The sequence below is a fragment of the Enterobacter huaxiensis genome, assembly GCF_003594935.2.
GTDB lineage: Bacteria > Pseudomonadota > Gammaproteobacteria > Enterobacterales > Enterobacteriaceae > Enterobacter > Enterobacter huaxiensis.
Window position 1 is genome coordinate 1,836,093 of record NZ_CP043342.1, and the last position, 54,962, is coordinate 1,891,054.

Annotated in this window: 62 protein-coding genes and 3 tRNA genes (1 of these 65 only partly in view); 32 read left to right on the plus strand and 33 right to left on the minus strand. The window is 55.4% G+C overall.

Annotated features, from left to right (window positions below):
- The 3 genes from D5067_RS08695 to dgcQ form a co-directional block, all read left to right on the plus strand.
- Positions 1-712, plus strand: the 3' portion of a protein-coding gene (locus D5067_RS08695) for a DUF808 domain-containing protein (RefSeq protein ID WP_119938381.1). The gene continues 200 nt to the left of window position 1, outside the view; only the last 712 of its 912 coding nucleotides appear in the window; the start codon falls outside the window, past its left edge; the stop codon is at positions 710-712.
- Between the two features lie 78 nt (positions 713-790).
- Positions 791-973 carry a YodC family protein gene (locus tag D5067_RS08700; protein ID WP_119938382.1) on the plus strand — a complete coding sequence of 61 codons (183 nt, stop codon included), beginning with the start codon at positions 791-793 and terminating at the stop codon, positions 971-973.
- 53 nt (positions 974-1,026) lie between these two features.
- The gene (dgcQ, locus tag D5067_RS08705) at positions 1,027-2,727 is read left to right on the plus strand and encodes a cellulose biosynthesis regulator diguanylate cyclase DgcQ (RefSeq protein WP_119938383.1); all 1,701 of its coding nucleotides are present in this window, start codon (positions 1,027-1,029) and stop codon (positions 2,725-2,727) included.
- On the opposite strand, the gene D5067_RS08710 is transcribed toward dgcQ, so the two are convergent.
- Positions 2,712-3,512 (minus strand): mannosyl-3-phosphoglycerate phosphatase-related protein, encoded by an 801-nt coding sequence (locus tag D5067_RS08710; protein WP_119938384.1) that lies wholly within the window; start codon positions 3,510-3,512, stop codon positions 2,712-2,714. The genes dgcQ and D5067_RS08710 overlap by 16 nt on opposite strands.
- 297 nt (positions 3,513-3,809) lie before the next feature.
- Entirely contained in the window at positions 3,810-4,037 is a 228-nt protein-coding gene (gene yodD, locus D5067_RS08715) for a YodD family peroxide/acid resistance protein (protein ID WP_119938385.1), read from the minus strand.
- A gap of 127 nt (positions 4,038-4,164) precedes the next feature.
- Between yodD and dsrB the strand changes: the two genes are divergently transcribed.
- The gene (gene dsrB, locus D5067_RS08720) at positions 4,165-4,353 is read left to right on the plus strand and encodes a protein DsrB (RefSeq protein ID WP_199746098.1); all 189 of its coding nucleotides are present in this window, start codon (positions 4,165-4,167) and stop codon (positions 4,351-4,353) included.
- A gap of 104 nt (positions 4,354-4,457) precedes the next feature.
- Here the strand turns inward: dsrB and rcsA are convergent, their stop codons facing one another.
- From rcsA to fliF, 14 genes are all read right to left on the minus strand, one after another.
- Positions 4,458-5,081 carry a transcriptional regulator RcsA gene (gene rcsA, locus D5067_RS08725; protein WP_119938387.1) on the minus strand — a complete coding sequence of 208 codons (624 nt, stop codon included), beginning with the start codon at positions 5,079-5,081 and terminating at the stop codon, positions 4,458-4,460.
- A 296-nt stretch (positions 5,082-5,377) separates the two neighbouring features.
- Positions 5,378-6,163, minus strand: coding sequence for a flagellar biosynthetic protein FliR (gene fliR, locus D5067_RS08730; protein ID WP_119938388.1), 786 nt, complete (start codon positions 6,161-6,163; stop codon positions 5,378-5,380).
- 7 nt (positions 6,164-6,170) lie between these two features.
- On the minus strand, positions 6,171-6,440 hold the full coding sequence (gene fliQ / locus D5067_RS08735) for a flagellar biosynthesis protein FliQ (RefSeq protein WP_003859587.1): 270 nt from the start codon (positions 6,438-6,440) through the stop codon (positions 6,171-6,173).
- 9 nt (positions 6,441-6,449) lie between these two features.
- Positions 6,450-7,187 (minus strand): flagellar type III secretion system pore protein FliP, encoded by a 738-nt coding sequence (gene fliP, locus D5067_RS08740; RefSeq protein WP_119938390.1) that lies wholly within the window; start codon positions 7,185-7,187, stop codon positions 6,450-6,452.
- Complete coding sequence (gene fliO, locus D5067_RS08745) at positions 7,187-7,561, minus strand: flagellar biosynthetic protein FliO (protein ID WP_119938391.1); 375 nt, start codon at positions 7,559-7,561, stop codon at positions 7,187-7,189. The genes fliP and fliO overlap by 1 nt, the downstream gene beginning before the upstream one ends.
- A gap of 2 nt (positions 7,562-7,563) precedes the next feature.
- The gene (fliN, locus tag D5067_RS08750; protein ID WP_119938393.1) at positions 7,564-7,977 is read right to left on the minus strand and encodes a flagellar motor switch protein FliN; all 414 of its coding nucleotides are present in this window, start codon (positions 7,975-7,977) and stop codon (positions 7,564-7,566) included.
- Positions 7,974-8,978 carry a flagellar motor switch protein FliM gene (fliM, locus tag D5067_RS08755; RefSeq protein WP_119938395.1) on the minus strand — a complete coding sequence of 335 codons (1,005 nt, stop codon included), beginning with the start codon at positions 8,976-8,978 and terminating at the stop codon, positions 7,974-7,976. Before fliM ends, fliN begins: the two co-directional genes overlap by 4 nt.
- A 4-nt stretch (positions 8,979-8,982) precedes the next feature.
- Positions 8,983-9,453: a flagellar basal body-associated protein FliL gene (gene fliL / locus D5067_RS08760; protein WP_119938396.1), complete on the minus strand. Its 471-nt coding sequence runs from the start codon at positions 9,451-9,453 to the stop codon at positions 8,983-8,985.
- A 105-nt stretch (positions 9,454-9,558) separates the two neighbouring features.
- A complete protein-coding gene (fliK, locus tag D5067_RS08765; protein ID WP_119938398.1) occupies positions 9,559-10,797 on the minus strand; it encodes a flagellar hook length control protein FliK in 1,239 nt (412 codons plus the stop codon).
- Positions 10,794-11,237, minus strand: coding sequence for a flagellar export protein FliJ (gene fliJ / locus D5067_RS08770; protein WP_119938400.1), 444 nt, complete (start codon positions 11,235-11,237; stop codon positions 10,794-10,796). The genes fliK and fliJ overlap by 4 nt, the downstream gene beginning before the upstream one ends.
- 21 nt (positions 11,238-11,258) lie before the next feature.
- The gene (gene fliI / locus D5067_RS08775) at positions 11,259-12,629 is read right to left on the minus strand and encodes a flagellar protein export ATPase FliI (RefSeq protein WP_119938401.1); all 1,371 of its coding nucleotides are present in this window, start codon (positions 12,627-12,629) and stop codon (positions 11,259-11,261) included.
- On the minus strand, positions 12,629-13,336 hold the full coding sequence (gene fliH / locus D5067_RS08780) for a flagellar assembly protein FliH (RefSeq protein WP_119938403.1): 708 nt from the start codon (positions 13,334-13,336) through the stop codon (positions 12,629-12,631). Before fliH ends, fliI begins: the two co-directional genes overlap by 1 nt.
- Positions 13,329-14,327 (minus strand): flagellar motor switch protein FliG, encoded by a 999-nt coding sequence (gene fliG / locus D5067_RS08785; RefSeq protein ID WP_119938405.1) that lies wholly within the window; start codon positions 14,325-14,327, stop codon positions 13,329-13,331. The genes fliH and fliG overlap by 8 nt, the downstream gene beginning before the upstream one ends.
- A complete protein-coding gene (gene fliF, locus D5067_RS08790; RefSeq protein ID WP_119938407.1) occupies positions 14,320-16,008 on the minus strand; it encodes a flagellar basal-body MS-ring/collar protein FliF in 1,689 nt (562 codons plus the stop codon). Before fliF ends, fliG begins: the two co-directional genes overlap by 8 nt.
- 228 nt (positions 16,009-16,236) lie before the next feature.
- On the opposite strand from fliF, the gene fliE reads away from it, so the two are divergent.
- Complete coding sequence (fliE, locus tag D5067_RS08795; RefSeq protein WP_119938409.1) at positions 16,237-16,551, plus strand: flagellar hook-basal body complex protein FliE; 315 nt, start codon at positions 16,237-16,239, stop codon at positions 16,549-16,551.
- A gap of 75 nt (positions 16,552-16,626) precedes the next feature.
- Positions 16,627-17,040 (plus strand): lipoprotein YedD, encoded by a 414-nt coding sequence (gene yedD, locus D5067_RS08800; protein WP_119938410.1) that lies wholly within the window; start codon positions 16,627-16,629, stop codon positions 17,038-17,040.
- Positions 17,041-17,132: 92 nt separating this feature from the next.
- On the opposite strand, the gene amyA is transcribed toward yedD, so the two are convergent.
- The 4 genes from amyA to fliD all read right to left on the minus strand — a co-directional run bounded on the left by amyA (position 17,133) and on the right by fliD (position 20,946).
- The gene (amyA, locus tag D5067_RS08805) at positions 17,133-18,620 is read right to left on the minus strand and encodes an alpha-amylase (RefSeq protein WP_119937155.1); all 1,488 of its coding nucleotides are present in this window, start codon (positions 18,618-18,620) and stop codon (positions 17,133-17,135) included.
- Between the two features lie 98 nt (positions 18,621-18,718).
- A complete protein-coding gene (fliT, locus tag D5067_RS08810; protein ID WP_119937156.1) occupies positions 18,719-19,090 on the minus strand; it encodes a flagella biosynthesis regulatory protein FliT in 372 nt (123 codons plus the stop codon).
- Positions 19,090-19,500, minus strand: a complete 411-nt coding sequence (fliS, locus tag D5067_RS08815) for a flagellar export chaperone FliS (protein ID WP_119937157.1) — start codon at positions 19,498-19,500, stop codon at positions 19,090-19,092. The genes fliT and fliS overlap by 1 nt, the downstream gene beginning before the upstream one ends.
- Positions 19,501-19,530: 30 nt before the next feature.
- Entirely contained in the window at positions 19,531-20,946 is a 1,416-nt protein-coding gene (gene fliD / locus D5067_RS08820; protein WP_119937158.1) for a flagellar filament capping protein FliD, read from the minus strand.
- 269 nt (positions 20,947-21,215) lie between these two features.
- Here fliD and D5067_RS08825 point away from each other — a divergent pair, with 269 nt between their 5' ends.
- From D5067_RS08825 to sdiA, 8 genes are all read left to right on the plus strand, one after another.
- Positions 21,216-22,481 (plus strand): FliC/FljB family flagellin, encoded by a 1,266-nt coding sequence (locus D5067_RS08825; protein WP_119937159.1) that lies wholly within the window; start codon positions 21,216-21,218, stop codon positions 22,479-22,481.
- Positions 22,482-22,643: 162 nt separating this feature from the next.
- Positions 22,644-23,363, plus strand: coding sequence for an RNA polymerase sigma factor FliA (locus tag D5067_RS08830; RefSeq protein ID WP_119937160.1), 720 nt, complete (start codon positions 22,644-22,646; stop codon positions 23,361-23,363).
- A gap of 54 nt (positions 23,364-23,417) precedes the next feature.
- Positions 23,418-23,969 carry a flagella biosynthesis regulatory protein FliZ gene (gene fliZ, locus D5067_RS08835; protein ID WP_119937161.1) on the plus strand — a complete coding sequence of 184 codons (552 nt, stop codon included), beginning with the start codon at positions 23,418-23,420 and terminating at the stop codon, positions 23,967-23,969.
- Between the two features lie 86 nt (positions 23,970-24,055).
- A complete protein-coding gene (gene tcyJ, locus D5067_RS08840; RefSeq protein WP_119937162.1) occupies positions 24,056-24,856 on the plus strand; it encodes a cystine ABC transporter substrate-binding protein in 801 nt (266 codons plus the stop codon).
- A gap of 107 nt (positions 24,857-24,963) precedes the next feature.
- The gene (dcyD, locus tag D5067_RS08845) at positions 24,964-25,950 is read left to right on the plus strand and encodes a D-cysteine desulfhydrase (RefSeq protein WP_119937163.1); all 987 of its coding nucleotides are present in this window, start codon (positions 24,964-24,966) and stop codon (positions 25,948-25,950) included.
- Positions 25,951-25,971: 21 nt separating this feature from the next.
- Entirely contained in the window at positions 25,972-26,640 is a 669-nt protein-coding gene (gene tcyL / locus D5067_RS08850; protein ID WP_119937164.1) for a cystine ABC transporter permease, read from the plus strand.
- Positions 26,637-27,389 (plus strand): L-cystine ABC transporter ATP-binding protein TcyN, encoded by a 753-nt coding sequence (tcyN, locus tag D5067_RS08855; protein ID WP_119937165.1) that lies wholly within the window; start codon positions 26,637-26,639, stop codon positions 27,387-27,389. The genes tcyL and tcyN overlap by 4 nt, the downstream gene beginning before the upstream one ends.
- Before the next feature lie 223 nt (positions 27,390-27,612).
- Positions 27,613-28,335, plus strand: a complete 723-nt coding sequence (sdiA, locus tag D5067_RS08860) for a quorum-sensing transcriptional regulator SdiA (protein WP_119937166.1) — start codon at positions 27,613-27,615, stop codon at positions 28,333-28,335.
- Between the two features lie 64 nt (positions 28,336-28,399).
- Here the strand turns inward: sdiA and D5067_RS08865 are convergent, their stop codons facing one another.
- The gene (locus tag D5067_RS08865) at positions 28,400-28,624 is read right to left on the minus strand and encodes a DUF2594 family protein (protein ID WP_119937167.1); all 225 of its coding nucleotides are present in this window, start codon (positions 28,622-28,624) and stop codon (positions 28,400-28,402) included.
- Between the two features lie 466 nt (positions 28,625-29,090).
- Between D5067_RS08865 and uvrY the strand changes: the two genes are divergently transcribed.
- The 7 genes from uvrY to D5067_RS08900 all read left to right on the plus strand — a co-directional run bounded on the left by uvrY (position 29,091) and on the right by D5067_RS08900 (position 32,995).
- Positions 29,091-29,747 (plus strand): UvrY/SirA/GacA family response regulator transcription factor, encoded by a 657-nt coding sequence (gene uvrY / locus D5067_RS08870; RefSeq protein ID WP_119937168.1) that lies wholly within the window; start codon positions 29,091-29,093, stop codon positions 29,745-29,747.
- Positions 29,744-31,576: an excinuclease ABC subunit UvrC gene (gene uvrC, locus D5067_RS08875; RefSeq protein WP_119937169.1), complete on the plus strand. Its 1,833-nt coding sequence runs from the start codon at positions 29,744-29,746 to the stop codon at positions 31,574-31,576. Before uvrY ends, uvrC begins: the two co-directional genes overlap by 4 nt.
- 56 nt (positions 31,577-31,632) lie before the next feature.
- Complete coding sequence (gene pgsA / locus D5067_RS08880; protein WP_119937170.1) at positions 31,633-32,181, plus strand: CDP-diacylglycerol--glycerol-3-phosphate 3-phosphatidyltransferase; 549 nt, start codon at positions 31,633-31,635, stop codon at positions 32,179-32,181.
- A 152-nt stretch (positions 32,182-32,333) separates the two neighbouring features.
- A tRNA-Gly gene (locus tag D5067_RS08885) sits at positions 32,334-32,409 on the plus strand.
- Positions 32,410-32,460: 51 nt separating this feature from the next.
- A tRNA-Cys gene (locus tag D5067_RS08890) sits at positions 32,461-32,534 on the plus strand.
- An 11-nt stretch (positions 32,535-32,545) separates the two neighbouring features.
- Positions 32,546-32,632: transfer RNA gene (locus D5067_RS08895), tRNA-Leu, on the plus strand.
- A 150-nt stretch (positions 32,633-32,782) separates the two neighbouring features.
- Entirely contained in the window at positions 32,783-32,995 is a 213-nt protein-coding gene (locus tag D5067_RS08900; protein ID WP_119937171.1) for a hypothetical protein, read from the plus strand.
- A gap of 50 nt (positions 32,996-33,045) precedes the next feature.
- On the opposite strand, the gene D5067_RS08905 is transcribed toward D5067_RS08900, so the two are convergent.
- The 5 genes from D5067_RS08905 to D5067_RS08925 form a co-directional block, all read right to left on the minus strand.
- Complete coding sequence (locus tag D5067_RS08905) at positions 33,046-33,762, minus strand: ABC transporter ATP-binding protein (protein WP_119937172.1); 717 nt, start codon at positions 33,760-33,762, stop codon at positions 33,046-33,048.
- On the minus strand, positions 33,759-34,634 hold the full coding sequence (locus tag D5067_RS08910; protein ID WP_119937173.1) for an ATP-binding cassette domain-containing protein: 876 nt from the start codon (positions 34,632-34,634) through the stop codon (positions 33,759-33,761). The genes D5067_RS08905 and D5067_RS08910 overlap by 4 nt, the downstream gene beginning before the upstream one ends.
- Entirely contained in the window at positions 34,631-35,905 is a 1,275-nt protein-coding gene (gene livM, locus D5067_RS08915; RefSeq protein ID WP_119937174.1) for a high-affinity branched-chain amino acid ABC transporter permease LivM, read from the minus strand. Before livM ends, D5067_RS08910 begins: the two co-directional genes overlap by 4 nt.
- An 11-nt stretch (positions 35,906-35,916) precedes the next feature.
- A complete protein-coding gene (locus D5067_RS08920) occupies positions 35,917-36,831 on the minus strand; it encodes an ABC transporter permease subunit (RefSeq protein ID WP_119937336.1) in 915 nt (304 codons plus the stop codon).
- Between the two features lie 99 nt (positions 36,832-36,930).
- A complete protein-coding gene (locus tag D5067_RS08925) occupies positions 36,931-38,052 on the minus strand; it encodes a branched-chain amino acid ABC transporter substrate-binding protein (RefSeq protein WP_119937175.1) in 1,122 nt (373 codons plus the stop codon).
- Positions 38,053-38,478: 426 nt separating this feature from the next.
- Here D5067_RS08925 and D5067_RS08930 point away from each other — a divergent pair, with 426 nt between their 5' ends.
- Positions 38,479-39,147, plus strand: coding sequence for a YecA/YgfB family protein (locus D5067_RS08930; protein WP_119937176.1), 669 nt, complete (start codon positions 38,479-38,481; stop codon positions 39,145-39,147).
- 32 nt (positions 39,148-39,179) lie between these two features.
- Here D5067_RS08930 and tyrP read toward each other — a convergent pair whose 3' ends face one another.
- On the minus strand, positions 39,180-40,391 hold the full coding sequence (gene tyrP, locus D5067_RS08935) for a tyrosine transporter TyrP (RefSeq protein ID WP_119937177.1): 1,212 nt from the start codon (positions 40,389-40,391) through the stop codon (positions 39,180-39,182).
- Positions 40,392-40,585: 194 nt separating this feature from the next.
- Here tyrP and D5067_RS08940 point away from each other — a divergent pair, with 194 nt between their 5' ends.
- Positions 40,586-40,825, plus strand: coding sequence for a YecH family metal-binding protein (locus tag D5067_RS08940; protein WP_119937178.1), 240 nt, complete (start codon positions 40,586-40,588; stop codon positions 40,823-40,825).
- Positions 40,826-40,862: 37 nt separating this feature from the next.
- Here D5067_RS08940 and ftnA read toward each other — a convergent pair whose 3' ends face one another.
- Both ftnA and yecR read right to left on the minus strand, forming a co-directional pair.
- Positions 40,863-41,360: a non-heme ferritin gene (gene ftnA / locus D5067_RS08945; RefSeq protein ID WP_119937179.1), complete on the minus strand. Its 498-nt coding sequence runs from the start codon at positions 41,358-41,360 to the stop codon at positions 40,863-40,865.
- Positions 41,361-41,563: 203 nt separating this feature from the next.
- Positions 41,564-41,902, minus strand: coding sequence for a YecR family lipoprotein (gene yecR / locus D5067_RS08950; RefSeq protein ID WP_119937180.1), 339 nt, complete (start codon positions 41,900-41,902; stop codon positions 41,564-41,566).
- A 286-nt stretch (positions 41,903-42,188) separates the two neighbouring features.
- On the opposite strand from yecR, the gene D5067_RS08955 reads away from it, so the two are divergent.
- Positions 42,189-42,827, plus strand: a complete 639-nt coding sequence (locus D5067_RS08955; protein WP_119937181.1) for an RpiB/LacA/LacB family sugar-phosphate isomerase — start codon at positions 42,189-42,191, stop codon at positions 42,825-42,827.
- A 56-nt stretch (positions 42,828-42,883) separates the two neighbouring features.
- On the opposite strand, the gene D5067_RS08960 is transcribed toward D5067_RS08955, so the two are convergent.
- The gene (locus D5067_RS08960; protein ID WP_119937182.1) at positions 42,884-44,305 is read right to left on the minus strand and encodes an MFS transporter; all 1,422 of its coding nucleotides are present in this window, start codon (positions 44,303-44,305) and stop codon (positions 42,884-42,886) included.
- Positions 44,306-44,518: 213 nt separating this feature from the next.
- On the opposite strand from D5067_RS08960, the gene azuC reads away from it, so the two are divergent.
- Both azuC and D5067_RS08970 read left to right on the plus strand, forming a co-directional pair.
- Positions 44,519-44,602: a stress response protein AzuC gene (gene azuC / locus D5067_RS08965; RefSeq protein WP_014832437.1), complete on the plus strand. Its 84-nt coding sequence runs from the start codon at positions 44,519-44,521 to the stop codon at positions 44,600-44,602.
- A gap of 104 nt (positions 44,603-44,706) precedes the next feature.
- Positions 44,707-44,958 carry a DUF2766 family protein gene (locus D5067_RS08970; RefSeq protein ID WP_006176098.1) on the plus strand — a complete coding sequence of 84 codons (252 nt, stop codon included), beginning with the start codon at positions 44,707-44,709 and terminating at the stop codon, positions 44,956-44,958.
- Between the two features lie 79 nt (positions 44,959-45,037).
- Here D5067_RS08970 and D5067_RS08975 read toward each other — a convergent pair whose 3' ends face one another.
- Positions 45,038-46,381, minus strand: coding sequence for an anaerobic C4-dicarboxylate transporter (locus D5067_RS08975; RefSeq protein ID WP_119937183.1), 1,344 nt, complete (start codon positions 46,379-46,381; stop codon positions 45,038-45,040).
- Positions 46,382-46,525: 144 nt separating this feature from the next.
- Entirely contained in the window at positions 46,526-47,029 is a 504-nt protein-coding gene (locus D5067_RS08980) for a non-heme ferritin-like protein (protein WP_119937184.1), read from the minus strand.
- A gap of 505 nt (positions 47,030-47,534) precedes the next feature.
- On the opposite strand from D5067_RS08980, the gene D5067_RS08985 reads away from it, so the two are divergent.
- From D5067_RS08985 to otsA, 6 genes are all read left to right on the plus strand, one after another.
- Complete coding sequence (locus D5067_RS08985; protein ID WP_119937185.1) at positions 47,535-48,092, plus strand: DJ-1/PfpI family protein; 558 nt, start codon at positions 47,535-47,537, stop codon at positions 48,090-48,092.
- 316 nt (positions 48,093-48,408) lie between these two features.
- A complete protein-coding gene (gene araF / locus D5067_RS08990) occupies positions 48,409-49,398 on the plus strand; it encodes an arabinose ABC transporter substrate-binding protein AraF (RefSeq protein WP_119937186.1) in 990 nt (329 codons plus the stop codon).
- Positions 49,399-49,469: 71 nt separating this feature from the next.
- On the plus strand, positions 49,470-50,984 hold the full coding sequence (araG, locus tag D5067_RS08995) for an L-arabinose ABC transporter ATP-binding protein AraG (protein ID WP_119937187.1): 1,515 nt from the start codon (positions 49,470-49,472) through the stop codon (positions 50,982-50,984).
- 14 nt (positions 50,985-50,998) lie between these two features.
- Positions 50,999-51,979, plus strand: a complete 981-nt coding sequence (gene araH, locus D5067_RS09000; protein WP_119937188.1) for an L-arabinose ABC transporter permease AraH — start codon at positions 50,999-51,001, stop codon at positions 51,977-51,979.
- Between the two features lie 152 nt (positions 51,980-52,131).
- A complete protein-coding gene (otsB, locus tag D5067_RS09005) occupies positions 52,132-52,935 on the plus strand; it encodes a trehalose-phosphatase (RefSeq protein WP_119937189.1) in 804 nt (267 codons plus the stop codon).
- Positions 52,910-54,334 carry an alpha,alpha-trehalose-phosphate synthase gene (gene otsA / locus D5067_RS09010; protein ID WP_119937190.1) on the plus strand — a complete coding sequence of 475 codons (1,425 nt, stop codon included), beginning with the start codon at positions 52,910-52,912 and terminating at the stop codon, positions 54,332-54,334. Before otsB ends, otsA begins: the two co-directional genes overlap by 26 nt.
- Positions 54,335-54,349: 15 nt before the next feature.
- On the opposite strand, the gene uspC is transcribed toward otsA, so the two are convergent.
- Positions 54,350-54,778, minus strand: a complete 429-nt coding sequence (uspC, locus tag D5067_RS09015) for a universal stress protein UspC (RefSeq protein WP_119937191.1) — start codon at positions 54,776-54,778, stop codon at positions 54,350-54,352.
- Positions 54,779-54,962: the final 184 nt, after the last annotated feature.

The window sequence follows — 54,962 nt, forward strand, 5'->3', positions numbered from 1 at the left end:
CAACAAGGTGATCCTCGTGCCGCTGGCGCTCCTAATCAGCGCATTTATTCCCTGGGCTATTACGCCGCTGCTGATGATTGGCGGCGCGTTCCTGTGCTTTGAGGGCGTGGAGAAAGTGCTTCACACGTTTGCCGCGCGCAAAGAGAGCGATACCCCAGAGGTGCGTCAGCAGCGTCTTGAAGCGCTGGCCGCCCAGGATCCGAAAAGCTTTGAGCGTGACAAGGTGAAAGGCGCCATTCGCACCGACTTTATCCTCTCCGCCGAAATTGTGGCTATCACGCTGGGGATTGTCTCCGAGGCGCCGCTGATGAACCAGGTCCTGATCCTGTCCGGGATCGCCATTCTCGTTACCGTGGGCGTATACGGTCTGGTGGGGCTGATCGTTAAGCTGGATGATATTGGCTACTGGCTGGAAGAAAAATCGAGCGCCGTCGCGCGCGGCATCGGTAAGGGCCTGCTGGTACTTGCCCCCTGGCTGATGAAGAGTTTGTCGGTCGTCGGCACGCTGGCGATGTTCCTCGTGGGGGGCGGGATCGTGGTGCACGGCATCGCGCCGCTCCACCATGCGATTGAGCATTTTGCTGCGGCAAACGGCCCGATAGTGGCCGCCATTTTGCCTACGCTGCTTAATCTGGTGATTGGCTTTATCATTGGTGCGATTGTGGTCGCCGCCGTGAAAGGGGTTGAAAAAATGCGTGGAACCTCGCACTAATTGTTACCTTATCCGGTATGCAAAAAGGTTATTTCTCGTCTAAATTGAAACAGTTTCACCCTGATACGGGAGGCGGGTATGGTCTTTTTGGTCAGTGATGAAGTTAAGCCTAAGAGCGGCGGTCCACGCATGATCGTCACCGGCTATTCCAGCGGAATGGTGGAGTGTCGGTGGCATGATGGCTATGGCATCAAGCGGGAAGCATTTCGTGAAGACGAGCTTCAGCCGGGTGACGGACGGCAACATCGCGATAAGGCTTAATCACTTAACGCCCGGTTCGCCGGGCGTTTTTACGTGGCAACCAGGGAGTGTGTGTGCAGCGCGATACCTATGTTGTAAAACGATCTTTTCAGCAATGGCTGCATAAACGTAGCAATCCCGGCCTGGTTGTCAATCTCTGTTTTATCGTGGTGCTGGTCTTCTCAACCCTCCTGACCTGGCGCGAAGTCGTGGTGCTGGAGGATGCCTATATTTCCAGCCAGCGTAACCATCTGGAAACGGTTGCAAATTCGCTGGACAGGCAGCTGCAGTTTAGCGTCGATAAGATGCTTTTCTTCCGCAACAGCATGGGCGATGCGCTACAAACGCCTCTTGCATTCGGTGTGCTGCACGATGCGGCCCGGCGCTTCGCGGCCCTGCGCGCCACCTCGAACTGGCAGATCGCGGTGGATAAAGACCGCACCTTGCCCCTCAACGGCGTATCGGATGCCTTTGTCGAAAAAACAACGCTGCTCAACCGCGATGATGAGCGTCTGCCAAACGAGCTCTCTGCCGCGCTGGAAGTGGGGTACCTGCTGCGCCTGGCGTCATCAAATACCCGAAAAGAGGAGCGCATAATTTATGTCTCCCGTGCCGGATTCTTTCTCGCTACCGACACGCCGCTACACAAGCAGGACATTTCCCCGCGCTACTATCAGCTGGTCGTCCAGCCCTGGTTTACGCAGCAGTCTGAGCGCAGTAACCGCGCCCGCGCCGTCCGCTGGTTTATTTCACCCGCGTCCATTTTTACCGGTAACCAACCCCTGATCACGGCCAGCGTGCCGATTTACTATGACCATTTCTGGTACGGCGTGGTGGCGATGGACTTCAGCTTCGCCACCATGAAGCGGCTGCTGGTGGATGCAATGGACGATCACGTCGAGGGGGAATATCAGCTTTACGATACCCGGCTCAATCCGATCGCCACGTCGGGTTCTGCCACAAGTGAGATAAATCACTTCGACGAGCGCGACATGGCGCAGATTGCACATGCCTTAGAGAGCGATACTCAGGGCGGCATTCGCCTGGGAAGCCGCTTCGTCAGCTGGGCGCGCCTCGATCACTTTGATGGCGTTGTCCTGCGCGTGCACACCCTCCACGAGGGCGTTCGCGGTGATTTTGGCAGCATCAGCATTGTGCTGGCGCTGCTGTGGGCGCTGTTTACGGCAATGCTGCTGATCTCCTGGCTGGTGATTCGACGCATGGTCAGCAACATGTATGCGCTGCAGCATTCACTCCAGTGGCAGGCCTGGCACGATCCGCTCACCCGCCTGAATAATCGTGGCGCGTTGTTTGAGCGGGCAAAAATCCTCGCAAGAGAGTGCCGGCTGCAGTCTCTGCCGTTCTCGGTTATCCAGATAGACCTCGACCACTTCAAAAGCATTAACGACCGCTATGGCCATCAGACCGGTGATAAAGTCCTGTCTCATGCTGCGGGTCTGATTGCCAGCGCGCTGCGTACTAACGACGTCGCCGGTAGAGTGGGGGGAGAGGAGTTTTGCGTCGTCCTGCCGGGGCTGGGTCTGGAGGAGGCGGCCAAAGTCGCAGAGCGGATCCGCTCACGAATCGACAGCAAGGAGATTCTGGTTAAGAAGAGCACCACCCTGAGGGTCAGCGCATCACTGGGCGTGAGCAGCGCGCAGGAAAAAGAGAATTATAATTTTGAACAGCTGCAGTCCATTGCCGACGTGCGTCTGTATGAGGCGAAGCAGGGTGGGCGCAACCGCGTCGTCTGGCGCGATCACGACAGGAAGTGATCCAGCCCCTCGCGCCAGCCTGCGGGGCCGGGGCGCTGAGAGTGATATACCCGCGCGGGGCTGTCATCCTTCAGCGTGATGCCGTGCCGGTTAATGCCTTTGACAACGACGGCAACGTTGACGCTGTCCAGCAGCGGGGCATCATTTGGCCCATCGCCCAGGCCCAGCGTTATCGGTTCAAGCCCTTCATGGAGGCGATACTGCTCCACCAGCCAGTTAACCGCCACGTCTTTGCCGCACCGCGCGTCCAGCACGTGCCAGAAGCGCGCTCCCTGCACAATCTTTAAGCCCTGCGCGGCCAGCGCCTCTTCAAAGCGCGCCAGCTGTTCATCGCTGTCCCGCCAGATTAACGTCGCGGACGCCTCATGGCGGCGCGCCAGCTGCGACCGAACGCGGTTTAGCCCCGTCCATTCGGCAATTACCCCTTCGTCAACATCATCAAAAGAGGTGAATTTAAAGGACGCGTGCTGGCGGATCTGTGCGAGAGCGTGAGAGATGTCGTCATGCGCCAGGCGTCCAACGACGCGTGTCGCCGGTTCCCAGCGAACGTCAGGCTGTATGACCGCGCCGTTTTCTGCGATGAAAGGCAGACCCGCCAGGCCCAGTTCCTGCTGGATATCGTCAATCTCCGCCGCCGTTTTGCTGCTGCAAAGAATGACGGGGATCTGCTCATCCTGAAGCCTTTCAAGCCAGGATGCCGCAGGCTGCCAGTCGTATGTATGGATATCCAGCAGCGTTCCGTCCAGGTCAGTGAAAATCAATAGTGGATCCTGCAGCGAAGGCATAAGGGCTCCTGATGTGAATAAGTGCTTTCTAAGAATATTCCTAAAAAAATTATCAGCAACGACCGTTCGTTCTGGAACCGATCCCGTCAAACCCACTCGCCGTGGGGGTTATTGCTCATAACGAAAACGCGTACATATGAAATAGGATATTAATCATAAGAATATATCCTTGTAAGACAAATTCGTTAAGGATAGTGTTTCCCGTACATCAGATTTCCTGGTGTAACGAATTTACAAGTGCTTCTTGCATAAGCAAGTTTGATCCCGGTCATCCCCATGACCGGGATTTTTTTCACCTTACCGATTCGCTTCAGACACGCTGAAGTCATGAATATCCAGCTCGAACGCTTCGGCCAGTTCGCGGTAAGTGTGATAGTCCCTCCCGTTCACAATCACTCTGTCTGAGTCATCGTCCGTGCGACGCACTTCAGCCTCGCTGACCTCATTGATAGCGGCAAGCAGGGCATCGACATCCACTTCCACCTCACGCTTGATGGTGTCGCTGTACTCTTTCTCGGTCTTCATTCCGGGCTCCTCATTCACCGTGTCCATTTTTAAGTATAGACCGCACACAAAAACGCCATTCACGCCAGGCGTCGATGCCAGTTACTGCGTTTTGTTCTACACTGGCTCAAAACCACAGGAGGAAAGTATGAAGGTTAACGATCGGGTAACTGTCAAAACGGACGGCGGGCCGCGCCGGCCGGGCGTGGTGCTGGCTGTAGAAGCGTTTAATGAAGGCACCATGTATCTGGTGTCGCTGGAAGACTACCCGCTCGGCATCTGGTTCTTTAATGAACAGGGCCATCCGGACGGCATCTTTGTGGAAACGGCAGAGTAGCAGAGCGTCGGGTGGCGTTCGCGTCCCCGGCGTCTGAAGCGGTGAAATGCAAAAATCTCTGGCCAGGCCAGAGATCGTGTAGGGTACAGAAGGTGTTGGGCGGACTAGCGCATATTGACGAAAATTCCGTTGGTGACATTATCCGTCAGACGGACGACATGATAGATCACTTGCTTATTATGCGTTTTAATCTTCCTTTTAATATTGCCTTTGTGTGACGAAACCGTTTTTGCCTTAATATTCATCTGGTCAGAAATCTGAATTGTCCCTTGTCCAGCCATCCACATTTTTAGCATGCTTGATTCAGTTCTGCTTAATGATAGAGTGGGTAAGTTAACCGCTCCTACATTCTTAACTTCTTTATTCAAATAATCACCCAAAATGTCATCCAGCGACTCGGGCTTAATTGATTTCGAACTGATCAGTAAATTTTTACGGACCAACAAATATTCATCAAAATGGATATTTGCGATCGCCATAAAAACAATAAACAATGTCTTAGGATGCTGATTAATGATTTGCTTAATGTGCTGACTGTTGGCTGGATCGTGAATAAAACAGTCCTCATTAATAAACACCACGCCGGGCTTGTGTTCATCACAAGCGGCTTCGAGTTCGTCAACGGTGTGTGCATCGTTGATGTCTCTCTTTCTTACCCCTCTGCTTGCCAGGTACCCGGTTAACCCTAGCCGGGTGTAGCTGCATAAATCCATAATGATCGTTGACATGGCATACCCTCACTCAATGCGTAACGATAATTCACCATCTGCCTGAGAGCTCATAAACAGCCATACGGGATGGAAAAACGTAATAAAACCTGTGAGCATGACAAAGACTTTCAGGCGAACTCACTATCCCGTAAAGTTACGTATAATTTGCCAGGAATCATCTTAAAGTAAAGTAAATATTAAGTATTGTGAGGTGGTTAGAAACAATTAAACCGCGTCAGATATATCCTGGAAGATGTTTTTCATGTTTTATTTTAGGAATATCCTCAGGAAGACACTGCAAACATTAAGGTTTATTATTTTCGTGGCAATTCGCTGACAATATCGGCCAGCAGATTAAATATCTCGCTGAATAAATGTTCACAGAACGGGGCGATAAGCGGCATCAGCAATGACATTAATAAAAGACCCACCGTCAACGTAACCGGGAAACCGATGACAAATACGGATAGCTGCGGGGCCATTCTGTTCAACAAACCTAATGAAAGGTTGACCGTCAGCAGCAGGGTGATGATCGGCAGCGCCAGCATGAGCCCGTTGAGGAAAATCAGACCGGCCGCGCGAACGAGAGCCAGGAAGGCATTGCTGTTCACCGGATTTTCGCCAATCGGCAGCGTGTGGAACGTATCCACCAGCATTGAGATCAGCCACAGGTGGCCGTTGAACGAGAGGAACAGCAGCATCGCCAGCAGGTCGATTATACGCGCAATCACCGGCATGTTGAGATGGCTGCCGGGGTCGACAAAGGTCGCAAAGGAGAGACCCATCTGCAGGCCGATCAGCTCGCCGGCCGTTCGCACGGCGGCAAAGGCGAGCTGCATGGTAAACCCGACGGCAACGCCAATCATGACCTGCTGCAGGGCCACCCACGCCGCGTTGGCGGAAAAAATGGGGATCTCAACCGGCGGCAGGGTCGGTGCGACGATAACCGTGATTATCATGCCCAGACCCACTTTGACCCGCTTGGGTATCGATTTTTCGCTCAGAATGGGGGCGGTAGAGATAAGCGCCATGATGCGCAGCATGGGCCAGAAATAGACGCCAAGCCACTGAACCATTTGATCGCTGGTGAAATGCAGCATCGTCGCGTCAGCCGATGATATACGGCAGATTGGTAAACAGGTTGCGCATGTAGTCCAGCAGCAGGTTCAGCATCCACGGCCCGGCAACGATAATCGCCACGAAGACGGCGATAATTTTGGGGATGAACGACAGCGTCATTTCGTTAATCTGCGTGGCGGCCTGCAGTATGCTGATGATAAGGCCGGTCACCAGCGCAACGAGCAGCAGGGGGGCGGCAACGGCAATCGCGACTTTCATCGCTTCCGTGCCCATCATCATGACCGATTCTGGCGTCATTGCGGCCCCTTAGCTGTAAAAGCTCTGTGCCAGCGAGCTGACAAGAAGCTGCCAGCCGTCAACCAGCACAAAAAGCATGATTTTAAAGGGCAGGGCGATGGTCGCAGGCGGAACCATCATCATCCCCAACGCCATCAGCACGCTGGCGATCACCAGGTCGATAATCAGGAACGGAATGAAGATGGTGAAGCCTATCTGGAACGCCGTTTTCAGCTCGCTGGTCACGTAGGCGGGCAGCAAAATGCGCATCGGCACGGCTTCAGGGCCCTGAAGTTCGCCGGTGTTGGCCAGGCGGGCAAACAGGGCTAAATCGGCTTCACGGGTCTGGCGCAGCATAAACTCACGCAGCGGCTGCGCGCCTTTCTCCAGCGCAACCTGCATGGAAATTTTGTCTTCGCTGAACGGCTGGTAGGCGTCGGTGTAAATCTTGTCGATCACCGGCGACATAATGAAAAAGGTCAAAAACAGGGATAGGCCGAGCAGCACCTGGTTCGGCGGTGCGGACGGCGTACCCAGCGCGTTTCGCAGCAGGCCAAACACGATGATGATGCGCGTGAAGCTGGTCATCATCAGCAGAATGGCGGGGATAAACGTCAGCGAGGTGATGAAAACCAGGGTCTGAACGGAGAGCGACCAGCTTTGTGCACCCCCGGCAAGGGGGGTAGAGACCAGGCCTGGCAGCTGCGCGTGCACGGCGGGCGCAAACAGGGCCAGGCCCGCAAGCGTAAGGGATAACAAACGGCGCATCAGGATCTCCCGGAACGCTTAAGCAAACTCTTCATGACGGACTGAAAATCCGCAGGGGCTTCTGCGCTCTCATCAACCGGAACGGGTGCAGGCGGCAGTTTATGTAATACGCTGATGTTTGACGCGGTAATGCCCAGGACCAGGCGCGTATCCTCCACGTCGACAATGACCACGCGCTCGCGTGGCCCCAGCGACGTGCTGGCGCTGACCTTCAGGCCACGCGCAGCGGCGGTTTTACCCGCCAGGCCAAAACGTTTTGCCAGCCAGGCGGCAATGAGAATGAAGGCAATAATACCGAACAGGGCGCCGCTCACCTGGAGCAGCGGTGAACCCGGTACCGCGGAGGGTTGTGATATTGTTGCCTGGGTTTTCATTCTTAACGGCTCAGACGACGCATGCGTTCAGACGGGGTAATGATGTCGGTAATACGCACGCCGTATTTATCGGCGACGACGACCACTTCACCCTGGGCAATCAGATAGCCGTTGATCAGGATATCCAGCGGCTCGCCGGCCAGGCCGTCAAGCGCGACCACGGAACCCTGGGTCAGGCGCAGCAGCTCTTTGATGGTCATGCGGGTACGGCCCAGCTCCACGGTCAGCTTCACCGGGATATCCATAATCAGGTCGATGTCCTGCAGCGTGCCGCTGACGTCACCGCCGCCCAGCTGCTGGAATACCGCGTCCGCCGCGCTTTTGCCTGCCGGTGCTTTTTGCTCGTTTAACGCGTCAGCCCACAGATCGTCCAGTGCTCCGCTGTTTTCATCGGACGGATTGTTCATGTCACTCATTTGGGCTGTTCCTCATTCAGCGAATTCAATATCGGGTTGATCAAGTGCTCAACGCGTAACGCATACTGGCCGTTTATGGTGCCGTACTGGCTTGTCAGCACGGGTACGCCATCTACGTGGGCAATGATGCGGTCGGGTTTGTCTATCGGCAGAACGTCGCCGGGTTGTAATTTCAGGATCTGGGATAGCCGCATGGAGATGTCGGCAAAGTTGGCCACCAGCTCCAGCTGCGAGTGCTGCACCTGGCGCACCAGGTTTTCGCGCCAGTTTTGATCCTCGTTGCGCGAGTTCTCCAGCGGCGGGTTCACCAGCAGCTCGCGCAGGGGTTCAATCATGCTGAACGGCAGGCAGATATTGAACTCGCCGGTCAGGTTGCCGATCTCCACGTGGAACGGCGTGTTGACCACGATATCGTTCGGCGAGGTGGTGATATTCGTAAATTTCACCTGCATCTCAGAACGCACGTACTCCACTTCCAGCGGATTAATCGCTTTCCACGCGTCGCTATAGGAGTCCAGCGCCAGCTTCAGCATGCGGTTAATCACGCGCTGCTCGGTGTGGGTAAATTCGCGCCCTTCCACTTTGGTGGGGAAGCGGCCATCGCCCCCGAACAGGTTATCCACCGCGATAAATACCAGGCTTGGCGAAAACACCACCAGCCCCGTGCCGCGCAGCGGCTTCAGGTGAATAAGGTTAAGGTTGGTTGGCACCGGCAGGTTGCGGGCAAACTCGTGGTACGGCTGAATGCGGATCGCACCGACGGTGATGTCCGGGCTGCGGCGCAGCAGGTTAAACAGCCCCATACGGAACTGACGCGCAAAACGTTCGTTGATGATCTCCAGCGCCTGCAGACGTTCGCGTACCACGCGACGCTGGGTATTCGGGTCATAGGGACGAATATTATCGTCGCCGCTCAGCCCCGGTTTCGGATCGTCACTTTTATCGCTGTCGCCGTTAAGCAGCGCATCGATTTCTGCCTGAGAAAGAATACTGTCGCCCATGTCGTTACCGCAGTATGAAGGCTGTATACAGAACGTCGGTGACTTCCTGCTTAGGTTGGCCGTTTACCAGCGGGGTCGCCAGCGTTTGCTTAATTGCGTCGACCAGTTTTTGCTTACCGTCGTCGGTGGCAAGCGTCGAAGCGTCCTGACGCGAGAACAGCAGCAGAAGACGGCTACGCACTTCAGGAAGGTAATCGTTCAGACGGGCGCGGGTCGCTTCGTCCTTCAGACGCAGCGTAATACCCACGTACAGCACACGGTCCGCATCGCCCAGGTTAACGGTGAAGGTATCCAGTGGGAAAAATACCGGTGCCGGCGGGGGCGGTGCTTCGGCTTTGGCCGCAGCGCCGGAAGGTTCCTGCTGCATGCGCCAGTAACTATAGCCCGCGGTAGCGCAGGCGGCGAGCGTGATCAACACCAGCAGCGGGATCCAGATGGAACGCTTACTTTTTTTGGTGATAGCGGAGTCAGTCATCTGATACGAGCTTCCTGTTTCGGTACAGCTTAATACGGTGATTATCCCGTGTCCGCCTTATCTCAAAGCGTGGAAAAGACGGGGATAATCACGCTACCTCGGGCGTTAGGCAAAGATGTCTACCGCACCGTTCCCGCGCGCGGAGGATTGCAGTGCAGCAGGCGTCGGCAGTAATTCATCGCTCTCTTCATTAAACGTGCCGTTTTGACCGGAACGCGAAGCCTGGTGCTGCTGCTGAGAAGACGACTGCTGCTGCCCGGCAAAGCTCTCGCTGCTTACGCTGCTCTGCGAAAGCTGAATACCGTTTTCCGCAAGTGAGGTGCGCAGCATAGGGAGCGCGGCTTCGAGAGCCGCACGCACATGGCTGTGCGCAGAAACCATCTGCAGCTGGGCCTGGTTATCATCAAGCTTAAGCGAAATTTGTACCTGACCCAGATCTTCCGGGTGCAGACGCAGTTCAGCGGTCTGCTGGCCCTGTCGGGTAAACAGCGTGATGTGCTGGCTTAACGTTTGTTGCCATTCGCTGGTTCCCAGCGGCTGGCTTAACACCGGCGCGGTAGCAACCGTCGCCGCAGGCTGTGAGGCAACATGGCTGCCTACGACCGGGGCTATCGTCGCGGTGGGCGAGGTGGACGAGGTGGACGACGCGCTGCTCGCGATATCCTGCTTTTCAGCGGACGCCGCTACGGCTGGCGCGACGGCCGCACCGGCTGGCAATGAATTGTCAGCGGGTTGCGCCACGGGCTGATAACCCGATTGCGCCGGTGCTTTTTCCTGCCCTGCCAGCGCCTGTTGGCCGCTGCCGGACGACGGGAGCGCCGAGGTGAGGGGGGCCCGGGCGGTAATCCCTTCGGTGCCAGTCGCCTCCGGTGCGGCAGCCGTCGCGGTTTGCTGGTGCGGTAGCATGGCCATCAGCGCGCTCAGCCCCGCGAGCTCTTCTTCGCTCAGGTCGGTTTTACCGTCCTCTTTCGCTGCGGCGTTGGTCAGCGTCTTCAGCGCGTCGCCGTGGGCGGCAGGCATCAGCCCGGATACCAGCGTTTGAAGGACGCTGGCTGGCGCCGCGTCGTCGGCAGGCGCCGTATCCTTAAGTGAGAGCAAATCGGCAATTTTGGCCTGCAGCGCGGTTTTGCTATCGTCCTGCGGTGCCACTTTTGCCAGCTTGCTGCCCGCGGCTTTGAGATCGGCGAGGGTCAGCGGCGCATCGGTGCCCTGCCCGGTGGCATCCGTTAGCGCACCCGCCAGCAGGGAGAGAAAGTCCTGCGCACCGTCTTCAGCGCCTTTTCCCGTCAGCGTGGTGCCGGACAGGTCGCTGTCGGTGGTCAGCAGTTGTTGCAGTGTGATCATTCCGGTTTCCTCATTGATGCGCGCTGGGCAAACTCATCCATTTTTTTCTGATCCAGACGGTTTTCCGCCAGGGTTGTCGCGGCTATCTGTCTGTCCTGTAGGGTTTGCCAGGCCTGCAGCCGCTGCTTTTTCTCGCGCCAGAAATTGAGCGCGGTATCGACTTTCTGGGTCCACTGGTTTAGCTGCTGGCGGTGCTGTTCAATCGCCTTTTCCAGCGTCTGAATAAACTGCTGATAGTTGATCCAGCGCTGGCTGCCAATGCCCTGCGTCATATCGGTATTCAGGTTGGTGCGATATTCATGCTGATAGTCGATTAACATCCTCAACTGCTCCTCAGCCTGCTGGCACCCGCGTCGCATTGCGCCAAGCTGCAGTGCGGCATCATCAACTTCTTTTTCTGCCAGATCTTTCAGCGTTGATAACGCGCTGTTTTGCGCCATGACCGTCGCCCTCCACCTGTGTTACACCTGCGGGAAAATCAGATCCAGAGCCTGGATTGAGTCTTCCCAGTCGGCGCGTTCAAAAATACCTTGTTGCAAAAACGCTTCCAGCTGCGGCCACAGGGTAATCGCCTTGTCGAGCATCGGGTCGCTGCCTTTGGCATACGCCCCAACGCTCACCAAATCGCGGTTGCGCTGGAAGCTGGAGAGCAGTTGTTTGAAGTTACGCACGCGGGCGTAGTGCTTCTCGGTAATCAGCGCCGTCATCGCGCGGCTGATTGAGGCTTCAATGTCGATAGCCGGGTAGTGCCCGGCTTCGGCCAGGCGTCGCGAGAGCACGATGTGACCGTCGAGGATCGCACGCGCGGAGTCGGCAATCGGGTCCTGCTGGTCATCGCCCTCGGTCAGGACCGTATAGAATGCGGTGACGGAGCCGCCGCCGCTGATGCCGTTCCCCGCGCGCTCCACCAGGGCAGGGAGCTTGGCAAAGACCGAAGGCGGATACCCTTTGGTCGCCGGCGGCTCGCCGATAGCGAGCGCGATTTCGCGCTGCGCCATTGCGTAACGGGTGAGTGAGTCCATGATCAGCAGCACGTGCTGGCCGCGGTCGCGGAAATCTTCGGCGATGCGGGTTGCGTAGGCGGCACCCTGCATGCGCAGCAGCGGCGACACGTCCGCGGGAGCGGCGATGACCACCGAGCGGGCGCGGCCTTCCGCGCCCAGAATGTTTTCGATGAAGTCTTTGACCTCACGGCCACGTTCGCCAATCAGACCCACGACGATCACGTCGGCCTGCGTATAGCGCGCCATCATGCCGAGCAGAACGGATTTCCCGACGCCGGAGCCGGCAAACAGGCCCATACGCTGCCCGCGCCCAACGGTGAGGAGGGCGTTAATCGGGCGCACGCCGGTATCGAGCACGTGCTCGATGGGGGTACGCTGCAGGGGGTTAAACGGCTGGGTGATCAGCGCGCCGGTTTCCGTGGTGTCCGGCGCGGGCAGGCCGTCGAGCGGTTTACCGCTCCCGTCCAGCACGCGCCCGAGCAGCGCCGGGCCAAGCGGCAGCTGTTTGCCGCTCTGCAGGCCGTCGCCTGAGCTGTTTTTAGCGTAGACGCGCGCGCCGGGCAAAACCCCTTCGACCTCTTCGAGCGGCATCAGGAACAGGCGCTGGCCGTTAAAACCGACGACCTCGCTTTCCACCTCGCGCATTTCCAGCCCGTCCTGACGTTCGATGACGCATGTCGCACCGAGCGGAAGCTGCAGGCCCGTGGCTTCCAGCACCAGGCCGGTCGCGCGGGTCAGTCGTCCATAACGACGAACGGACGGCAGCTGCGCCATCTTCGTTTCAAAGTTATCAAGGGTGTTGAGCCAGCGCGTAAGGCGTGCGGTCATCAGACGACTCCCGGCGCCGCCAGGCGGCACAGTTCCTGCCAGCGGGTGGCCACGCTGGCGTCAAGATCGCCTTCATCGGCGGAGACTTTACAGCCTCCGTGATGCAGCGACGGGTCGCCGCGCAGCCGCCAGCCGTGCAGGCTTAACGTTGCGCCCAGGCTCTCTTCAACGCGCTGTAAATCATCGGGATGCACGCGCAGCTGCGGTTTGCCGCTGAACAGCGGCTCCTGCTGAAGCAGGCCCTGGATCTGTTTAATCAGCGCCGTGTTATCGACGGCTGGCGTCTGGCCGATAACCTGACGCGCCGCCTCCAGCGCCATCTGCATCAGGCGCGAGGCGATCACGCTGTCGAGCGCATCGAGGGTGTGCTGAAATTCGCTCACCAGCTGCTGCATGCGGGCGTGCAGCGGCGCCTGCTGCTGGCGCGCCTGCTCAATGCCCTGCTCTAAACCTTTTGCGAGGCCTTCCTGGTAACCTTGTTCCTGTCCTTTCTGTCGGCCCTCATTCATCCCCGCGGTAAAGCCCTGTTCGTGCGCCTGCATCTGCAGCTGTGCCAGCATCTGGGCGCGCTGTTCCTCTTCGCTCAGCGAAGGGGGAGCGGCGTCCTCGTCGCCCTCGTCGGGCGACAGCATGGCAGGGGTGAACTCCGAGAGAGGAGGGGCCAGGTCGTCGGGCGTCCAGCGCTTCCACGACAGCTCATCAGACATAGGTGTCGTCTCCGCTGCCAATCACCATCTCGCCGGTTTCCGCCAGACGACGAACGATAAGCAGGATCGCCTTCTGTTCGTTTTCCACCTGAGACAGGCGGACAGGGCCGCGGTTGGCCAGGTCGTCGCGCAGGATATCTGCCGCACGCTGGGACATGTTGCGCAGGAACTTCTCGCGCAGCGGCTGTTCGGCGCCTTTGAGGGCGATAAGCAGCGATTCGGAATCCACTTCCTGGAGCAGGCGCTGGATGCTGCGGTCGTCCACTTCGACCAGGTTTTCGAACAGGAACATCTCGTCGATAATTTTCTGCGCCAGCTCGCCGTCGAACTCGCGAACGGCCGTAATAACCGCTTCTTCCTGCTGCGTTTTCATCAGGTTGATGATCTCTGCCGCCGTTCTCACGCCGCCCATTTTGCTGCGCTTGAGGTTCTGGCCGTCGAGCAGGTTGTTCAGCACTTCGGTCAGCTCCGCCAGCGCGGCTGGCTGGACGCCGCCAAAGGTGGCGATACGCAGCATCACATCGTGGCGCAGGCGCTCTTCGAACAGCGCCAGAATATCGGCCGCCTGGCCGCGCTTGAGGTGCACCAGGATGGTGGCGATGATCTGCGGGTGCTCGTCGCGAATAAGGTCGGCGGCACTCTGCGGCTCCATAAAGTTGAGCGTCTCGATCCCGCTGGCGGTATCGCGCGTTTCCAGAATGTCTTCCAGCAGGCTGGCGGCACGCTCTTCGCCCAGCGCCTTGACCAGCACGGAGCGCAGGTATTCGTTGGCGTTGACGTTGAGCGCGGCAAACTGTTCGGCCTCCTGCTCAAACTCCGCCAGCACTTCGGTCAGCTGCTTGTTGGAGATCTGACGCACGTTGGCCATGGCCGCAGAGAGAATTTGTACTTCTCGCTGCGAGAGGTGTTTAAACACCTCCGCCGCGCGGTCTTCACCAATGGTCATCAGCAGGATGACGCTCTTATCGGTACCTGAAAGCTCGTTACTCATGTTCGTTACCCATCCAACCGCGGATGACCAGCGCGACGACGCGCGGATCGTTATCTGACATTTCGCGAATACGCTGGCTCATCACCTCGGCGCCCATGCGCTGGTTAGCACGGCGCTGCTGCATCTGTTCGTCTTTGCTGAGGCGGACTTCTACCGCTTCTTCCACTTCCTGACGGTTGTTCATCTGTTCCAGCGCGGCTTTCTCGGCGGCAGCACGACGCTGAAGCTGAGGGCGAACGCCTTTGCGCCATAGCAGCCATGCGACAATCAGCACCAGCAGCCAGCGGCCCGCGGACATCAGCTGATCGATAAACGCCTGCTGTTGCCAGAACGGCAGCTCACCGCCCGTTTCGTCAACCGAGTTGAACGGAGAGTTCACCACGTTGAGGGTATCGCCACGTTTTTCTGAATAACCCATCGCTTCGCGGGTCAGGTCTTCAATCTGCTTCATCTGCTCGGCGGTCAGCGGCAGAGGCTTGCCGTCCGGCAGCGTTTTGTAGTTGACCACTACGGCAACGGACAGGCGCTGAACGTCGCCCACGTTGAGTTTGGTGTGGCGAATGGTGCGGTCGACTTCGAAGTTAGTCGTCTCGTTACGGCTGCTGGTCCGTGGACCCGCGCTGTTCGCCGTCGAGGTGGTCTGCTGAGCGTTTTGCTGACCATTCTGCGGGTTCTGGTTAGCCGCAGGCGTGGTAATCGGCGCGGCGTTGGCCGGCGCCGGCTGGTTCGAGAGCGCGCCCGGCACGCCGCCGGGGTAAGGGCCGCCAACCTGCTCGTTTTCATTAATCTGACGAGAACGCATCACGGCCTGGGCCGGGTTGCCGTTCGGGCTGTACTGCTCTTCGGTCTGCTCTTTATTGGCGAAGTCGATCTGCGCGGTGACCTGCGCGTGGACGTTGCTGTTGCCCACTACCGGGCCGAGGATTGCTTCGATACGGCGCTGCAGGCGGCCTTCGACATCGGCGGCGTATTTCAGCTGCGCGTCGTTAAGGTCGCGACCGGCGCTGTTGTTTTGCGTCAGCAGATGCCCGCTCTGATCGACTAACGTCACGTTACCCGGCGGTAAACCCGCTACGGCGCTGGAGACCAGATGCGTCACGGCGCTGATTTGCCCTTCGTCCAGCGCGCGGCCCGGCTCGAGGTTGACGGTGACGGACGCAGACGGGGATTTTTGTTCACGAACGAACAGCGACGGTTTAGGCATGGCAAGGTGCACGCGCGCACTCTTCACCGGGCCTAAGGTTTCAATCGTACGGGCCAGTTCACCTTCCAGCGCGCGCTGGTAGTTCACCTGCTCGCTGAACTGGCTGATGCCGAATTTTTCCTGGTCCAGCAGTTCAAACCCGACGGCACCCCCTTTCGGCAGCCCCTGCTGAGCCAGACGCAGGCGCAGCTCATGCACTTTATCTGCCGGTACTTCAAGCGCGCCGCCGTTATCGGCAAAGCGATAGGGGATGTTCATCTGGGTAAGCTGGGTGACGATGGCGCCGCCATCCTGATCGGAGAGATTGCTGTAAAGCGTGCGGTAATCAGGGCTTTTTGCCCACAGGACCATCGCAACCAGGATCGCAATGGCGGCAGCGCCTGCCACGATCAACGGGATTTTAGGGTTCGCGCGAAGGCGGTTCATCCACTCGAGTGATTTATTCTGTGGCGCTGTCGATGCTGCTGTCGCACTCATTGCGCACCTCTTAAATCCTGGTGATTTACGTTATTCGTGTAGAGAAACAAAACTGACTCCCGGGTCGGCAAACACGACAAAAGTTCCATACGTATGGCCCAGCCATTATTTGATGATTCGGGATTTTCTATGCGTCAAATAACCTGGTTTTTTAACGCTATTTACCGCCTTTATCTTATTGACAAGCTGTTAGTCTTGACCGCGTAAAAAACCATCCAGGGGAAAGTCATGGCTATACAGGGCATTGAAGGGGTAATCAGTCAGTTGCAGGCAACCGCGATGACGGCCCGTAATCAGAACGTGATGGACGAGCAGCCGAGCATCAGCTTTGCAGGGCAGCTGAACGCCGCTCTTGACCGTATTAGCGATAAACAAACCGCCGCGCGTACCCAGGCAGAAAAATTCACCCTCGGTGAACCGGGCGTGGCGCTGAACGATGTGATGGCCGATCTGCAAAAAGCGTCAGTGTCTTTGCAGATGGGGCTTCAGGTGCGTAACAAGCTGGTGTCTGCTTATCAGGAAGTGATGGGCATGCAGGTGTAAAACCGTCTCATCTTCCTCTGGCAGCCTCAGCGCTTTAATGCCACAATATTTTTTTCTTCGCATGCAGGAAAGATGATGAAAAAGATAGCAATTGTGGGTGCGCTGCTGGCGTTAACCGGATGTGTTCAGGTCGATAATTATCAGGACGTCATCAAGCATCCTGTGCCATCGCACCTGGCAGGCTACTGGCAGTCAAAAGGGCCGCAAAGCAAAATGGTGAGCCCGGAAGCGATTGCCACGCTGGTGGTGACGGAAGAGGGCGACACCCTGGATTGCCGTCAGTGGCAGCGCGTGGTGGCGGTGCCGGGTAAGATCATGCTGCGTTCGGATGATTACTATAACGTGACCCGCAAGCTGGATGTCTACCCGCTTGAACGCGACGGGATGACGCTTGAGTACGATGGGATGGAGCTGCAGAAGGTTGACCGTCCAACGGTGGAGTGCGCGGACTACCTGAACAAGAATCCGCTGGAGAGCAAGGCGCCTTGACGCGTTGCCGGGTGGCGGCTTCGCCTTACCCGGCCTACAAACGGCTACACTCTCGTAGGCCGGGTAAGGCGAAGCCGCCACCCGGCATCTCTTTAAAGCACGTCTTCAATCACCCACACGCTCACGCTCCCTCCGTTGCAGAAGAAGGTCCCTTCACCGTCCGCCGCCGTGGTGACCGTCTCCTCGCGGTTTCCCAGGAAATCACGCCAGGTTTTATTGCCGTAGTTCTGGCCAAGACAAATCACTTTCTCCCCGGCGTCACCGTTCGACAGCACCACGACGCAGCCGGGCGCTTCATCGGTACCGCTGCGGCTAAACGCAATGCAGTTCGGATGGTCGAAGAAGAGCGTCTGTACGCCGTGGGCGAAGCGCTGGCGGGCCAGTATCAGCTCGTGGAGCTGTTCGATAACGGGCATATCGATATGGTAGGTCTCGCCGTCGCCGCCGGTATCATCGTAGCTGGCGCCGAAGAGGTCGGGATAAAAGACGCTCGGCACGCCGTTTTCGCGCAGCAGAATTAACGCATAGGCGAGCGGTTTAAACCAGGCTTCCACCGGGGCTTCAAGCGCCTGCAGGGGCTGAGTGTCATGGTTCGCCACCAGCGTCACCGCATGGAACGGATCCGCCTCCACCAGCGTGCCGGTGAAAATCTGGCTCATGTCGTAGTCGCGGCCCTGACGCGAGGCTTCATGGAATTTCATCTGCAGCGGTGCATCGAAGAGCATGGTTTTGCCCTCGACCTGATCGATGTAGTTTTGCAGTTTATCCACTTCGTGCGACCAGTACTCTGCTACGACAAACAGCGGCTGTTCTGCCACTTCCTGCACGTGTTCAATCCACTCCTTGTAAAACCATGCCGGAATGTGTTTTACCGCATCCAGACGAAAACCGTCGCACCGCGTTTGTTCCATCACCCAGCGCGCCCAGTATTTGATCTCTTCCGTCACCGCATGGTTGCGAAAGTCGATATTCTCGCCCATCAGGTAATCAAAATTGCCCATTTCATCATCGACCTGGTCGTTCCAGCCTTCGCCGGTGTAGTCGTTGACGATTTTAAAGATGCTGTCCTCGTCGGGATTTTCGATGTGGTCGATCCCGCTGAAGCATTTGTAATCCCAGATGAACTGCGAATACTGTCCCGCGCGAGCGGGGAAGGTGTAGCGGGTCCAGGCTTCACACTCGATGATCTCATCATCAATTTGCGTTCGGTCCTGCTCGTTGACGCGCTGCACGCGGACGGGCTCTTTCTCATCTGCCCCCATTTTGTGGTTAACCACCACGTCGAGCAGCACCGCGATTTGGTTGCTTTTTAACGCGTCGATGGCTTCCAGCAGCTGAGCCTTATCCCCGTATTTCGTGGCGACGCTGCCTTTTTGATCGAATTCACCGAGATCGAACAGGTCGTAAGAGTCGTACCCGACCGAATAACCGCCCGACGCCCCTTTGTAGGCCGGCGGCAGCCAGACCATATTGATGCCGATTTCATTCAGGTTGGGGGCTAGGGCCGTGACTTCTTGCCATAATTCACCGCCAGTCGGGTAATACCAGTGAAAGCACTGCAGTAAGGTTGGATTGCGCATGCACCATCTCCATGAGGTCGCGAAACTCAAGTATGGAGCAGGTTTTGCAGAAATGCCTGGCGAACGAAGCGGGAATCGCTCGTTCGCCAGCTAAGTGGCTAATTGATGTCGCTATTACTTTGCGGAACCAGGACATGACCACCCTGGTTGCTGTAGGTGGAAAGAACGGTTTTCTGGATGGAGGACTGTCCCACCATTTTGGCCAGCTCATTCATTCTGGCCTGCAGCAGGACTTTCACCTGACTTTCATTATCGAGTATCACACGCAGTGTGGGTCGAAGCTGTTCCTGCATTTGTGCAGAGGGTTCCGACTCCTGCGTAAGACGAGCCAGCGAGTGCACCGCGTTGACATAATCGGTTTCACAGGTGATGAGATCGTCCCATAAGCCCTGGTGAGCCAGTCGCAACATCAACTGGCTCTGCTCAAGAAGCTGGTGATAGAGGGTATAGAGCTGCGGTGCATTACTCATTAGACGGCGTCCTGCATCAGTTGTGGCGTACCGGCAACCTCCTTCCACCCGTCAGCGATATTGCGCAGCAAGTTCTCCACCTCTTCGATGGCGCTGGCGTCGTTATTCACGTTGGCGTGCAGGAGTCGACGTACCATATAGGCATAAAGGGCAATCAGGTTTTGCGTAAGCTCGTCATTATTATCTTCCACCAGGCCAACCTTCAGCCCGTTCTCAATAATGTTGATGGCTTTTGACAGCGCCAGCCCCTTCGCGGGAATATTGCCGTCCCCCAGGAACAGACGCGCGCGTACCAGCGCGCTGAGGGCTCCATCAAATAGCATGATAACCAGCTGCTGCTGGCTGGCGCTCATCACCGCGCTTTCAACTTCTATTTTTGCGTAGGCCTGCGTGCCTTTTGCGCCGTACATGTTATCCCCCTCGGGTCTGATTAGGGTTTACTATTTGCTGCTGGACGAAGTGTTTTCGAACTGCTGCGTCAGGTAGCTGCTGGTGTTGTTCAGCGAGGTCATCAGCACGTCCAGCTGGGTAAACTGGGCTTTGTACTGTGCGACGCGTGCGTCGATACGCTCGCTTGTGGCGTTGTACTGATCCGTCAGGTTGTTCAGCGTTTTGCTGACGCCATCTTTGGCCGCCTGAATGATGCCTTTGCTGGACAGCCAGTCGGTCAGGTTAGTGGCCATGGAGGTGGTGATGCCGGTAGTTTTACCGTCGCCTACCACTAAATCCTTCACGGCAGCGGAGTTATCGGCCAGCGCTTTTTCTAATTTAGTGCTGTCCAGCTCAAGCTTGCCGGAGCTTGGATCGGTCGTGATACCGATCTGCGACAGCGTTTTGTACGCGGTTCCGCCGACGGTGTTGCTCAGCATGGTTTTCAGCTGAGTCTGGATGGTACGCAGCGTGCTGTCGCCGAGCAGGGCGCCGTTGCTGGAGTCCTGTGCGTCTGTACCTGCATCCACCGCCGTATATTTGGTCAGCGTTGCAAAGCTGTCCTGCAGGGTGTTGTAGGCATCCACCCAGGCTTTCATTGCCGTTTCAGCTTTTGACGTATCTTTAGTGATCGTCAGCGTCTGGTTGCCGGAGGTGACGTCGTTCAGGTTCAGCGTGATATCTTCCAGCGCGTCGCTGATGGTGTTGCTGCTGTTTTCGATATCAACGTTGTTCACCTTCAGCATGGCGTTCTGCGCGTTCACGCTCTGGGTCATGCCGTTGCTGGCATCGGTGCTGGTGCCGTTGTAACCCATGAAGGATTGCAGGGCGCTGTCACCGCTGACGCTGATGCTTACCGCGTTATCCGCACCGGTCTCGGTGGAGGTCACGGACAGACGATACTGACCGTTGCCGACGTTAATAATACTGGCGGTCACGCCGGCATCGGCTTTGTTAATTGCGTCGCGAATGCCGGTCAGCGAAGAGTTTGCCGCGCTGATATCCACCGTCACCGGATCTTTACCGTTGCCTGCGGTAAAGGTGATTTTGCTGTCAGACGTCGCGATAGCGGTTTTGCTATCCGGCTGGCTATTTTTGGTGGTCAGCGTCTGCGCCTGCGCCAGCTGAGACACGCTAATGGTGTATTTACCTGCAATCGCGCTGCCGGTAGTGGTGGCGCTAAACGCGGTGGTGGTGCTTGCCGTGCTGGTTGAGGTAAACAGGTCGGCTTTGTTCAGCGCGGTGTTGGCGGTCTGAAACGCTTCCAGCGAACTCTTCAACGTGCCGTAAGCGCTAAGCTTGGCGGTATAAGATGTCTGTTGTTTGGTGATCGGCGTCAGCTGCGCTTTTTCGGCGGTCGTCAGACTGTCCAGAATGTCTGCTAATTTAAGACCCGAACCGATCCCCAATGATGAAATACTTGCCATGTTTATTCCTTAATCTATCGACACGTAGAACGAATACTGGGGTTATCGGCTTTGATGGGGGAAAGTTTACGGTTAATTTCTTTTTTTTAATGGCGGGAATAAGGCTAATAGAGAAGAGTATTTCCGTGGGTAAAAAAATAATCGAGATCCTGAAAAAAAATCTAAAGGTTGTTTTGGACCAGACGATAACACCTTTGACGGCGATGAAGCCGAAGGGTGGAAACCCAAATCTAACCAAACAGATTTGATGAACAACAGGAAACGAAATCATGGCACAAGTCATTAATACCAACAGCCTCTCGCTGATCACTCAGAACAACATCAACAAGAACCAGTCTGCTCTGTCTTCTTCTATCGAGCGTCTGTCTTCCGGTCTGCGTATCAACAGCGCTAAAGATGACGCTGCGGGCCAGGCTATCGCTAACCGCTTCACCTCTAACATCAAAGGTCTGACTCAGGCTGCACGTAACGCAAACGACGGTATCTCTCTGGCGCAGACCACTGAAGGCGCACTGTCTGAAATCAACAACAACCTGCAGCGTGTTCGTGAACTGACCGTTCAGGCAACTACCGGTACTAACTCCGATTCTGACCTGTCTTCAATCCAGGACGAAATCAAATCCCGTCTGTCTGAAATTGACCGCGTATCTGGTCAGACTCAGTTCAACGGCGTGAACGTGCTGGCGAAAGACGGTTCCATGAAGATTCAGGTTGGCGCAAACGACGGCCAGACCATCTCCATCGACCTGCAGCAGATCGACTCTTCTACTCTGGGTCTGAACGGCTTCTCTGTTTCTAACAACGCACTGAAACTGAGCGACTCTATCACTCAGGTTGGCGCGAGCGGTGCACTGAAAGACGTTGACCTGAGCGCAGTTGCAACGACTCTGGGCGTTGACGCGAAGAGCCTGACTCTGCATAACGTGCAGACTCCAGCGGGCGGATCTACCGCTAACTACGTAGTTTCTTCTGGTTCTGACAACTACGCTGTGTCTGTCGATGATGCGACTGGCTCCATCAAACTGAACACCGCAGATATTACCTACACCGATGCTAACGGTGGTACCGGTACTCTGACTGGCGTTGCCGTTAAAGTTGGTGCGGACGCTGCTGGCGCTGCAGCTGGTTATGCTGAAGTACAGGGTAAAAACTACTCCCTGGCTGGCACTGCTATCGCTGATGGCGGCGCTGGCGGTACTCTGAACGACGCACAGACTGTAACCCTGAACGCAGCTGGCGAGTTCAAAGGCGTGTCTACTGCAGATCCACTGGCTCTGCTGGACAAAGCTATCGCATCTGTTGATAAATTCCGTTCTTCTCTGGGTGCGGTTCAGAACCGTCTGAGCTCTGCTGTAACCAACCTGAACAACACCACCACCAACCTGTCTGAAGCGCAGTCCCGTATTCAGGACGCCGACTATGCGACCGAAGTGTCAAATATGTCTAAAGCGCAGATCATCCAGCAGGCCGGTAACTCCGTGCTGTCCAAAGCTAACCAGGTTCCTCAGCAGGTTCTGTCTCTGCTGCAGGGCTAATCGCCTGACAATGCTTAAACCCCGCTTCGGCGGGGTTTTTATTTAGCGCTATTTGCATAACCCCCCAAATAACCCCTCATTTCACCCACTATTCACCCAATTGAATGCCCTCCAGAATCGGATAATCATGCCGATAACTCAATTAACGCAGGGCTGTTTATCGTGAATTCACTCTATACCGCTGATGGTGTAATGGATAAACACTCGCTGTGGCAGCGTTATGTCCCGCTGGTGCGTCACGAAGCATTGCGCCTCCAGGTGCGGCTGCCGGCGAGCGTGGAACTGGACGATCTGCTACAGGCGGGCGGTATCGGGTTATTAAATGCAGTTGACCGATACGACGCTCTGCAAGGAACGGCATTTACGACTTACGCAGTTCAGCGTATTCGTGGGGCGATGCTGGACGAGCTGCGCAGCCGGGACTGGGTTCCGCGCAGTGTTCGCCGCAACGCGCGCGAAGTGGCGCATGCGATGGGGCAGCTGGAACAGGAGCTGGGACGCAACGCGACGGAAACAGAAGTGGCGGAACGTCTTGGTATCGCTGTTGAAGAGTATCGCCAGATGTTGCTCGATACCAATAATAGCCAACTCTTCTCTTATGACGAGTGGCGCGAAGAGCATGGCGATAGCATCGAGCTGGTGACGGATGAGCACCAGCAGGAAAACCCGTTACACCATTTACTGGAAGGTAATTTACGCCAGCGCGTAATGGAAGCGATTGAAGCTTTACCAGAACGCGAACAGCTGGTGTTGACCCTCTATTACCAGGAAGAACTCAATCTCAAAGAGATTGGCGCCGTGCTGGAAGTGGGGGAGTCGCGGGTTAGCCAGCTGCACAGCCAGGCCATCAAACGCTTACGAACCAAGCTGGGTAAGTTATAGGTGATTGATTCACCTGAAAAATGCCGCACAACGTATTGACAACCAGGAGTTATCATGACGGTGCAGCAATCTAAAAGACGGCCTTTAAGCCGCTACCTGAAAGACTTTAAACACAGCCAGACGCATTGCGCCCACTGTAATAAATTACTCGACCGCATCACGCTGGTTCGTCGCGGTGAAATCGTGAATAAGATTGCGATATCCCGCCTCGATACCTTGATGGATGAATCAGCATGGTCCGAAGAGCAAAAAGAGTGGGTGGCGCTTTGCCGTTTCTGTGGCGATCTCCATTGCAAAGAGCAAAGCGACTTCTTCGACATTATCGGCTTCAAGCAGTTCCTGTTTGAGCAGACCGAGATGAGCCACGGTACCGTGCGCGAGTACGTGGTGCGCCTGCGTCGCCTGGGCCAGCACCTGACCGTGAACAACATTTCTCGCGATCTGCTCAAGACCGGCTATCTGGATGAGAATCTGGAGCCGTGGCTGCCCGCCACCAGCACCAACAACTACCGTATTGCCCTGCGCAAGTATGCGCAATACAAGGTACAAATGCCCGGCGCGATGAAGCAGAAAGTCCACGCCGAGACAACTTCTGATATATATTAAAAATGAATAAGATGTAGCGCAGTCGCCTTTGACGTTGCAGACGATTTCTCTACACTACTCAAAAATTCCACTGTATCGGGGTATTTATGAAATTAGCACTTCTGGGTCGTCAGGCGCTGATGGGTGTAATGGCCGTTGCGCTAGTTGCGGGCATGAGCGTGAAAACGTTCGCGGCAGAAAACCTGCTGAATAAAGTCAAAGAGCGCGGCACGCTGCTGGTGGGGCTGGAAGGGACTTATCCTCCGTTCAGCTTCCAGGGCGATGACGGTAAACTGACCGGGTTTGAAGTTGAGTTTGCTGAAGAGCTGGCAAAACACCTCGGCGTGAAAGCCTCTCTCAAGCCTACCAAATGGGACGGTATGCTGGCGTCGCTGGACTCCAAACGTATCGACGTGGTGATCAACCAGGTGACCATTTCTGACGAGCGTAAGAAGAAGTATGACTTCTCCACGCCGTACACCGTGTCCGGCATTCAGGCCCTGGTGAAGAAAGGCAACGAAGGCACCATCAAAACCGCTGCCGATCTGAAAGGCAAGAAAGTCGGCGTGGGTCTGGGCACCAACTATGAAGAGTGGCTGCGCCAGAACGTTCAGGGCGTGGACATCCGTACCTATGACGACGACCCGACCAAATATCAGGATCTGCGCGTGGGCCGTATCGACGCTATCCTGGTTGACCGTCTGGCGGCGCTGGATCTGGTGAAGAAAACCAACGACACCCTGGCCGTAGCGGGTGATGCGTTCTCCCGTCAGGAAGCTGGCGTGGCGGTACGTAAAGGCAACGAAGACCTGGTGAAAGCCATCGACGCGGCCATTGCGGACATGCAGAAAGACGGTAGCCTGAAGGCGCTTTCCGAGAAGTGGTTCGGGGCAGACGTCACCAAATAAGTCTCTGACTGACAAAAAAAGGCGCTTTTAAAAGCGCCTTTTTTATTTCTTACGCGTCTGCGTGCATAATGAAAAATATCAAACGAGTATGAGTTACCGGAGATCCCATGCCACTGCAAAATTTAACGCGCTTTCCCCGCCTCGAGTTTATCGGCGCCCCCACGCCGCTGGAGTATCTGCCACGCTTTTCGGACTATGTAGGGCGCGATATCTTTATTAAGCGTGACGACGTGACGCCAATGGCAATGGGCGGAAACAAGCTGCGCAAGCTGGCGTTTCTGGCGGCCGATGCCCTGCGCGAGGGGGCGGATACGCTGATCACCGCAGGGGCAATTCAGTCCAACCACGTCCGCCAGACGGCGGCGGTAGCGGCTAAGCTGGGGCTGCACTGCGTTGCGCTGCTGGAGAACCCTATCGGAACGCGCGCTGAAAACTACCTGACGAACGGTAACCGCCTGCTGCTGGACCTCTTCAACGTGCAGGTCGAGATGGTCGATGCCCTGACCGACCCGGCCGCTCAGCTCGGCGAGCTGGCCACGCGTCTTGAAGCGCAGGGTTTTCGTCCGTACGTTATTCCGGTTGGCGGATCTAACGCCCTCGGCGCGCTGGGCTATGTGGAAAGCGCGCTGGAAATCGCCCAGCAGTGCGAAGGGGCGGTGAATCTCTCTTCTGTGGTCGTTGCCTCCGGGAGCGCCGGAACCCATGCCGGGCTGGCGGTGGGTCTGGAACAGCTGATGCCAGAAGCCGAACTGATTGGCGTAACGGTCTCCCGAAGCGTCGCGGATCAAAAGCCAAAGGTCGTAACGTTACAGCAGGCCGTGGCGGAGCAGCTGGAACTGCAGGCGAAGGCGGAAATTGTGCTTTGGGATGATTACTTTGCGCCGGGCTACGGCACCCCCAACGATGAGGGGATGGAAGCGGTGAAACTGCTGGCGCGCCTGGAAGGGATCCTGCTGGATCCGGTCTACACCGGAAAGGCGATGGCGGGGCTTATCGACGGTATCGCGCAAAAGCGCTTTAAGGATGAAGGGCCGATTCTGTTCGTTCACACCGGTGGGGCACCCGCGCTGTTTGCCTATCATCCTCACGTCTAAAAATCAGGTCGAAAAATAATAATGCAAGAGAGTATTCAACTGGTTATTGATTCGCTGCCCTTCCTGCTGAAGGGGGCGGTGTTTACGCTACAGCTCAGTATCGGCGGGATGTTCTTCGGCCTGGTGCTCGGGTTTGTGCTGGCCCTGATGCGCATGTCGCCGCTGCTGCCGGTACGCTGGCTGGCGCGGTTTTACATTTCCGTGTTCCGCGGTACGCCGCTTATTGCGCAGCTCTTTATGATCTACTACGGCCTGCCGCAGTTCGGCATCGAGCTGGACCCGATCCCGGCGGCGATGATTGGCCTTTCGCTCAATACGGCGGCATATACCTCCGAAACGCTGCGCGCGGCGATCTCCTCCATCGATAAGGGGCAGTGGGAAGCCGCTGCAAGCATCGGCATGACGCCGTGGCAAACTCTGCGTCGGGCTATCCTTCCCCAGGCCGCGCGGGTGGCGCTCCCGCCGCTCAGCAACAGTTTTATCAGCCTGGTGAAAGACACCTCGCTCGCCGCGACCATTCAGGTGCCGGAGCTGTTCCGCCAGGCGCAGCTCATCACCTCGCGTACGCTTGAAGTCTTTACCATGTATCTGGCGGCGTCGCTTATTTACTGGGTCATGGCAACGGTGCTGTCTGCGCTGCAAAACTACTTTGAAAACCAGCTTAACCGCCAGGAGCGTGATCCGAAATGAGTGCAATCGACGTCAAAAACCTGGTGAAAAAATTCCACGGTCAAACGGTACTGCATGGGATCGATCTTGAGGTGGAGCAGGGGGAGGTGGTGGCCATCATCGGGCCGAGCGGTTCGGGGAAAACCACGCTTCTGCGCAGTATCAACCTGCTTGAACAGCCTGAAGGCGGGACGATCCGGGTAGGGGATATCACCATTGATACCGGAAAATCCATGAGTCAGCAGAAAGGGCTAATCCGCCGTCTGCGCCAGCACGTGGGTTTTGTTTTCCAGAGTTTCAACCTTTTCCCACACCGCACGGTGCTGGAGAACATTATTGAAGGACCGGTCATCGTTAAGGGTGAGCCAAAAGATGAGGCCACAGCCCGCGCGCGCGAGCTGCTGGCGAAGGTCGGGCTGGCGGGCAAGGAGACCAGCTATCCGCGTCGCCTGTCGGGCGGGCAGCAGCAGCGCGTGGCGATTGCCCGCGCGCTGGCGATGCGCCCGGACGTGATCCTGTTCGATGAGCCGACCTCGGCCCTCGATCCCGAGCTGGTGGGCGAGGTGCTGAACACCATTCGTCAGCTGGCCCAGGAAAAGCGCACGATGGTCATTGTGACGCACGAAATGAGCTTCGCGCGCGATGTCGCTGACCGCGCGATATTTATGGATCAGGGGCGAATAGTGGAGCAGGGGCCAGCGAAGAGCCTGTTTGCTCACCCGCAGCAGCCGCGTACTCGCCAGTTCCTCGAAAAATTCCTCACGCAGTAGCATTTTTGCTCTAAATTTGCTCCAGATTTTCCCTCTGGAGCAAATTATTCTCCCCCACAGCCTTTTGTACTGTTCTTTTATTCCGCACCGCTCGGATTAACCGTATTAAAACTAAAGATAAGCCCCCTCCTGCCGATATTTTGTATTAATAAATAAGATTTATGTGTTAGGTTATATTCACCATAATAATGATTATCTTTATCAGGGGCTTCATTCAGTAAGTATGAGGGATTCAGACTTTTTCACCTGGCGACGGGAATGCGTCCTCCGGTTTCAGGAATTGACCTGCGCCGACGAGGTATATCAAGAACTTCAGCGACAGACGCAGACACTCGAATTTGATTATTTCTCGCTGTGCGTGCGTCACCCTGTGCCTTTTACGCGGCCCAGGACTTCCGTGCATTCCACTTATCCGCATGAGTGGATGGCACAATATCAGTCACAGAATTATTTCGCGATTGATCCCGTGCTGAAACCGGAGAATTTCAATCAGGGCCATTTGCCCTGGACAGACGCTTTATTCGCCGAAGCGCAGGAATTATGGGACGGCGCGCGGGATCATGGTTTGCGTACGGGTATTACGCAGTGCCTGATGCTCCCTAATCATGCGCATGGCTTCCTTTCCGTATCACGTACTAGCGCGCGGGTTAACGTATTAAGCAGCGAAGAAATTGAGCTGCGCCTGCAAATACTGGTACAAATGGCGCTGATGTCTCTGCTTCGTTTTGAACATGACATGGTGATGCCGCCAGAAATGAAATTCAGCAAGCGTGAGCGGGAAATTCTGAAGTGGACCGCGGAAGGCAAAACATCGGCCGAAATAGCCATCATTCTCTCGATATCGGAGAATACGGTTAACTTCCATCAGAAGAATATGCAGAAAAAATTTAATGCGCCAAACAAAACGCAGATAGCGTGCTATGCGGCAGCGACAGGGCTTATCTGATTGCAAATACGTTCTGCGTGCCAGACAAGACAACGGCTGAATGCACTGCATCCAGCCGTTTTTTTTATTGACGGTACGCTTGTTTAATTTGCTTAACCGTATTGGCAAATACTTCCGATTCAGCCCGATCTTCCATCTGTGCGATTTGTTTTTCCATTTTAAGGATCACACGACCCGCATCGGCCTGGCCCATCGCCTGCAGCATGAGCGTCAGCAGCGCCTTCAGGCAGTTTACTTCCTGCGCCAGTTCTTGATTATTTTCCGCAGTGGCGAATTCAGGTGAGCTCATTTATTTTCCTCATTATAAAACGGCGCTGGAGCGCGACGGTCAAAGTAAGGCCGCGGAGTATACCACAAGCTGCGGCAAAAAATGCAGTGGTTGTTTTTTGTACTTTTCCTTATCGTGTTTATTTACGTAAACACCCGGCCTGAGTAATCTTCTCAGCGCGCTATCAGCAATTAAATGTTTACCGCCGGTTCGCTTATCGTTAATCGTTGTTACAAAAAGTTAATAACTGTTTTTTGCGGATGTGGCTCACGCTGTTTTTGTAACCTTTTGAATACAGATGCTTAAAAATAGGCGTAAATGCCCAAACCACGCAGGTTTTCTTTCCACGTGCTGTACAGCCTAATTTCCAAAAACGGGACCGAAATCGAATAGCTGGTTTTTTAACGTTTTAAACTTGCGGGGAAAACCGTTAATATAAACTAAATTAGCAGTCAGTAGCGTTATCCCTATTCTGGAGACATTTCCTTTGATCAACGTCCTTCTTGTTGATGACCACGAACTGGTGCGCGCAGGGATACGTCGCATACTTGAAGATATAAAGGGTATTAAAGTTGCCGGTGAGGCGTGCTGTGGTGAAGATGCCGTTAAATGGTGTCGTACCAACTCGGCAGACGTGGTGCTGATGGACATGAACATGCCCGGTATCGGTGGGCTTGAAGCCACGCGTAAAATCGCCCGTACCTTTGTTGATACCAAAGTCATCATGCTTACCGTTCATACCGAAAATCCGCTGCCGGCCAAAGTGATGCAGGCGGGCGCTGCCGGATACCTCAGTAAAGGTGCCGCGCCGCAGGAAGTTGTCAACGCTATCCGCTCTGTGTACTCCGGACAGCGCTACATCGCATCGGACATTGCCCAGCAGATGGCGTTGAGCCAGATCGAACCGGACAAAGCCGAGTCGCCGTTTGCGAGTTTGTCCGAGCGCGAATTGCAGATTATGCTGATGATTACTAAAGGCCAGAAGGTGAATGAAATTTCTGAGCAGCTGAATCTCAGCCCGAAAACGGTGAACAGCTACCGCTATCGTATGTTCAGTAAACTAAACATTCACGGTGACGTCGAACTGACTCACCTGGCCATTCGTCATGGTCTGTGTAATGCGGAGTCGTTGATAAGTCAGTGAGTGAAGCGTTCGATTCAAAAGCATTTCTAAAAACCGTCACCAGCCAGCCCGGCGTCTATCGCATGTATGACGCTGGCGGTACGGTTATCTACGTCGGTAAGGCGAAGGATCTCAAAAAACGCCTTTCCAGCTATTTTCGCAGCAACCTTGCCTCCCGTAAGACCGAAGCACTGGTCGGACTCATTCAGAATATTGATGTCACCGTCACCCACACGGAGACGGAAGCGCTGCTGCTTGAACATAACTACATCAAGCTGTATCAGCCACGCTATAACGTGCTGCTGCGCGACGATAAGTCCTATCCGTTTATCTTCCTGAGTGGCGATACCCACCCGCGCCTTGCGATGCACCGTGGCGCAAAGCATGCGAAAGGTGAATATTTCGGCCCATTTCCTAACGGCTATGCCGTACGAGAAACGCTGGCGCTGCTGCAGAAAATCTTCCCGATTCGCCAGTGCGAAAACAGCGTCTACCGTAACCGCTCGCGCCCGTGCCTGCAGTACCAGATTGGCCGCTGTCTGGGGCCGTGCGTTGCCGGTCTGGTGAGTGAAGATGAGTACGCCCAGCAGGTGGAATATGTTCGCCTGTTCCTGGCCGGAAAGGACGATCAGGTTCTCACGCAGCTTATCGCGCGGATGGAAAAAGCCAGCGGCGCGCTGGAATTTGAAGAGGCCGCGCGTATCCGCGATCAAATCCAGGCCGTGCGCCGCGTGACCGAGAAACAGTTTGTCTCCAATACCGGTGACGATCTGGACGTGATCGGCGTTGCTTTCGACAACGGGCTTGCCTGTGTTCACGTGCTGTTTATACGCCAGGGTAAAGTGCTGGGCAGCCGCAGCTACTTCCCCAAGGTGCCGGGCGGCACGGAGCTGGGCGAAGTGGTCGAGACGTTTGTTGGCCAGTTCTATCTACAGGGAAGCCAGATGCGCACGCTGCCGTCTGAGATCCTGCTTGATTTTAATCTTGACGATAAAACGCTGCTGGCGGACTCCCTTTCCGAGCTGGCGGGGCGTCGGGTTAACGTGCAGACCAAACCGCGTGGCGATCGCGCGCGCTATCTGAAGCTGGCGCGTACCAATGCCGCGACGGCGCTCACGACGAAACTTTCCCAGCACTCAACCGTTAACCAGCGTTTAGCCGCGCTGGCGACGCTGTTGAAGCTGCCTGAAGTCAAACGTATGGAGTGTTTCGACATCAGCCATACGATGGGGGAGCAGACCGTTGCCTCCTGCGTGGTGTTTGATGCCAATGGTCCCGTGCGCGCGGAGTATCGTCGCTACAACATTGCCGGCATCACGCCGGGAGATGACTACGCGGCAATGAATCAGGTTCTCCGCCGCCGCTACGGTAAGGCCATTGAAGAGAGTAAAATCCCGGACGTCATCGTCATCGACGGCGGGAAAGGGCAGCTCGGTCAGGCCAAGGCGGTATTTGACTCCCTCGAGGTCGAGTGGGACAAACGGCACCCGCTGTTGTTAGGTGTAGCGAAAGGTACGGATCGCAAGGCAGGCCTGGAAACGCTGTTCTTCGAACCCGAAGGGGAGGGCTTTAGCCTGCCGCCAGATTCCCCCGCGCTGCATGTGATTCAGCACATCCGCGATGAATCGCACGATCATGCTATTGGCGGCCACCGCAAAAAACGGGCGAAGGTCAAAAACACCAGTACGCTTGAGACCATCGATGGCGTTGGGCCAAAGCGACGTCAGATGCTGCTGAAGTATATGGGCGGATTGCAAGGATTACTCAATGCCAGCATGGAGGAAATTGCAAAAGTGCCGGGTATTTCGCAAGGGCTGGCAGAAAAGATCTACTACTCGTTGAAACATTGAGGGCTCTGTAGCAACATAGAGCTAAATTTTACTGACAACAGACAGTTACCGTCATTATGCGATTTAATATCCCTACGTTGCTCACTCTTTTTCGCGTCGTGCTTATCCCGTTCTTTGTACTGGCATTTTACCTGCCGGTCGTCTGGGCTCCCTTCGCCTGTGCGCTGATTTTTCTGATCGCCGCCGTAACGGACTGGTTTGATGGCTACCTTGCCCGCCGCTGGAACCAGAGCACGCGCTTTGGTGCATTCCTCGATCCCGTGGCGGATAAAGTGATGGTCGCGATCGCGATGGTGCTGGTGGCTGAGCACTATCACACCTGGTGGGTTACGCTGCCTGCCGCAACGATGATCGGTCGCGAAATCATTATTTCAGCCCTGCGCGAGTGGATGGCGGAGCTGGGTAAACGCAGCAGCGTGGCGGTCTCCTGGATCGGTAAAGTAAAAACCACCGCGCAGATGGCGTCGCTGGTCTGGATGCTGTGGCGCCCCAACGCATGGGTTGAATGGGCTGGGATCGGCCTGCTGTGGGTCGCGGCGGTGCTGACGCTGTGGTCAATGCTGCAGTATTTAAACGCTGCACGCGGAGATTTGCTTGAACAGTGATCGTTTCGCCGTAAATTTCAGCAAACGATCCTGGGAAGCAAAAAATAACGTTGACTCATAACGTCATATCAGTAGAATGCAACGCATCGAACGGCGGCACAGTTAGCCGGACGATAATGAAATCAAGTGGTTAGAAGTTAACTTGATGACATGCGGGAATAGCTCAGTTGGTAGAGCACGACCTTGCCAAGGTCGGGGTCGCGAGTTCGAGTCTCGTTTCCCGCTCCAAATTAAATGCATCGGCAATTGCGGGTGTATGTCGAAAGACAACAGATTTAAGGCGCGTTAGCAAAGCGGTTATGTAGCGGATTGCAAATCCGTCTAGTCCGGTTCGACTCCGGAACGCGCCTCCACTTTCTTCCCTGGCCGGATGGTGGAATCGGTAGACACAAGGGATTTAAAATCCCTCGGCGTTCGCGCTGTGTGGGTTCAAGTCCCACTCCGGCTACCATGGGAAACAAAGAATAAAATCAATGATAAGCAGTGTCGTGAAACCACCGAAAGGTGGTTTTTTTGTGCCTGAAATTCACCCTTACAGATTATCCGGCTTTAAGCGGGGCTTTAAGCTACGCTTAGAAGGGCAACATCATCAGGAGGGGTTATGCTAAATCACTCTGAAGCGAAACGCTGGGCCTCCGTCATGCTGAAGGCCGCGCTGTGCGACGGTATGGAGACAGAAGAGATTTCCCGTCAGGTACACCTCGTTTGCGATCATCATGGCAAAGAGTGCCTTGAAGAACTTATCGAGGAAATCCTTAAAGAAGCGGGGCGCATCGGCCCGCATCATAGCGATGGGCAGCTAACCCATCACTAAATCGATACTCTTCTGCGAACCGCCTTCGGGCGGTTCTCCTTTTTGCAGCTTCACACCCCACCCAAATAGGCCTTCCTGACCTCAGGATCGCCCAGCAGCTCATCGCCGCTGCCGCTCAGGCGGATCTGTCCATTAACCATCACGTATCCGCGGTCGGAGAGCTTCAGGGCATGATGCGCATTCTGCTCCACCAGGAAAATTGTCATGCCGTTGCGGGCCAGCTCGCGCAGGGTCTGAAAAATCTGTTTCACCACAATCGGCGCCAGCCCCAGGCTAGGCTCGTCCAGAAGCAGCAGCTTAGGGCGGCTCATTAACGCTCGCGCAATCGCGAGCATCTGCTGCTCTCCGCCGGACATGGTCATGGCACGCTGCTTGCGGCGCTCTTTAAGGCGCGGGAAGAGGTCAAACATGGTTTGCAGATCGTCTGCAGCGAACCGGTTGCCAATCGGGATCGTGCCCATCAGCAGATTCTCTTCTACCGTCATGTCCGGGAAGATCCGCCGCCCTTCGGGTGCCTGCGCAATGCCGCCGGAGGCGACGTAGTGGGTGGATTTATGGCTGATGTCCTCTCCGCAAAAGAGGATTTGCCCGTGTCGAATGCGGGGCTGACCGAAGATGGACATCAAAAGCGTGGATTTGCCCGCGCCGTTGGCCCCAATCAGCGCCACGGTTTCACCCTTATTGACCTGCAAAGAGACCTGCTTCAGCGCCTGGATCGCGCCATAAAATAGGTCCACCTCCCGAAACTCCAGCAGGGGTTCGCTCATAGGCCAACCTCGCTCTCTTCGGTGCCCAGATAGGCAGCAATCACCTTTTCGTCATGCTGGATCTGTTCCGGTTTTCCCCTGGCGATAACGTCACCGTGGTCGAGCACAATAATGTTGTCTGAAATTTCCATTACCATTCCCATATCGTGTTCAATCAGCAGCACAGTGATGTCGTGATGGTCGCGCAGAAAGCGAATGATGCCGCTCAGCTTGTGCGTTTCAACCGGGTTCAGCCCGGCGGCGGGCTCATCAAGGCAGATCATCTCCGGGCCGGTACACATCGCGCGGGCAATTTCCAGACGCCGCTGCTGTCCGTAGGACATCTCGCCCGCCAGACGGTTGGCGCAATCTACCAAATCAACCACTTCCAGCCAGTAGAAAGCCCTGTCCAGCGCATCGCTTTCTGCCCGACGATAGGCCGGCGTGTTCAGAACCCCGGCAAGCAGATTGCGGTTGACGCGCATATGCTGCGCAACCAGCAGGTTCTCCACCACCGACATCTCCCGAAACAGGCGGATGTTCTGGAAGGTGCGCGCAAGACCCGCGCGGTTCACCAGGTGCGTTCCACCAAACATTTTATAGAACAGACGCTGCCCGAACTGAGCCGGATTGATCCAGTCTCCCGGCTGGAATTTTTGCCCCAGCACCTGAATGACGTTGGTGGTTTTACTGCGCGTAGTAAATAAAATAGTGCCACCGGACGCCCGGTAGAAACCGGTCAGGCAGTTGAAGACGGTCGTTTTCCCGGCGCCGTTGGGGCCAATCAGGGCGGTAATGGTTCCGCGCTGCACGTCAAGGTTGACGTCATTGAGCGCTTTAATTCCGCCGAAATGCATCATCAGGTGCTCAACGCTGAGTATTATTTCGCTCATGGCGCCACTCCTTTACGCACGGCAAACCCGCTGCGGTTAATGCGGATCAAACCGCGCGGGCGCCAGATCATCATCACCACCATCAGCACGCCAAACAGCAGCACGCGGTACTCGGCAAAGCTGCGCAGAAGTTCCGGCGTTACGGTGAGCACGAAGGCGGCCAGCACCACGCCCAGCGTGGAGCCCATTCCGCCCAGCACCACAATGGCCAGAATCAGAGCGGATTCGAAAAAGGTGAACGAGGTTGGGTTCACAAAACCCTGATAGGTGGCAAAAAACACCCCGGCAATGCCCGCCGTGGACGCGCCCAGAGTAAATGCCGAGAGCTTAACCAGCACGTGGTTTAAACCCATTGAGCGACAGGCAATCTCATCTTCGCGCAGGGCTTCCCACGCGCGGCCTATCGGCATTCTCGTCAGCCGGTGTTTGATGTACAGCACCAGCATCACCACCAGAAACAGCACCGCGTAGATGAAGATGAATTTCATATTCGGGTTGTAGGTCAGGCCGAAAAACTCGTGAAAAGGCACGCCGCCTTCTTTTGCCCGTCTGCCAAACTCGAGCCCGAAGAAGGTAGGCGGTGGGGCAGACACGCCGTTTGGTCCGCCGGTAAACGACAGCCAGTTGTTCAGCACCAGGCGGATAATCTCCCCAAACCCAAGTGTCACAATCGCCAGGTAATCCCCGTGCATGCGCAGCACCGGGAAGCCGAGCAGGGCACCGGCGGCGGCGGCCAGAATAGCCGCCAGCGGCAGCATGCTCCAGAATCCCAGCCCCAGGTACTGATACCCCAGCGCCAGGCCATAGGCACCAATGGCATAGAAGGCGACGTAGCCGAGATCCAGCAGGCCTGCCAGCCCCACCACGATATTGAGCCCAAGACCAAGCAGGACGTAGATCAGGCCAAGGATCGCGACCGTCAGCACGTACTTTGTGGCCACGAAGGGGAAGCAGATCGCCAGCGCAATAATCAGGGGAATAATCCAGCGCATGCGGCTTTTGTATTCCGGGGGCCGGACGTATACGCCCGCGCTGTCGGCGTCAAACCGTGCCTGCAATCGCGCGCCGGTCGCGGTGCTTAGGAATGCGCTCAGCAGAAAACGCCCCAGCATAACGGTGCCGACAAGCCACGCCAGCCGCTGGCCTTCAAAGTTGAAGCTGTAGCCGTCCAGCACCACGCCCGCGATGGGGCCGAAAATAATCAGGGCCACCAGTCCGAAGAACAGCGCATCCAGCAGGCAGCGCTTAAGGGAAAAACCATCTGATGTCATCGTCTGCACCTTCACACTTTAGCCACGACAGGGCGGCCCAGCAGCCCCTGAGGACGAAAAATCAGGATCATGACCAGTAACCCAAACGAGAACACATCCTTATAGTCGGAGTTCACCATGCCGGAAAATTGCGCCTCGGCGACGCCCAGGATCAGCCCGCCGAGCATCGCGCCGGGCAGAGAGCCGATGCCGCCGAGCACCGCCGCCGTAAAGGCCTTGATGCCAATCACAAACCCGACGTAAAAATCAAAGGTGCCGTAGTTCATGGTGATCAGTACGCCCGCCAGCCCCGCCATGGCAGCGCCGATGACAAACACCAGTGAGATAATCCTGTCGGTGTTGATCCCCAAAATGGAGGCCATTTTGCGATCCTGCTGCACGGCGCGACACATGCGCCCCAGCCGGGTGTGGCTGATTACCCAGGTGAGCAACAGCATGCCCGCGAACGAGGCGATCAGGATGAATACCTTGGTGTAGGTGATCTGGACAAACCCATCACCCAGGTGAAAGCGGAGCACGCCGTCCAGCATGGTGGGGACACCCTGCTGCCGCGGTCCCTGGCTGAGCTGGGCGTAGTTTTGCAGGATAAGCGACATGCCGATGGCCGAGATCAGCGGCGCCAGGCGCGTGGAGTTGCGTAACGGTTTGTAGGCGATGCGCTCGATGGTCCAGCCGTAAACCCCCGTCACCACAATGGTGAACGCCAGGGTGCCGAGAATAAGCAGGGGAAAAGACTCCAGGCCGAAGAACGACAGCAGCGCCAACCCGATAGCGCAGAGATAGGCGGAAATCATATACACCTCGCCGTGGGCGAAGTTAATCATGCCAATGATGCCATACACCATGGTGTAGCCGATGGCGATTAATCCGTAGACCGAACCCAGCGTTAATCCGTTGATTAACTGTTGCAGGAAGAATGTGCTCATCATCGCGCGCTCGTGTTATGGGCCGCACGTTGCGTGCAGCCTGATGTATATCAGGCGTCGGCAGGCAAACCTGCCGACGTTGAGCGTGACTCCCTCCCGTTACTGCACTTCCTTGTATTTCCCTTTGTCATCCCACTGATACACCACGTAGTCAGAGACTTTCAGGTCGCCCTTGCTGTCCCAGGCTTTTTTACCCATAACCGTATCCACGGAATTGGCTTTCAGCCACTCGCTGGCTTTGGTAGAGTCTGAACCGCCTGTGGCCTTGAAGGCTGCGGCAATGGCCTGAACGGAGGCGTAGGAGTACAGGGTATAGCCTTCCGGTTCGAACTTACCGGCGCGGAATTTTTCGATAACGGCTTTGCCATCCGGGATCAGGCGCGGGTCTTTCCCGAAGGTCATGTAAATACCCTTGGTGTACTGCGGTCCCCCGGCGGCGGTAACCATCTCTTCGTTGACGATGCAGTCACCGGAGAAGAATTTCGCCTGTAAGCCCTGCTCGCGCATCTGACGGACCAGCGGGCCCGCTTCAGGGTGACAGCCCCCGAAGAAGACGACGTCCGGTTTTTGCGCCCCAATTTTGGTCACCAGCGCGTTAAAGTCTTTCTCCCCGCGCGATAACCCTTCGTACATCACGTCCTGAACGCCGCGTTTAGCCAGCGCGGCTTTGGTGGCGTCAGCCAGCCCCTGTCCGTAGGTGTCTTTATCGTGGATGATCGCCACGCGTTTGGCTTTCAGCTTGTCGATAATAAAATCGCTGGCGACCTGGCCCTGCTGATCGTCACGGCCGCACATGCGGAATATGTCGCTCATGCCGCGTTCGGTGATGAGCGGGTTGGTTGAACCGGGGGTGATGGCAATGATCCCGGCATCGCTATAGACCTCTGAGGCGGGCATGGTGGAAGAGGAGCAGAAATGGCCGACCACGGCTTTCACCTTGTCCTGGTCGACCAGGCGGTTAGCGACGGCCACGGCCTGTTTGGGCTCACACGCATCGTCACCCTGTACCAGCTTGATTTTTTCACCGTTGATGCCGCCTGCGGCGTTAATGTCTTCGGCGGCCTGCGTTGCCCCGTGCCAGTATTGATCGCCATAGGTGGCATTCGGGCCGGTGAACGGCCCGGCGACGCCGATCGTTATATCGGCCTGGGCGGAAAAGGCCGTCACCAGGCAGCCTGCTAACACAAGAGAAAGGGGACTTCTGATAAATTTCAGCGACATTATTATGTTCCTTAGCAAAGAGGTTTTTGCACCAGGTAAATACCCGAACGCCTGATGGCATTGGCAATCCAAAAACAAGAGCGAGAACAAAATGCACGAAACGCACGAGAGCCAGACAACGTCCTGCTTATTACGGCGAGGTTTCCAGACGCCGTAAGGCGCGCAGAAAAGTAAGCAAAATGGTTGCCAGAATGGTAAACCCGGTGAACGGGTTGCGGTCTGTATGAGTATAGAGTGCCGTTTTACGCCGCCTTGCGGGACGCAGCGAAATTACAGCGGAGATCACATCTTGTTAACACCAATGCCCATAAGTTGTGCAACGGTCACGATTTGCACGTTTTCGCAGCAATAAAGGCTTAAACTTCAGGTAGGCACGGGGGGCGATATATGCCAGGATCTTTTCCTTTTTTATCAGGAGTGTCAGCAATGACTGAAGGCCCATTAAATGAAAGCGAAATGGAGTGGCTGGAAGAGACGTTAATGTCTTACGGTCATGACGATGCGTCCGTGATTGACGTGTCAGAACTGGACGGCATGCTTACCGCAGTGCTTTCCGGCCCGAGGGTTGTCGAACCCGACGCCTGGCTGGTAGCGATTTGGGGCGGCGAGAAGTACATTCCGCGCTGGAAAAACGATCGTGAAATGAACCGTTTTATCGATCTCTGCTTTAAGCATATGAACGACATTGCTGAACGCCTGAGCGAGTACCCGGATCAGTTTGAGCCGATGTTTGGCTTTAACGACGTTGACGGCCAAAGTTTCACCGTGGTTGAAGAGTGGTGCTATGGCTACATGCGCGGCGTGGCGCTGACAGACTGGTCAACGCTGCCGGAATCGCTGAAGGCGGATCTGGACGTGATTGCCCTGCACGGCTCAGAAGAGAACAGCGGGAAGCTGGATGAACTGACCGAAGAGGAATACACCGCCAGCATCGAGAGCATTCAGCCTGCGGCGCTGCGTCTGTATAACTATTGGGTTGCCAATCCGCAGCAGCTGGAAGCGCAAAAGCCGATAATAAACGGCACGAAGGTCGGGCGTAACGATCCTTGCCCGTGCGGCAGCGGGAAGAAGTTCAAGAGCTGCTGCCTGCATTAATAAAGAAAGGGGCTAATCGTAGCCCCTTTTTGTTACCCCACTTCCGGCAGCAGCCCTGCTGCGATGAGGAACTGCACCACAATAATCACCACCCCACAGGCAAAGACGAGACACAGCAGCGGTTTTCCGCCCGCCACGCGATACCCTTGATGAGGGTGCTGTTGACGGCTCTTCCAGGCCAGCAGGGACGGCAACAGCAGAGCAAGAACGGATAACGCCACGCCCGCATACCCCAGCGCCATCACAAAGCCGCGTGGATAAAACAGCGCAAAAGCCAGCGGCGGCAGGAAGGTGATGGCTCCCGTCTGTAAACGCCCGGCTACGCTATTGCGGCGCTGGAACAGATCGGCGAGATAATCAAACAGACCGAGCGCCACGCCGAGGAACGAGGTGGCCAGCGCCAGGTCGGCGAACAGATGCACAGCCAGTTCGACGTGTGGAGAAGTCACCACCTCACGCAGCGCCATCAGGAAACCGTTCAGGCCGGAGTGCGCGGCCATCAAGCCGATAAAGGTTGAAGAATCGATGCTGCCCAGCGTCACCAGCTGCCAGAAAATATAGGCGATCAGCGGAATGGCGCTGCCGATGATAAAGATCCGGCGCAGCTTGCGGGTATCGCCGTTCATATAGCTGACGATACTCGGCACGCTGCCGTGGAAACCGAACGAGGTGAAAATCACCGGGATGGCGGAAAGCGCCAGCCCTTTTTCCAGCGGCAGCGTCAGCAGGTTTACCTTGTGAACATGCGGTGCCAGCAGAACCAGCATCACCACCAAAAAGAGAATTTTGGCGCTGAACAGAAAGCGGTTAAACAGATCGACCAGAGATGTCCCCACGCAGACCACGCCGCCGCCGATGAGCGCAAAGAAGATAGCGCCGGTCGCAGGGGATATGTTGGATGCGAACCCATCATTGACGCTTGAGGCGATCAGCTCCCCGGCTCCGCTGATGTAGGCTGCCGTCAGGGCGTACATCAGGAACATCATGCTAAAGCCGGTGATCCACTGGCCGTAGCGTCCCAGGTAGCGTGCAGCAAGCGAACCTAAGCCGGTATCGGCGGGAACGTGCTGGTAAACCTCCAGTAACAGCAGAGCGGTATAACACATCAGGGCCCAAAGTCCGCCCAACAGCATCAGCGTCACGCTAAAACCGACGCCTGCGGCCGCCAACGGCATGGCCAGCATTCCTGCGCCAATCGTCGTACCGGCGACGATAAAAATACTTCCCAGGGTTCTGTTTTTCACGCTTTCCTCTATAACGACTCTTAATCGCAACCAAATCTGCGGCGCAGAGTAAGGGAAAAGGGTTATCTCGTCAAATCACCGTTACAACAGGTGTAACTATAAATTTACAGCGGTGGGCGAAATGAACCTGCGCCAGCGCAAAGCATGGCCAGCGGCGAGCAGTTAATCTGACGCTTTCTGATGAAGAGGGGAAAATAATGTCAATTCACGGACACGACGTACTCAATATGATGATTGAGTCAGGTGAGCACTATTCGGAACAGAGCCTGGTCGAGGCGATTCACAGGCGTTTTGGCGAAACGGCGCGATTTCATACCTGCTCAGCTGAGGATATGTCGGCGGCAGAGCTGGTGAAATTTCTGGCGGCACGCGGGAAATTTATTCCGGTGTCTGAGGGGTTTTCCACGCATGAAAGTAAAATTTGCCGCCACTAAAATAAAACGGTGCTGTAGTAACAGCACCGTTTCGGGATTAATTCTGCGTATCAAGGGTAGCCAGTTCTTTATCGATAAAGTACAGGCCTTCACCTGATTTACCGACCAGCGATAATTTATCCAGCACGGATTTAAACAGCTTCTCTTCTTCGTGTTGCTCAGCAACATACCACTGCAGGAAATTAAAGGTTGGATAATCCTGACCAACCATGGCCGCATGCACCAGTTCGTTAATTTTCTGGGTAATAAGCTGTTCGTGCTCGTACGTTGCACGGAACAGTTCATCAAGCGAACCGTACTCGGCGACCGGAGACGCAACGGTATCGATGCGCGGCAGGCTGCCGGTATCCGTCAGATAATCAAACAGACGCTGCATGTGGGTCATCTCTTCCTGAGCGTGACGACGCAGAAACGCGGCTGCCCCTTCAAAGCTATGGTAGCTGCACCATGCGCTCATCTGCTGGTAAAGCAGGGATGAAAAAAGCTCTAGGTTCATTTGCGCATTGAGCTTGTCGATCATTTCAGTTTTCAGCATGGTGATGCTCCGGTTTATTATTTCTGGTTCACGATGAGCGTCACTATAATTTGTTATTTAAATATATGCAAAAAGTAAAATAAATATTTGTTTATTTAAAAATACGAATGGGAATAAAACGCATTGGCGCTACTAATATTTAATAATGCGAATTGTTTTTGTTCTTAATTAAACAGACCGCCAGCCATCGCCGGCAGTCTTCATTAATACCATGGATTATTTGCGCTAGGGGTAACGGCGTAACCCATACACTTATACTGGATGGTGACCGTTTCATTCAGGCACAGCGAGCCGCTGATAAGGGTGCAGGTTTTGATCGGCTGGCCAAATGCGGACGCCGTGGCGTACCCCATACTCTGGCAGGCTTTCGCCGCGGTGCCGTTATTCACATACGCATCGGAACGGGCGTTTTGCAGCCACGCCTGGCCGTAGTCGAGGCGGACTATCCCGTTTGTTGCGTCAAGGCTACTGACTTCCGCCTGGCGGTTGATGCTGCACCCCGCGAGCAGCAGGATCGTTCCGGCAACGAAGACTCTTTTCATTGTACGCTCTGAGTGGGAGGAAATAGGCTATCGTACCCGCAGGCGTCCGGCGCAATGCCTGGAATAGCCGGAGGATCTACCCTTTCTCTTTGCAACGGGCTTTTCGCATACGCGAGGCTGTCGAAATTCGTCTGAAAACGAAGAGGCGGTTTGCGAAACTGTGAGCGCATCTTTGTTTTTTAAAACAAGTTTTCACTTAATTTGAAAGCATGTTTATTTGATAGTAAGGTGAAGGTGATAAGGTATCCACAGCGGGATCTCCCGCCACGCATTCAGGAGAGACACGATGAAAATTGCACTGATGATGGAAAACAGCCAGGCAGCTAAAAATGCCATCATCCTTAATGAGTTAAAAACCGTTGCCGATGAGAAAGGTTTCCCGGTCTATAACGTCGGCATGAGCGATGAGAAGGATCACCATCTCACCTATATCCATCTGGGTATTATGGCGAGCATTCTGCTGAACTCCAGAGCCGTTGATTTTGTCGTTACCGGCTGTGGTACCGGGCAGGGCGCCTTGATGTCTCTTAACATCCACCCGGGCGTTATCTGTGGCTACTGCATCGATCCCGCAGACGCGTTCCTGTTTGCGCAGATCAACAACGGTAACGCACTGTCTCTGCCGTTCGCCAAAGGCTTTGGCTGGGGTGCCGAGCTTAACGTGCGCTTTATCTTTGAGAAAGCCTTCACTGGCCGCAACGGCGAAGGGTATCCGCCCGAGCGTAAAGAGCCGCAGGTGCGTAACGCCGGTATTCTCAACCAGGTCAAAGCGGCCGTGGTGAAAGAGAACTACCTGGACACGCTGCGCGCGATCGATCCTGAGCTGGTGAAAACCGCCGTTTCTGGTCAGCGCTTCCAGCAGTGCTTCTTTGAAAACTGCCAGGACAAAGAGATCGAAGCCTTCGTTCGCGCAATTGTAGGCTAACAGGCTAACAGGCTAACAGGCTCCAGGCCGGGCGGCGCAGCGCGCGCCCGGCCTGCTCATGACTTTTTCTCCGAGACCGCACTGCCGGCATTTTTCGTCAGATGTAAGGTGTCAAACATCCCCACCAGGCAAATCAGCGCAATCACCACAAACGCCAGTCGGAAGCTCATACCCGGCAGCGCGGCGAGTCCCGCCGCTTCACCAATCTTCTCCCCGATACGAATGCCAATCGCGCCCAGCGTAATCCCGAGCCCCACGGCCAGCTGCGTTGCGGTTGAAAAAAGCGTGTTGGCATAGCTCATCTGCGCCGACGGCACGTCGGCAAAAGCGAGGGTACTGACCGCCGTAAACTGAATCGAACGGAAAACGCCGCCCAGATAGAGGATGAGCATAATCAGCCATACGGGGGTGTCAGGGGTGAGGAAGGCGCATGCCAGCAGTGCCAGCACGTTCAGCGCGCCGTTGATCAGCAGCAGACGCTTAAAGCCTAAGGTGCGAATGAGGGGCGTGGTGGCGGGTTTGATGGTGAGGTTCCCGACGAACACGGCCAGCACCAGCAGGCCGGAGTGGAATGCATCCATGCCAAACCCCACCTGAAACATAAGCGGTAGCAGAAAGGGAACGGCGCTGATGGAGGCGCGGAACAACGAACCGCCGTACATCGTGACGCGAAACGTTGGAACCTGCATTGCGTCCAGCCGGATCATTGGCCACTCTGTTCGCCGGAAATGTCGCAGGGCGTAGGCCAGGGCCGCCGCGCCGACGCAAAACAGAAAAGCCGTTAATCCCGCCTGAACGTGCTGCCCGCCCATCGACTCCATGGCGTAAACCAGGCAGACCATTGCAAGGGTGGTGGCGACAAAGCCGGGTAAATCAAACGGGCGTCGCGCATCCTCGTGCAGGTTCGGGATGATGCGCAGGGCCAGAATAATGGCGACGATCCCCAGCGGCACGTTAATAAAGAAGATCCAGCGCCAGTCGGCGTAGCTTGTAATAAAGCCGCCGAGCGGCGGGCCAATGATGGGCGCGACCAGAGCAGGCCAGGTCAGCGTGGCGATGGCGGTAATCAGCTGATGCTTGGGCGTGGTGCGCAAAACGGCCAGTCGACCGACGGGCACCATCAGCGCGCCGCCCATCCCCTGAAGCACGCGCATCGCGACGAACTGATCGACGGTGGTGGAGAGGCCGCAGAATACGGAGGCCAGCGTGAAAATAGCCAGAGCAAGGGCAAACACCTTCCGCGCGCCGAAGCGGTCTGCTATCCAGCCGCTGGCGGGGATCAGGACCGCAAGGGTGATCAAATAGGCACTGATCCCGATGTTAAGATCCACCGCCTGCACGCCGAAGCTTTTTGCCATGTCGGGCAGGGCGGTGGCAATGACCGTGCCGTCGAGAAACTCCATAAAGAATGCCCCGGCAACCAGCAGCGCTGCGGCCGATAGGCCCCGGCTCTCTTTGCCGGTGATGTTCTCACTCATCTTCATCCTGTCGTATCAAAAAAAAGTATAAAAATTTACTGGAACTTATAAGATGATAACTTACGGATTTATCGTCATTTTTCGTAACATTCCGGCAGCACTGATGGATTTATAACCGTGATGTGTATCACAAAAACATTGATTTTTGTGACGGTGGTCATATTATAAGCGCATTAACAATAACACCTGCATAACACGTTACTGGAGCATCAAATGAAATTGCGCAAAATCCTGAAAAGCATGTGGGCAAACTACTGCAACACGTTTAAAGACGTCCCACCGGGTGCGATGTTCTGATAAAAACCTGCTTCGGCAGGTTTTTTTATGCCTGCGGGCGACGAGAGGGAGATGAAAGGGCGTGCGTTTTGCTACTATGGCCGCCTTTGAATAAGGAGAAACCCATGTCACAAAACCTGAGCGCCGATCAGGAGCTGGTGTCTGACGTCGTCGCATGCCAGTTGGTTATCAAACAAATCCTTGATGTGATTGACGTTATCGCGCCCGTTGAAGTGCGCGAAAAAATGTCTACCCAACTGAAAAATATCGATTTCACCAGCCATCCTGCTGCGGCTGACCCGGTTACGCTCCGCGCGATCCAGAAAGCTATCGCGCTGATTGAACTGAGATTCACGCCGCAGGGTGAGTCTCACTAAAATAAACCGATGTTTTGAATTTAGAAACACTTTTCTGAGAAAACGTCGAAGGGCGACAGCGCCTGTCGCCCCTGACCCTTCAGAAGAAGGTTTGCACCAGCAGGTAGCTCGCGGCGCACGCGCAGCTCACGCCAATCAGCCCTGGCAGAATAAAGCTGTGGTTGATGATAAATTTGCCGATGCGGGTGGTGCCTGAACGGTCAAAGCCGATGCAGGCCAGATCGCTCGGGTAGGTCGGCAGCACAAAGTATCCGTAAGAGGCCGGGAAGAACGCGATCAGCATTTTCGGTTCAATTCCCAGCATGAGCCCCATCGGCGCGACGGCCGTTAACGCGGCAGCCTGGCTGTTCACCAGCTTTGATACCAGGAAAAGCACAATCGCATAGGTCCACGGATGGCTTTTCACCACCCCTTCCAGCGCCATTTTGAGCTCGTCGAGGTGCGCCTGGAAAAAGGTATCGCTCATCCACGCTACCCCAAATACCGAGAAGATCGCCACCATTCCCGCTTTGAATACCGCACCGTTGGAAATGGCTGAGGCTTTTACCTTACAGGCCATCAGCATTACCGCACCCGCAATAAGCATCATCATCTGAATGACCAGGTTCATCGACAGCGCGGTCAATTTACCTTTCACGTCAAAAGCCGGACGCAGATCAGGCAGTGCCCCCAGCAGCACCACAACGGCGATCCCGGCGAAGAAGATCCACGTTGACCAGTAGGCCTGTTTGGGAAAACGCTGATCCATTAACGTTTCTGTCCCGCCGTAGATAAACTCGCGCTGCTTCGGATCCTTCAGCTTCTCCTGGAACTCCACGTCATCGGCCAACTCTTTCCCGCGACGCAAACTCCACACCGCCGCCACGGCAACGCCGAACAGCGACGCCGGAACGGACACGGCAAGAATTTCGAGGATCCCCCATGCGTGGCCAATTCCGTGCTGTGCGCCGAGAATAGAGACCAGCGATACGACCGCAACGGAAACCGGGGAGGCGGTGATTGCCATCTGCGAGGCGATTGACGCCACGGCCATCGGGCGTTCCGGGCGGATCCCTTTTTTCAGCGCGATATCCGCAATAATGGGGAACATGGTGTAGACAACGTGCCCCGTCCCGCACAGAAAAGTCAGCATCCAGGTCGTGAAGGGGGCGAGAAGGGTAATGTGCTGGGGATGTTTTCGCAGCAGACGCTCTGCGAACTGCATCATCACGTTCAGCCCGCCGGCGGTCTGCAGGGTTGCCGCGCAGCCAATGACCGCGAGGATAGTGAGCATCACGTCCACCGGCGGTTTACCGGGCTGCAGGCCAAAAACAAAACTCAAAATAAACAGGCCGATCCCGCTAATTAACCCCAGCCCCATTCCGCCAAAGCGTGTTCCTACTAGCAGACAGGCAATAATGACAATAAACTCAATGGTGATCATGATGCTCCCTCGTCAACGATAATGTAATTATTCAAATCATTACACGTTGCAAGGTTATTCATTGGGAGCGAGATCTGATTTGTTAAATATCAGGAAAAGCAGGGGGTTGGTGGCCTGCTCCCGGCGGAAGCAGGCGCTAAGGGCTTAGTGGTGTTGCACCGTGGCGATGTCGAGCAGATGACGATCGGTCTGCTCAGGGCACAGACCCGCGCGCCTGGCGTTGCGGATCTCATCGGCCAGCGCCTTGAGCAGCATGCCGTCCTGCTGTTGCTCTTTGTCCATATCCCGTAAGAATTTCAGCGTTTTGCTGTCATGCTGTGCCTGGGCTTCATCGGCCAGCTTGCTGAGCGTACTGCAGCGTTGCTCGTACTCTTCAAGGGTTTTCTGGAACAGTTCTTCCAGAGAAGAGTAGTCATCGTTGATGGTAGCCAGTTCTTTAACGGTGGGATTCGCCCCGGCCGCTTTCATAAAGTTGAAAACGCGCATCATATGCGTGACGTTGCTTTGCGCCTGTGAGCGAAAAAAGGTGGCCGTACCGTTGAGGCTGTTTTCAGAACACCATGCGCTCAAATGAAGGTGCAGATTTGAGGCATAGAACTCCAGGTTCAACTGGGCATTAAGTTTTTGCATCATCGTTTGGGTAGCCATACAAATATCCTTATTAACTGTGGGACGCGTGGTCCGCTGCTTAACCTGACCCGGCAGGTACTACGATTGATTGGCAGAAATTTCATTTCTGCGCTGAATAAAGTCGACCGAATATTCACTTCCTGTGTTCGATATAAATAAGCATACCCTTGTCTGTGGTCTAAGAAAACTCTTAATAAGGCTGTGTTTACCATACATTACAAAAATTAATATAGTACATAAAATCAAATGCGTGGACATGAAAAGATATTTTTATAACTAATTGATGTTATTGTCTTTCTGCTGTTTAGGTTAACTAATTTACGGTCGTGAATTATTAGGCGGCAGGATATTCTGCGAATGCGCTAAAACAGGATTAATTATCTAAGATATATTTTCTTTCTCTGAAATTGCGCCAAATCAATTTCTGCTAAATACCCATTTTTGTGATCGCTACGGAAGACTGTAGCCTGTTGCTTTGTAAAAATGAAACGATGTTTTATAACTGTTTATCATGAGGTCAACGATGGCAAAAGTGGCGGTGCTTCTGGCACCTGGTTTCGAAGAGGCTGAGGCAATTATCATTATCGATATCCTGCGCCGTTTGCAGATTGAGGTGGAAACCCTGGCCTGCGCGGAGTCCCGCGCGGTGGTGAGTTACCATAACATTCCAATGGTGGCAGACAGTACGTTAGCAGAGCGCATCGATACCCTGTATGACGCCGTGGTATTGCCCGGTGGGCCGCAGGGGAGCGTGAACCTGGCGGCTAGCCGCGATGCGATAAGATTTGTGACGGCGCATGACGAGAGCGGAAAGCTGATTTGTCCCATCTGCTCCGCGGCAGCGCGCGTGTTGGGCGGCAACGGCCTGCTGAAGGGGCGCCGCTACGTCTGCTCGGGAGAGTTATGGGAAACGGTCACCGACGGGGAATATGTTGATGCGCCGGTTGTTGAAGATCAAAACCTGATCAGCGGCAAAGGTCTGGGCCACGCTTTTGATTTTGCGCTGACCCTTTCTGCTCGCCTTCTGGGTGACGACGCGCCCGTTCGCGATCACGCCGACCACATCTATTACCGCTGGTAATGTTTAGACCGGGCGCTGCGGCGTCCGGCTGTCAGGGATTAGTTAGCTAATCTTATGGATAATTCTGCTTAACCCTCTCTTATTTGTCTGACAAATCCTGTCCTTTTTATGTCATTTTTCGCTGAATTTATGTACGCAATTACTGTAATTCTGCGGTGTGATGGCGCTCTCTTATGGATGATTAATTTCCCGCTAAAACTATCACCAGCACTAACGCTTTTGATGCGCTAACCGCTAATGTCTTGTTTTACGTCCGATTAAATAAGAAGCACGCAATTATTCCCTACAGAAAAGAATGCTAAAGCTGGAGTTAACCATGCACAAATTTACTAAAGCGCTGGCGGCCGTCGGCCTGGCTGCCGTTATGTCACAATCCGCTATCGCAGAAAATTTAAAACTCGGTTTTTTGGTCAAACAGCCTGAAGAGCCCTGGTTCCAGACGGAGTGGAAGTTCGCCGATAAAGCCGGAAAAGATTTAGGTTTTGAGGTGATTAAAATCGCGGTGCCGGACGGCGAGAAAACGCTGAACGCCATCGACAGCCTTGCCGCCAGCGGCGCGAAGGGCTTTGTCATTTGTACGCCGGACCCAAAACTGGGCTCGGCCATTGCCGCGAAGGCGCGCGGGTACGACATGAAGGTGATTGCGGTTGACGATCAGTTCGTCAATGCCAAAGGCAAGCCGATGGACACCGTACCGCTGGTCATGATGGCAGCCACGAAGATCGGCGAACGTCAGGGTCAGGAACTCTATAAAGAGATGCAAAAACGCGGCTGGGATGTCAAAGAGACCGGCGTTATGGCGATCACCGCAGACGAGCTGGATACGGCGCGCCGCCGTACCTCCGGCTCAATGGATGCGCTGAAGGCCGCCGGCTTCCCGGAAAAACAGATCTACAAAGTGCCAACCAAATCGAACGACATCCCGGGGGCCTTTGATGCGGCAAACTCCATGCTGGTACAGCATCCGGAAGTGAAACACTGGCTGGTGGTCGGTATGAACGACAACACCGTGCTGGGCGGGGTGCGTGCAACAGAAGGGCAGGGCTTCAAGGCGCCTGACGTTATCGGTATCGGCATCAACGGCGTGGACGCCGTGAGCGAACTGTCCAAAGCACAGGCGACCGGCTTCTACGGCTCTCTGCTGCCGAGCCCGGACGTACATGGCTACAAATCCAGCGAAATGCTCTACAACTGGGTGACCAAAGGGGCTGAGCCGCCGAAATTCACCGAAGTGACCGACGTGGTGCTGATCACCCGCGATAACTTCAAAGAGGAGCTGGCGAAAAAAGGGCTGGGCGGTAAGTAATACGCTGTGATTGCGCCCCTCGCTCGCCGCGAGGGGCCAGACGTACACACTACTGGAATCACGGAGTCATTATGCAACACTCCTTACCGTATCTCTCTTTCCGCAGCATCGGTAAAACCTTCCCCGGTGTAAACGCGCTGACCGATATTAGCTTCGACTGCTATGCCGGCCAGGTTCACGCCCTGATGGGTGAGAACGGCGCGGGAAAATCCACGCTGTTGAAAATTCTCAGCGGGAACTACGCGCCCACGACCGGGACGCTGGCTCTTCGCGGCGAAGAGGTTGCTTTTGCGGATACCACGGCGGCATTGAACGCCGGGGTGGCCATTATCTATCAGGAACTGCACCTCATCCCCGAGATGACGGTGGCGGAAAATATCTATCTTGGGCAGCTCCCGCACAAAAGCGGCGTCGTTAATCGCTCGCTGCTCAACTACGAAGCGGGGCTGCAGCTAAAACACCTTGGGCTGGACGTTGATCCGCAAACGCCGCTGAAGTACCTCTCTATCGGCCAGTGGCAGATGGTTGAAATTGCCAAGGCGCTGGCGCGAAACGCCAAGGTCATCGCTTTTGACGAGCCGACCAGCTCGCTCTCCGCTCGTGAAATCGAAAATCTGTTCCGCGTGATCCGCGAGCTGCGTAAAGAAGGCCGCATTATTTTGTACGTTTCACACCGTATGGAAGAGATATTCGCCCTAAGCGATGCCATCACCGTGTTTAAAGATGGTCGCTACGTGCGAACCTTCACCGACATGGCCCAGGTTGATCATGACCAGCTTGTGCAGGCAATGGTCGGGCGCGATCTGGGGGATATTTACCACTGGAAACCCCGCGAGTATGGCCCTGAGCGTCTGCGTCTGGACAACGTTAAGGCGCCGGGCGTGCGAACGCCGATTTCGCTCTCGGTGCGCAGCGGTGAAATCGTCGGGCTGTTCGGCCTGGTGGGCGCAGGGCGCAGCGAGCTGATGAAGGGGCTGTTTGGCGGCACGCGTATCACCCAGGGGCAGATCGCTATCGACGGGCAAAACGTCGATATCCAAAAACCGGCTCATGCCATCAGCGCGGGGATGATGCTCTGCCCGGAAGACCGGAAAGCGGAGGGGATAATTCCGGTTCACTCCGTGCGTGACAACATCAATATTTCTGCCCGACGTAAGTACATTCGCGCAGGTTGCCTGATCAACGACGGCTGGGAATCGAGCAACGCGGACCATCACATTCGTTCGCTGAACATAAAAACCCCCGGCGCTGAACAGCTGATCATGAACCTTTCCGGCGGTAACCAGCAGAAGGCGATTTTGGGCCGCTGGCTGTCGGAAGACATGAAGGTCATTTTGCTGGATGAGCCTACGCGCGGTATCGACGTTGGGGCAAAACACGAAATCTATAACGTGATTTATGAACTGGCAAAACGCGGCGTGGCGGTGTTATTCGCCTCAAGCGATCTGCCCGAGGTGCTGGGCGTCGCTGACCGTATCGTTGTGATGCGTGAAGGTGAAGTTGCCGGTGAATTGCTGCATGAACAGGCGAATGAGCAACAGGCGTTGAGTCTCGCCATGCCTAAAGTTAGCCAGGCTGTCGCCTGAGTAAGGAGTCAATGATGTCCTCTGTTACTACATCCGGAGCGCCGAAGTCGGCTTTCAGTTTTGGCCGCATCTGGGACCAGTACGGTATGCTGGTTGTGTTTGCCGTGCTATTCCTCGCCTGCGCGATTTTTGTACCCAACTTTGCCTCCTTTATTAATATGAAGGGGCTGGGGCTGGCGATATCGATGTCCGGCATGGTGGCCTGCGGCATGTTGTTCTGCCTCGCCTCAGGTGATTTTGACCTGTCCGTGGCGTCGGTGATTGCCTGCGCGGGGGTGACGACCGCGGTCGTCATCAACATGACCGAAAGCCTGTGGATCGGCGTTTTCGCGGGGCTGATGCTCGGCGTGCTGAGCGGCCTGGTGAACGGCTTTGTGATTGCCCGCCTGAAGATTAACGCCCTGATCACGACGCTTGCGACGATGCAAATCGTGCGCGGTCTGGCCTATATCATCTCTGATGGTAAAGCGGTCGGGATTGAAGACGAGCGCTTCTTTACCCTGGGCTACGCCAACTGGCTGGGCCTCCCTGCGCCAATCTGGCTGACGGTAGGGTGCCTGATCCTGTTCGGTTTTCTGCTTAACCGCACCACGTTTGGCCGAAATACGCTGGCGATTGGCGGCAACGAAGAGGCGGCTCGCCTCGCGGGCGTTCCGGTGGTTCGCACCAAGATCATCATCTTTGTGCTTTCCGGCCTGGTCTCTGCCGCCGCGGGGATTATTCTGGCGTCACGAATGACCAGCGGCCAGCCGATGACCTCCATAGGCTATGAGCTAATTGTTATCTCAGCCTGCGTTTTGGGCGGTGTTTCGTTGAAGGGCGGCATCGGAAAAATCTCATATGTGGTGGCCGGGATACTGATTTTGGGGACGGTTGAGAACGCCATGAACCTGCTGAATATTTCGCCATTCTCTCAGTACGTGGTTCGCGGCCTGATCCTGCTGGCAGCCGTGATTTTCGACCGTTACAAGCAAAAAGCGAAGCGTGCCGTTTAACGCTTTCCTCACTTTTTATTGCTCAACTAATAACCATAGTCGAGCCCTTAGCCGCCCCGCCAGTTTTACCGGCGGGGCGCTTGTCAAATGGCGAGCACCGTCACACTGTCTATACTTACATGGCTGTTTTATTAACTGTAAGGAGGAATAGGGTGGCTGACTCGTTAACCGCACCGCCTGTACTGTCCGGAAATTATGCTTTCTTTTTTGACCTCGACGGGACGCTCGCCGGGATAAAACCGCATCCTGACGAAGTCGTTATACCGGATACGGTGTTAGAAAATTTGCAGCAGCTCTCACGCATGAGTGAGAGAGCACTGGCATTGATTTCAGGGCGCTCAATGGCCGAGCTCGACGTGCTCGCCAGTCCTTACCACTTTCCGCTAGCCGGTGTACACGGAGCGGAGCGCCGCGATATCCATGATCAACTGCATGTTGTTTCACTTCCAGAAACATTAATTCAGTCGCTACATTCTTATCTCACTTCTGCCCTGGCGTCGCTGCCGGGTACCGAGCTGGAAGCCAAAGGTATGGCCTTTGCGCTGCACTATCGTCGGGCACCGCATCACGAAGCGGCGATCTTTGCCATTGCCCGACACCTCGCGGATTCGCACCCGCAGCTTGCGCTACAGCCGGGGAAATGCGTCGTTGAGATAAAACCCGACGGGATCAACAAAGGCGCGGCTATTGCGGCGTTTATGGCAGAACCGCCGTTCACCGGGCGGACGCCGGTATTTTTTGGGGATGACCTGACCGATGAGGCCGGGTTCACAGTAGTTAATCAGGCTGGCGGCATTTCTGTAAAAGTCGGGCCTGGAGAAACGATTGCCAAATGGCGGCTTGGAAGCGTCGCCAGCGTCTGGCAATGGATATCTGACGTCGCTAACCAGCAACAACAACAAATAGCGCAACACAACGGGAGAAATCATTATGGGTCGCTTAATCGTCGTCTCTAATCGCATTGCACCGCCGGATGATAAAAAAGCCAGCGCGGGCGGCCTGGCGGTGGGGGTATTAGGTGCCTTGAAAGCCGCCGGAGGGCTGTGGTTTGGCTGGAGCGGAGATATCCGTGAGGATGAACAGCCGCTCAATAAAGTGACCCAGGGCAACATTACCTGGGCCTCCTTCGCGCTCAGTGAGAAAGATTACGACGAATACTATTCCGAGTTTTCCAACGCGGTGCTGTGGCCTGCGTTTCACTACCGCCTCGACCTGGTTAAATTCCAGCGTGAGTCCTTCGAAGGCTATATGCGCGTCAACGCGCTGCTGGCGGATAAACTGCTGCCTTTGATCGAGGAAGACGATATTTTATGGATCCACGACTATCATCTGCTGCCGTTCGCAAGGGAGCTTAGAAAGCGTGGCGTTAATAATCGCATCGGCTTCTTCCTGCACATTCCGTTCCCGACCCCGGAGATTTTCAACGCGCTCCCGCCGCACGAAGAGCTGCTGGAGGCGCTGGCTGATTATGACCTGCTGGGGTTCCAGACGGAAAACGACAGGCTGGCATTCCTGGACAGCGTGTCGAGCAAAACGCGGCTGGTTACGCACGGCGGAAAATCCCATACGGCGTGGGGCAAAGCGTTTCATACCGAGGTGTATCCAATCGGCATCGAGCCCGACGAGATTGCCGAAGAGGCCGCAGGGCCGCTGCCGCCAAAGCTGGCGCAGCTTAAGAATGAGCTGAAGGACGTCAAAAACATCTTTTCGGTTGAACGGCTGGACTACTCGAAAGGGCTGCCGGAGCGTTTTCTGGCGTATGAGACGCTGCTGGATAAATACTCTCAGCACCACGGTAAAATTCGCTATACGCAGATAGCGCCTACTTCGCGCGGGGAAGTGCAGGCTTATCAGGATATTCGCCATCAGCTGGAAACCGAGGCGGGGCGGATAAACGGCCGCTACGGTCAGCTTGGCTGGACGCCACTTTTCTATCTGAATCAACACTTTGACCGCAAGATCCTGATGAAAGTCTTCCGCTATGCGGATGTGGGCCTGGTCACGCCGCTGCGAGACGGGATGAATCTGGTGGCGAAAGAGTATGTCGCAGCACAAGATCCTGCAGACCCGGGCGTGCTGGTGCTGTCACAATTTGCCGGCGCGGCGAATGAGCTCACCTCTGCGCTGATCGTTAACCCTTACGATCGCGATGACGTCGCAAACGCCCTTAATCGCGCGTTGACGATGCCGCTGGCGGAACGTATTTCACGTCATTCAGAGATGATGGAGACGATTCGTAACAACGATATCAACCACTGGCAGGCGCGTTTCATCGACGATTTACGCGAAATTGAACCGCAGAGTCATGAGGGCCACCTGCAAAAAAAGATCGCGACCTTCCCTAAACTGGCGTGATATTCCTCGGGGGGCCTACCGGCCCCCGAGAGGCACGAGCAGTACGTCTACCTGGCTTGAGGCAACAATGGATTTTGCCGAACAGGCCGCGCGGGAAAAAAAGCTCTGGTTATGATTACCGCATATTACCAAATCGATATTCTGCTTCTGGCACATGCTAAGAATATGTTCATTTAATTCACCCGTTGCGATAACGGTCTGATGAACAGGGTAGTGTGCCTTTTCCACTAGCTCCCGCAGAAACTGCTGAGTTTCTTCCTGAAGTACCTCACGAATATCTTCCAGCATGGGCGCTGCCAGCTGATTATACATTTCAGGCTCGGCTGCCAGGGTGATTAAGCTGATGCGGGCATTGTGCGGTTTTGCGATGGAGACGGCCCTGGCCACGAGTTGATGGCTTTCCGGTGAAACAGCAACAGAAACAAGAAGATGTCTATAACTCATTGCACACTCCTTTGATGCCTGAACTGCAGGATTTCCCCAGCATTACCGCGAATTGACACCTACTGCAAGAGGGGAATACGGCATTAGTGTGAAGCTTATCATAATTATTCATTAATTATTCTTATAAGAAGAATAATCGAAAAATGTGTCCAAATGAAAAAAATTAACAACTTAACGTAAATCA

Excerpts from the sequence above, each read along its gene's own strand:
- D5067_RS08925 (WP_119937175.1), bottom strand. The coding sequence starts at position 38,052 with ATGTCGCTGAAATTTATCAGAAGTCCCCTTTCTCTTGTGTTAGCAGGC.
- fliR (WP_119938388.1), bottom strand. The coding sequence starts at position 6,163 with ATGCTGCATTTCACCAGCGATCAAATGGTTCAGTGGCTTGGCGTCTAT.
- tcyJ (WP_119937162.1), top strand. The coding sequence starts at position 24,056 with ATGAAATTAGCACTTCTGGGTCGTCAGGCGCTGATGGGTGTAATGGCC.
- D5067_RS08980 (WP_119937184.1), bottom strand. The coding sequence starts at position 47,029 with ATGGCTACCCAAACGATGATGCAAAAACTTAATGCCCAGTTGAACCTG.
- D5067_RS08960 (WP_119937182.1), bottom strand. The coding sequence starts at position 44,305 with ATGAGTGAGAACATCACCGGCAAAGAGAGCCGGGGCCTATCGGCCGCA.
- fliP (WP_119938390.1), bottom strand. The coding sequence starts at position 7,187 with ATGCGCCGTTTGTTATCCCTTACGCTTGCGGGCCTGGCCCTGTTTGCG.
- fliK (WP_119938398.1), bottom strand. The coding sequence starts at position 10,797 with ATGATCACACTGCAACAACTGCTGACCACCGACAGCGACCTGTCCGGC.
- fliF (WP_119938407.1), bottom strand. The coding sequence starts at position 16,008 with ATGAGTGCGACAGCAGCATCGACAGCGCCACAGAATAAATCACTCGAG.
- fliJ (WP_119938400.1), bottom strand. The coding sequence starts at position 11,237 with ATGGCGCAAAACAGCGCGTTATCAACGCTGAAAGATCTGGCAGAAAAA.
- fliS (WP_119937157.1), bottom strand. The coding sequence starts at position 19,500 with ATGTACGGCGCAAAAGGCACGCAGGCCTACGCAAAAATAGAAGTTGAA.
- D5067_RS08970 (WP_006176098.1), top strand. The coding sequence starts at position 44,707 with ATGTCACAAAACCTGAGCGCCGATCAGGAGCTGGTGTCTGACGTCGTC.
- fliT (WP_119937156.1), bottom strand. The coding sequence starts at position 19,090 with ATGAGTAATGCACCGCAGCTCTATACCCTCTATCACCAGCTTCTTGAG.
- amyA (WP_119937155.1), bottom strand. The coding sequence starts at position 18,620 with ATGCGCAATCCAACCTTACTGCAGTGCTTTCACTGGTATTACCCGACT.
- yedD (WP_119938410.1), top strand. The coding sequence starts at position 16,627 with ATGAAAAAGATAGCAATTGTGGGTGCGCTGCTGGCGTTAACCGGATGT.
- livM (WP_119937174.1), bottom strand. The coding sequence starts at position 35,905 with ATGACATCAGATGGTTTTTCCCTTAAGCGCTGCCTGCTGGATGCGCTG.
- fliO (WP_119938391.1), bottom strand. The coding sequence starts at position 7,561 with ATGAAAACCCAGGCAACAATATCACAACCCTCCGCGGTACCGGGTTCA.
- otsA (WP_119937190.1), top strand. The coding sequence starts at position 52,910 with ATGGGTCGCTTAATCGTCGTCTCTAATCGCATTGCACCGCCGGATGAT.
- yodD (WP_119938385.1), bottom strand. The coding sequence starts at position 4,037 with ATGAAGACCGAGAAAGAGTACAGCGACACCATCAAGCGTGAGGTGGAA.
- D5067_RS08985 (WP_119937185.1), top strand. The coding sequence starts at position 47,535 with ATGGCAAAAGTGGCGGTGCTTCTGGCACCTGGTTTCGAAGAGGCTGAG.
- dsrB (WP_199746098.1), top strand. The coding sequence starts at position 4,165 with ATGAAGGTTAACGATCGGGTAACTGTCAAAACGGACGGCGGGCCGCGC.
- D5067_RS08865 (WP_119937167.1), bottom strand. The coding sequence starts at position 28,624 with ATGAGCTCACCTGAATTCGCCACTGCGGAAAATAATCAAGAACTGGCG.
- araG (WP_119937187.1), top strand. The coding sequence starts at position 49,470 with ATGCAACACTCCTTACCGTATCTCTCTTTCCGCAGCATCGGTAAAACC.
- D5067_RS08710 (WP_119938384.1), bottom strand. The coding sequence starts at position 3,512 with ATGCCTTCGCTGCAGGATCCACTATTGATTTTCACTGACCTGGACGGA.
- fliN (WP_119938393.1), bottom strand. The coding sequence starts at position 7,977 with ATGAGTGACATGAACAATCCGTCCGATGAAAACAGCGGAGCACTGGAC.
- D5067_RS08975 (WP_119937183.1), bottom strand. The coding sequence starts at position 46,381 with ATGATCACCATTGAGTTTATTGTCATTATTGCCTGTCTGCTAGTAGGA.
- fliE (WP_119938409.1), top strand. The coding sequence starts at position 16,237 with ATGGCTATACAGGGCATTGAAGGGGTAATCAGTCAGTTGCAGGCAACC.
- D5067_RS08900 (WP_119937171.1), top strand. The coding sequence starts at position 32,783 with ATGCTAAATCACTCTGAAGCGAAACGCTGGGCCTCCGTCATGCTGAAG.
- tcyL (WP_119937164.1), top strand. The coding sequence starts at position 25,972 with ATGCAAGAGAGTATTCAACTGGTTATTGATTCGCTGCCCTTCCTGCTG.
- fliQ (WP_003859587.1), bottom strand. The coding sequence starts at position 6,440 with ATGACGCCAGAATCGGTCATGATGATGGGCACGGAAGCGATGAAAGTC.
- fliD (WP_119937158.1), bottom strand. The coding sequence starts at position 20,946 with ATGGCAAGTATTTCATCATTGGGGATCGGTTCGGGTCTTAAATTAGCA.
- yecR (WP_119937180.1), bottom strand. The coding sequence starts at position 41,902 with ATGAAAAGAGTCTTCGTTGCCGGAACGATCCTGCTGCTCGCGGGGTGC.
- uspC (WP_119937191.1), bottom strand. The coding sequence starts at position 54,778 with ATGAGTTATAGACATCTTCTTGTTTCTGTTGCTGTTTCACCGGAAAGC.
- fliL (WP_119938396.1), bottom strand. The coding sequence starts at position 9,453 with ATGACTGACTCCGCTATCACCAAAAAAAGTAAGCGTTCCATCTGGATC.
- ftnA (WP_119937179.1), bottom strand. The coding sequence starts at position 41,360 with ATGCTGAAAACTGAAATGATCGACAAGCTCAATGCGCAAATGAACCTA.
- D5067_RS08930 (WP_119937176.1), top strand. The coding sequence starts at position 38,479 with ATGACTGAAGGCCCATTAAATGAAAGCGAAATGGAGTGGCTGGAAGAG.
- azuC (WP_014832437.1), top strand. The coding sequence starts at position 44,519 with ATGAAATTGCGCAAAATCCTGAAAAGCATGTGGGCAAACTACTGCAAC.
- rcsA (WP_119938387.1), bottom strand. The coding sequence starts at position 5,081 with ATGTCAACGATCATTATGGATTTATGCAGCTACACCCGGCTAGGGTTA.
- D5067_RS08910 (WP_119937173.1), bottom strand. The coding sequence starts at position 34,634 with ATGAGCGAAATAATACTCAGCGTTGAGCACCTGATGATGCATTTCGGC.
- fliH (WP_119938403.1), bottom strand. The coding sequence starts at position 13,336 with ATGTCTGATGAGCTGTCGTGGAAGCGCTGGACGCCCGACGACCTGGCC.
- D5067_RS08905 (WP_119937172.1), bottom strand. The coding sequence starts at position 33,762 with ATGAGCGAACCCCTGCTGGAGTTTCGGGAGGTGGACCTATTTTATGGC.
- araF (WP_119937186.1), top strand. The coding sequence starts at position 48,409 with ATGCACAAATTTACTAAAGCGCTGGCGGCCGTCGGCCTGGCTGCCGTT.
- sdiA (WP_119937166.1), top strand. The coding sequence starts at position 27,613 with ATGAGGGATTCAGACTTTTTCACCTGGCGACGGGAATGCGTCCTCCGG.
- pgsA (WP_119937170.1), top strand. The coding sequence starts at position 31,633 with ATGCGATTTAATATCCCTACGTTGCTCACTCTTTTTCGCGTCGTGCTT.
- fliI (WP_119938401.1), bottom strand. The coding sequence starts at position 12,629 with ATGACCGCACGCCTTACGCGCTGGCTCAACACCCTTGATAACTTTGAA.
- D5067_RS08700 (WP_119938382.1), top strand. The coding sequence starts at position 791 with ATGGTCTTTTTGGTCAGTGATGAAGTTAAGCCTAAGAGCGGCGGTCCA.
- araH (WP_119937188.1), top strand. The coding sequence starts at position 50,999 with ATGTCCTCTGTTACTACATCCGGAGCGCCGAAGTCGGCTTTCAGTTTT.
- D5067_RS08920 (WP_119937336.1), bottom strand. The coding sequence starts at position 36,831 with ATGAGCACATTCTTCCTGCAACAGTTAATCAACGGATTAACGCTGGGT.
- D5067_RS08955 (WP_119937181.1), top strand. The coding sequence starts at position 42,189 with ATGAAAATTGCACTGATGATGGAAAACAGCCAGGCAGCTAAAAATGCC.
- fliZ (WP_119937161.1), top strand. The coding sequence starts at position 23,418 with ATGACGGTGCAGCAATCTAAAAGACGGCCTTTAAGCCGCTACCTGAAA.
- D5067_RS08825 (WP_119937159.1), top strand. The coding sequence starts at position 21,216 with ATGGCACAAGTCATTAATACCAACAGCCTCTCGCTGATCACTCAGAAC.
- dcyD (WP_119937163.1), top strand. The coding sequence starts at position 24,964 with ATGCCACTGCAAAATTTAACGCGCTTTCCCCGCCTCGAGTTTATCGGC.
- tcyN (WP_119937165.1), top strand. The coding sequence starts at position 26,637 with ATGAGTGCAATCGACGTCAAAAACCTGGTGAAAAAATTCCACGGTCAA.
- fliM (WP_119938395.1), bottom strand. The coding sequence starts at position 8,978 with ATGGGCGACAGTATTCTTTCTCAGGCAGAAATCGATGCGCTGCTTAAC.
- fliG (WP_119938405.1), bottom strand. The coding sequence starts at position 14,327 with ATGAGTAACGAGCTTTCAGGTACCGATAAGAGCGTCATCCTGCTGATG.